The sequence below is a fragment of the Xanthobacter tagetidis genome, from assembly GCF_003667445.1.
In the GTDB taxonomy this organism is placed as follows: domain Bacteria; phylum Pseudomonadota; class Alphaproteobacteria; order Rhizobiales; family Xanthobacteraceae; genus Xanthobacter; species Xanthobacter tagetidis.
Window position 1 is genome coordinate 56,779 of the sequence record NZ_RCTF01000003.1, and the last position, 56,790, is coordinate 113,568.

At 68.1% G+C, this 56,790-nt stretch carries 49 protein-coding genes and 1 tRNA gene (2 of these 50 cut by a window edge); 19 read left to right on the top strand and 31 right to left on the bottom strand.

All coding sequences use genetic code 11. The features are described from left to right. The 3 genes from D9R14_RS04680 to D9R14_RS04690 all read left to right on the top strand — a co-directional run. On the top strand, positions 1-501 hold the 3' end of the coding sequence (locus D9R14_RS04680; RefSeq protein ID WP_121622164.1) for a deoxyguanosinetriphosphate triphosphohydrolase. 705 nt of this gene lie to the left of the window's left edge; only the last 501 of its 1,206 coding nucleotides appear in the window; the start codon falls outside the window, past its left edge; the stop codon is at positions 499-501. Between the two features lie 35 nt (positions 502-536). After that, entirely contained in the window at positions 537-2,297 is a 1,761-nt protein-coding gene (gene argS / locus D9R14_RS04685; protein ID WP_121622165.1) for an arginine--tRNA ligase, read from the top strand. Positions 2,298-2,379: 82 nt separating this feature from the next. Then, a complete protein-coding gene (locus D9R14_RS04690) occupies positions 2,380-4,578 on the top strand; it encodes an SPOR domain-containing protein (protein ID WP_121622166.1) in 2,199 nt (732 codons plus the stop codon). 116 nt (positions 4,579-4,694) lie between these two features. Here D9R14_RS04690 and D9R14_RS04695 read toward each other — a convergent pair whose 3' ends face one another. Further along, on the bottom strand, positions 4,695-5,588 hold the full coding sequence (locus D9R14_RS04695) for an ATP-binding protein (protein ID WP_121622167.1): 894 nt from the start codon (positions 5,586-5,588) through the stop codon (positions 4,695-4,697). Positions 5,589-5,853: 265 nt separating this feature from the next. Here D9R14_RS04695 and D9R14_RS04700 point away from each other — a divergent pair, with 265 nt between their 5' ends. Beyond that, entirely contained in the window at positions 5,854-6,534 is a 681-nt protein-coding gene (locus D9R14_RS04700; RefSeq protein ID WP_121622168.1) for a hypothetical protein, read from the top strand. Between the two features lie 19 nt (positions 6,535-6,553). Here the strand turns inward: D9R14_RS04700 and D9R14_RS04705 are convergent, their stop codons facing one another. The 4 genes from D9R14_RS04705 to D9R14_RS04730 all read right to left on the bottom strand — a co-directional run bounded on the left by D9R14_RS04705 (position 6,554) and on the right by D9R14_RS04730 (position 14,865). Further along, positions 6,554-7,378 (bottom strand): sulfite exporter TauE/SafE family protein, encoded by an 825-nt coding sequence (locus D9R14_RS04705; RefSeq protein ID WP_121622169.1) that lies wholly within the window; start codon positions 7,376-7,378, stop codon positions 6,554-6,556. A gap of 112 nt (positions 7,379-7,490) precedes the next feature. After that, complete coding sequence (gene dusA / locus D9R14_RS04710) at positions 7,491-8,483, bottom strand: tRNA dihydrouridine(20/20a) synthase DusA (RefSeq protein ID WP_121622170.1); 993 nt, start codon at positions 8,481-8,483, stop codon at positions 7,491-7,493. 714 nt (positions 8,484-9,197) lie between these two features. Further along, a complete protein-coding gene (locus tag D9R14_RS22810) occupies positions 9,198-14,072 on the bottom strand; it encodes an FkbM family methyltransferase (protein ID WP_147452945.1) in 4,875 nt (1,624 codons plus the stop codon). Positions 14,073-14,163: 91 nt separating this feature from the next. Beyond that, positions 14,164-14,865 carry an FkbM family methyltransferase gene (locus D9R14_RS04730; protein WP_170168496.1) on the bottom strand — a complete coding sequence of 234 codons (702 nt, stop codon included), beginning with the start codon at positions 14,863-14,865 and terminating at the stop codon, positions 14,164-14,166. A 461-nt stretch (positions 14,866-15,326) separates the two neighbouring features. On the opposite strand from D9R14_RS04730, the gene D9R14_RS04735 reads away from it, so the two are divergent. The 3 genes from D9R14_RS04735 to D9R14_RS04740 all read left to right on the top strand — a co-directional run bounded on the left by D9R14_RS04735 (position 15,327) and on the right by D9R14_RS04740 (position 19,382). Continuing rightward, entirely contained in the window at positions 15,327-17,504 is a 2,178-nt protein-coding gene (locus D9R14_RS04735; RefSeq protein WP_121622172.1) for a malate synthase G, read from the top strand. Between the two features lie 112 nt (positions 17,505-17,616). Beyond that, positions 17,617-17,766 carry a hypothetical protein gene (locus D9R14_RS23035; RefSeq protein WP_170168487.1) on the top strand — a complete coding sequence of 50 codons (150 nt, stop codon included), beginning with the start codon at positions 17,617-17,619 and terminating at the stop codon, positions 17,764-17,766. Between the two features lie 347 nt (positions 17,767-18,113). Further along, positions 18,114-19,382 (top strand): mechanosensitive ion channel family protein, encoded by a 1,269-nt coding sequence (locus tag D9R14_RS04740; RefSeq protein ID WP_170168497.1) that lies wholly within the window; start codon positions 18,114-18,116, stop codon positions 19,380-19,382. A gap of 21 nt (positions 19,383-19,403) precedes the next feature. Here the strand turns inward: D9R14_RS04740 and D9R14_RS04745 are convergent, their stop codons facing one another. The 4 genes from D9R14_RS04745 to D9R14_RS23480 all read right to left on the bottom strand — a co-directional run bounded on the left by D9R14_RS04745 (position 19,404) and on the right by D9R14_RS23480 (position 23,736). Further along, positions 19,404-19,895 carry a DUF2938 family protein gene (locus D9R14_RS04745; protein ID WP_170168498.1) on the bottom strand — a complete coding sequence of 164 codons (492 nt, stop codon included), beginning with the start codon at positions 19,893-19,895 and terminating at the stop codon, positions 19,404-19,406. A gap of 2 nt (positions 19,896-19,897) precedes the next feature. Beyond that, positions 19,898-20,446, bottom strand: coding sequence for a carboxymuconolactone decarboxylase family protein (locus tag D9R14_RS04750; protein ID WP_121622175.1), 549 nt, complete (start codon positions 20,444-20,446; stop codon positions 19,898-19,900). Positions 20,447-20,459: 13 nt separating this feature from the next. Further along, positions 20,460-22,169 (bottom strand): thiamine pyrophosphate-binding protein, encoded by a 1,710-nt coding sequence (locus D9R14_RS04755; RefSeq protein WP_121622176.1) that lies wholly within the window; start codon positions 22,167-22,169, stop codon positions 20,460-20,462. A gap of 103 nt (positions 22,170-22,272) precedes the next feature. Further along, on the bottom strand, positions 22,273-23,736 hold the full coding sequence (locus tag D9R14_RS23480; RefSeq protein WP_121622177.1) for a DUF3300 domain-containing protein: 1,464 nt from the start codon (positions 23,734-23,736) through the stop codon (positions 22,273-22,275). 260 nt (positions 23,737-23,996) lie between these two features. On the opposite strand from D9R14_RS23480, the gene D9R14_RS04765 reads away from it, so the two are divergent. Beyond that, positions 23,997-24,830, top strand: a complete 834-nt coding sequence (locus D9R14_RS04765) for an aldo/keto reductase (protein ID WP_121622178.1) — start codon at positions 23,997-23,999, stop codon at positions 24,828-24,830. Between the two features lie 6 nt (positions 24,831-24,836). Here D9R14_RS04765 and D9R14_RS04770 read toward each other — a convergent pair whose 3' ends face one another. The 4 genes from D9R14_RS04770 to D9R14_RS04785 form a co-directional block, all read right to left on the bottom strand. Continuing rightward, on the bottom strand, positions 24,837-25,754 hold the full coding sequence (locus tag D9R14_RS04770) for a cation diffusion facilitator family transporter (RefSeq protein WP_121622179.1): 918 nt from the start codon (positions 25,752-25,754) through the stop codon (positions 24,837-24,839). A 106-nt stretch (positions 25,755-25,860) separates the two neighbouring features. Further along, positions 25,861-26,583, bottom strand: a complete 723-nt coding sequence (locus tag D9R14_RS04775; RefSeq protein ID WP_121622180.1) for a TIGR02281 family clan AA aspartic protease — start codon at positions 26,581-26,583, stop codon at positions 25,861-25,863. Continuing rightward, on the bottom strand, positions 26,573-26,815 hold the full coding sequence (locus D9R14_RS04780; protein WP_121622181.1) for a DUF1289 domain-containing protein: 243 nt from the start codon (positions 26,813-26,815) through the stop codon (positions 26,573-26,575). Before D9R14_RS04780 ends, D9R14_RS04775 begins: the two co-directional genes overlap by 11 nt. A gap of 69 nt (positions 26,816-26,884) precedes the next feature. Then, positions 26,885-27,685 (bottom strand): adenosylcobinamide-GDP ribazoletransferase, encoded by an 801-nt coding sequence (locus D9R14_RS04785; RefSeq protein ID WP_121622182.1) that lies wholly within the window; start codon positions 27,683-27,685, stop codon positions 26,885-26,887. Positions 27,686-27,948: 263 nt separating this feature from the next. On the opposite strand from D9R14_RS04785, the gene yajC reads away from it, so the two are divergent. From yajC to D9R14_RS04815, 6 genes are all read left to right on the top strand, one after another. Then, the gene (gene yajC, locus D9R14_RS04790; protein ID WP_121622183.1) at positions 27,949-28,305 is read left to right on the top strand and encodes a preprotein translocase subunit YajC; all 357 of its coding nucleotides are present in this window, start codon (positions 27,949-27,951) and stop codon (positions 28,303-28,305) included. A 39-nt stretch (positions 28,306-28,344) separates the two neighbouring features. Beyond that, positions 28,345-29,952, top strand: coding sequence for a protein translocase subunit SecD (gene secD, locus D9R14_RS04795; protein ID WP_121622184.1), 1,608 nt, complete (start codon positions 28,345-28,347; stop codon positions 29,950-29,952). An 11-nt stretch (positions 29,953-29,963) separates the two neighbouring features. Continuing rightward, positions 29,964-31,256, top strand: coding sequence for a protein translocase subunit SecF (gene secF, locus D9R14_RS23485; protein ID WP_210210813.1), 1,293 nt, complete (start codon positions 29,964-29,966; stop codon positions 31,254-31,256). After that, positions 31,253-31,651 (top strand): Mth938-like domain-containing protein, encoded by a 399-nt coding sequence (locus D9R14_RS04805; RefSeq protein ID WP_245420558.1) that lies wholly within the window; start codon positions 31,253-31,255, stop codon positions 31,649-31,651. The genes secF and D9R14_RS04805 overlap by 4 nt, the downstream gene beginning before the upstream one ends. A 5-nt stretch (positions 31,652-31,656) precedes the next feature. Further along, the gene (locus D9R14_RS04810; protein WP_121622185.1) at positions 31,657-32,532 is read left to right on the top strand and encodes a phytoene/squalene synthase family protein; all 876 of its coding nucleotides are present in this window, start codon (positions 31,657-31,659) and stop codon (positions 32,530-32,532) included. Positions 32,533-32,648: 116 nt separating this feature from the next. Next, entirely contained in the window at positions 32,649-33,362 is a 714-nt protein-coding gene (locus D9R14_RS04815) for a metal-dependent hydrolase (RefSeq protein WP_121622412.1), read from the top strand. 124 nt (positions 33,363-33,486) lie between these two features. Here the strand turns inward: D9R14_RS04815 and atzF are convergent, their stop codons facing one another. The 7 genes from atzF to D9R14_RS04845 form a co-directional block, all read right to left on the bottom strand. Then, entirely contained in the window at positions 33,487-35,280 is a 1,794-nt protein-coding gene (gene atzF, locus D9R14_RS04820) for an allophanate hydrolase (RefSeq protein ID WP_121622186.1), read from the bottom strand. 266 nt (positions 35,281-35,546) lie between these two features. Then, positions 35,547-35,771, bottom strand: a complete 225-nt coding sequence (locus tag D9R14_RS22815; RefSeq protein WP_147452947.1) for a hypothetical protein — start codon at positions 35,769-35,771, stop codon at positions 35,547-35,549. A gap of 147 nt (positions 35,772-35,918) precedes the next feature. Continuing rightward, on the bottom strand, positions 35,919-36,788 hold the full coding sequence (purU, locus tag D9R14_RS04825; RefSeq protein WP_121622187.1) for a formyltetrahydrofolate deformylase: 870 nt from the start codon (positions 36,786-36,788) through the stop codon (positions 35,919-35,921). 86 nt (positions 36,789-36,874) lie between these two features. After that, on the bottom strand, positions 36,875-37,477 hold the full coding sequence (locus D9R14_RS04830; protein ID WP_245420584.1) for a sarcosine oxidase subunit gamma: 603 nt from the start codon (positions 37,475-37,477) through the stop codon (positions 36,875-36,877). A gap of 1 nt (position 37,478) precedes the next feature. After that, positions 37,479-40,430 carry a sarcosine oxidase subunit alpha family protein gene (locus D9R14_RS04835; RefSeq protein ID WP_121622189.1) on the bottom strand — a complete coding sequence of 984 codons (2,952 nt, stop codon included), beginning with the start codon at positions 40,428-40,430 and terminating at the stop codon, positions 37,479-37,481. Further along, complete coding sequence (locus D9R14_RS04840; protein ID WP_121622190.1) at positions 40,427-40,699, bottom strand: sarcosine oxidase subunit delta; 273 nt, start codon at positions 40,697-40,699, stop codon at positions 40,427-40,429. The genes D9R14_RS04835 and D9R14_RS04840 overlap by 4 nt, the downstream gene beginning before the upstream one ends. Positions 40,700-41,126: 427 nt before the next feature. Next, positions 41,127-42,407 (bottom strand): sarcosine oxidase subunit beta family protein, encoded by a 1,281-nt coding sequence (locus D9R14_RS04845; RefSeq protein WP_121622191.1) that lies wholly within the window; start codon positions 42,405-42,407, stop codon positions 41,127-41,129. Positions 42,408-42,564: 157 nt separating this feature from the next. Here D9R14_RS04845 and D9R14_RS04850 point away from each other — a divergent pair, with 157 nt between their 5' ends. The 3 genes from D9R14_RS04850 (at position 42,565) to D9R14_RS04860 (ending at position 44,716) form a co-directional block, all read left to right on the top strand. Next, complete coding sequence (locus D9R14_RS04850) at positions 42,565-43,533, top strand: LysR family transcriptional regulator (RefSeq protein ID WP_121622192.1); 969 nt, start codon at positions 42,565-42,567, stop codon at positions 43,531-43,533. A 131-nt stretch (positions 43,534-43,664) separates the two neighbouring features. Then, positions 43,665-44,084, top strand: coding sequence for a hypothetical protein (locus tag D9R14_RS04855; RefSeq protein ID WP_121622193.1), 420 nt, complete (start codon positions 43,665-43,667; stop codon positions 44,082-44,084). Positions 44,085-44,122: 38 nt separating this feature from the next. Next, positions 44,123-44,716: an OmpA family protein gene (locus D9R14_RS04860; protein WP_121622194.1), complete on the top strand. Its 594-nt coding sequence runs from the start codon at positions 44,123-44,125 to the stop codon at positions 44,714-44,716. A gap of 184 nt (positions 44,717-44,900) precedes the next feature. Here the strand turns inward: D9R14_RS04860 and D9R14_RS04865 are convergent, their stop codons facing one another. From D9R14_RS04865 to D9R14_RS04895, 7 genes are all read right to left on the bottom strand, one after another. Then, positions 44,901-45,101 carry a hypothetical protein gene (locus tag D9R14_RS04865; RefSeq protein ID WP_121622195.1) on the bottom strand — a complete coding sequence of 67 codons (201 nt, stop codon included), beginning with the start codon at positions 45,099-45,101 and terminating at the stop codon, positions 44,901-44,903. Positions 45,102-45,184: 83 nt separating this feature from the next. Then, positions 45,185-46,594 (bottom strand): ammonium transporter, encoded by a 1,410-nt coding sequence (locus D9R14_RS04870; RefSeq protein WP_121622196.1) that lies wholly within the window; start codon positions 46,592-46,594, stop codon positions 45,185-45,187. A 475-nt stretch (positions 46,595-47,069) separates the two neighbouring features. Further along, entirely contained in the window at positions 47,070-48,428 is a 1,359-nt protein-coding gene (gene glnT / locus D9R14_RS04875; RefSeq protein WP_121622413.1) for a type III glutamate--ammonia ligase, read from the bottom strand. A 111-nt stretch (positions 48,429-48,539) separates the two neighbouring features. Continuing rightward, positions 48,540-49,877, bottom strand: a complete 1,338-nt coding sequence (locus D9R14_RS04880; protein ID WP_121622197.1) for an FMN-binding glutamate synthase family protein — start codon at positions 49,875-49,877, stop codon at positions 48,540-48,542. A gap of 180 nt (positions 49,878-50,057) precedes the next feature. Next, positions 50,058-50,753, bottom strand: a complete 696-nt coding sequence (locus D9R14_RS04885) for a protein glxC (protein WP_121622414.1) — start codon at positions 50,751-50,753, stop codon at positions 50,058-50,060. A gap of 8 nt (positions 50,754-50,761) precedes the next feature. Further along, the gene (locus D9R14_RS04890; RefSeq protein ID WP_121622198.1) at positions 50,762-51,661 is read right to left on the bottom strand and encodes a class II glutamine amidotransferase; all 900 of its coding nucleotides are present in this window, start codon (positions 51,659-51,661) and stop codon (positions 50,762-50,764) included. Positions 51,662-51,822: 161 nt separating this feature from the next. After that, on the bottom strand, positions 51,823-52,500 hold the full coding sequence (locus D9R14_RS04895) for a helix-turn-helix domain-containing protein (RefSeq protein WP_121622199.1): 678 nt from the start codon (positions 52,498-52,500) through the stop codon (positions 51,823-51,825). A 503-nt stretch (positions 52,501-53,003) separates the two neighbouring features. On the opposite strand from D9R14_RS04895, the gene D9R14_RS04900 reads away from it, so the two are divergent. Beyond that, positions 53,004-53,079, top strand: a tRNA-Phe gene (locus D9R14_RS04900). Between the two features lie 176 nt (positions 53,080-53,255). Beyond that, positions 53,256-53,561 carry an Arm DNA-binding domain-containing protein gene (locus tag D9R14_RS04905; protein WP_121622200.1) on the top strand — a complete coding sequence of 102 codons (306 nt, stop codon included), beginning with the start codon at positions 53,256-53,258 and terminating at the stop codon, positions 53,559-53,561. Positions 53,562-53,642: 81 nt separating this feature from the next. Here D9R14_RS04905 and D9R14_RS04910 read toward each other — a convergent pair whose 3' ends face one another. The 4 genes in view from D9R14_RS04910 to D9R14_RS04925 are tightly spaced (at most 9 nt apart) and all read right to left on the bottom strand, a layout consistent with a single transcriptional unit that may run on beyond the window. Further along, a complete protein-coding gene (locus D9R14_RS04910; protein WP_121622201.1) occupies positions 53,643-54,344 on the bottom strand; it encodes an ABC transporter ATP-binding protein in 702 nt (233 codons plus the stop codon). Beyond that, positions 54,344-55,111 (bottom strand): ABC transporter ATP-binding protein, encoded by a 768-nt coding sequence (locus D9R14_RS04915; RefSeq protein ID WP_121622202.1) that lies wholly within the window; start codon positions 55,109-55,111, stop codon positions 54,344-54,346. The genes D9R14_RS04910 and D9R14_RS04915 overlap by 1 nt, the downstream gene beginning before the upstream one ends. A gap of 4 nt (positions 55,112-55,115) precedes the next feature. Beyond that, positions 55,116-56,117 carry a branched-chain amino acid ABC transporter permease gene (locus D9R14_RS04920; RefSeq protein WP_121622415.1) on the bottom strand — a complete coding sequence of 334 codons (1,002 nt, stop codon included), beginning with the start codon at positions 56,115-56,117 and terminating at the stop codon, positions 55,116-55,118. Between the two features lie 9 nt (positions 56,118-56,126). Then, positions 56,127-56,790, bottom strand: the 3' portion of a protein-coding gene (locus tag D9R14_RS04925) for a branched-chain amino acid ABC transporter permease (RefSeq protein WP_121622203.1). The gene runs 209 nt beyond the window's last position; only the last 664 of its 873 coding nucleotides appear in the window; its start codon lies beyond the right edge, outside the window; its stop codon occupies positions 56,127-56,129.

The following is a 56,790-nucleotide window of genomic DNA, read 5'->3' on the forward strand; positions in this document are numbered from 1 at the left end:
GGCCTGCCTCTGGTGGGCGCGGCGCTCGCCGAGGTGCGCGGGCGCTATCCCGGGCTCGACGTGCCGCGCACCGTCAACGAGGTCATGCGCCGCCTCATCACCCGCCTGATCGAGGACGTGGTGGGCGAGACGTCGAACCGGGTCTCGGCCTCCGGCGTCGCCTGCGCGGCCGACGTGCGGGCGCTCGGCCGGCCGCTCGTGGCCTTCTCCGATGCGGTGCGGGAGGAGGAGAAGGCGATCAAGGGCTTCCTCTTTCCGCACATGTACCGCCACCCGCGGGTGGTGCGCATCATGGGCGACGCGCAAGGCGTGATCCGCGACCTGTTCGCCCATTTCACGGCCCAGCCGTGGGACATGCCGCCCTCCTGGCAGGACGACCTCGACTTCTCCGACACCCCGCGCCTGACCCGGCGCGTGGCCGACTACATCGCCGGTATGACCGACCGCTACGCCCTCGACCAGCACGCCCGCTTCTTTGACTCGACGCCGGACTTGCGTTAGGCGCCCGGTCAACCAACCCGATCGGACCCATATCCATGAACGTCTACGCGATCTTCGCCGATCACGTGCGCGAAGCCGTCGCCGCCCTCGTCGCCGAGGGGCAGATCTCCGGCACTCCGGACCTTTCCCGCGTGGTGGTGGAGCCGCCGCGCGACGCGAGCCATGGCGACCTCGCCACCAACGCCGCCATGGTGCTGGCGAAGGAGGCGGGGGCGAAGCCACGCGACCTCGCCGAGCGCATCGCCGAGCGGCTCAAGGCGCTGCCGTTCGTGGCCAAGGTGGAGGTGGCGGGGCCGGGCTTCATCAACATCGCCCTCGATGCCGGCTTCTGGCCCAGGGTGCTGATCGCGGTGCTGGGGGAGGGGCTCGATTTCGGCCGCTCCACGCTCGGCGGCGGCGAGAAGGTGAACGTGGAATACGTATCCGCCAACCCCACCGGCCCCATGCATGTGGGCCACTGCCGGGGCGCGGTGTTCGGCGACGCCATGGCGCGGCTTCTCGCCTTCGCCGGCTATGCGGTGACCAAGGAATACTACATCAACGATGCCGGCGCGCAGGTGGACGTGCTCGGCCGCTCCGCCTATCTGCGCTACCGCGAGGCGGTGACGGGCGAGCCGGCGGAGATTCCGGACGGGCTTTATCCCGGCGACTATCTCGTGCCCGTGGGCCAGTTGCTGGCGCAGATGCACGGCCCCGCCTTCATGGCCGCGCCGGAGAGCGAGTGGCTGCCGACGTTCCGCTCCTTCGCCATCGGCCAGATGATGGAGATGATCCGCGCCGACCTGATCGCGCTCGGCATCGAGTTCGACGTGTTCTCCTCCGAGCGCGCGCTCTCGCAGGGGCCGGTGGACAAGGTGGGCGCCACCATCGAGGCGCTCCGGGCGACGGGCGAGGTCTATGAGGGCCGCCTGCCGCCGCCCAAGGGCGCGCCCATCGAGGACTGGGAGGACCGCGAGCAGACCCTGTTCCGCTCCACCGACTTCGGCGACGACGTGGACCGGCCGCTGAAAAAGTCCGACGGCAGCTACACCTACTTCGCCGGCGACATCGCCTACCACAAGGACAAGGTGGAGCGCGGCTTCCTCAGGATGATCGACGTCTGGGGCGCCGACCACGGCGGCTACGTCAAGCGCATGCAGGCGGCGGTGAAGGCGGTGTCCGGCGGCAAGGCGAGCCTCGACGTGGAGCTGATTCAGCTCGTGCGTCTGTTCCGCAATGGCGAGCCGGTGCGCATGTCGAAGCGGGCGGGTTCGTTCGTCACGCTGCGCGAGGTGGTGGACGAGGTGGGCCGCGACGCGGTGCGCTTCATGATGCTGTTCCGCAAGAACGACGCGCCGCTGGATTTCGACCTCGCCAAGGTGATCGAGCAGTCGCGCGAGAATCCGGTGTTCTACGTCCAGTATGCCCACGCCCGCGCCAAGTCGATCCTGCGCAATGCGCTGGAGGCGTTCGCGGATCTGCCGCAGGAGCCGGCCGCCTTCGCGGCGGCGGAACTGGCGCGGCTCGACGACGAAGGCGAGCAGACCCTGCTGAAGCGCCTCGCGGCGTGGCCGCGTTTGGTGGAGCAGGCCGCGAGCGCGCGCGAGCCGCATCGGGTGTCATTCTATTTGCACGAGGTGGCGAGCGATTTCCACGGCCAGTGGAACCGGGGAAAAGACCTGCCATATTTACGCTTCATTATGGAGAATGATCGACAGTTGACCTTGGCTCGCTTGGCCTTGGTTCACGGCGTGGCCACGGTGCTCGCCTCAGGTCTCAGGGTTCTGGGGGTGGAGGCCGTCGACGAGATGAAGTGACCTCTCGTCCCGTGGCCCGGATCGCCGGCTCTGCCGGCAACCGAGCCGCCGGGCGGGGCGGACAACAGCACATCGAGGCGACATGGTCGAGGAAAGCAGGTTCCGCTACCGGCGTGACGACGGCATGGCCGGCGGAGGGTCCGCGACTGACGCGCGCTATGCGCCGCGGCTGACAGCGCAGCGCGCTCCCGCGCCCGACGTGCGCGGCATCGACCGCGCCGACGGCATGTCGCGTGGTACGGCTCCGGGCGGCTTCTCCGGACGCCTCGAAGCCAGCCGCAGCGCTCCCGCTCCTGACTATGACCGGGACTATTCCCGCGCGCCGGAGCCGGCGCGCGACGCCGGGCGACCTGCCGCGAGCAAGGATACGTTGGCCGAGCTGGCGCGCTTGATCGGCGACCAGGATCCCTTCGCCGAATTCTCCGACCTCGAGCGCAAGGCCGCCAATGCGCCGGTCTCCGAGGACGATTACGACGACGACTATGCCGATGACGATCGTCGCCATGACGACGAAGACGACGACGACGGCGAGGACGACCGGCGCTGGGACGACCGCGCCCCGGCGCGCGCCGATGCCTATGGCCGGGCGCCGGCCCCCACGGCTGCGCCCGCAGCCCGGGCCGCGCCGCAGGCGCCGGCCTATGGCCGTTCCGCTCCCGCCGGCACGGCGGCTGCGGCTGACTATGGCGACGATCCCTATGACGACGACGATCGCTACGACGACGAGGACGACGCCTATGACGCGCCGGCTCCGGTAGCGCCGCGTCAGGCCCAGCTTCCGGCGCCCCGCGCCGCCGCCGCGCCGGCGTCTCCCGCCGTGCGCACGGGCTACGGCTCGCTGGCCCGCCAGGTGCCGGCGCCGTCCGCCCCCGCGAACGCAGCCGGCCGCGCCGCCCCCTCGTCCTATGACGACGGCTACGACGACGACGAGGACGACGGCTACGACCGCAGCCGCGGCTATGACGACGACGAGGACGACGACGGCTATGCGCCGGCGCGCCCCGCCACGAGCGCGCCGACCCGCGCTGTGGACCCGCGCTCGGTCGACCCGCGTGGCGCTGCCGGCCGCACCTTCGATGCCCGCGCCGCGGACCCGCGCGCGCCCCAGGCCGCGAGCCGCTCCGCCGCGCTTCCCGCGCCGGTTCCTGCCCGAGCCGACGCCCGGCGCGCGCCGGACGCCCCGGCCTATGGTGTGAAGCCGCAGCCGGCTCCGGCGCCCGCGCGCCAGGCGCCGCAGGCGGCGTCCCGGGCCCCGCAGGCCCCGGCCTATGACGACGATTACGACGACGGCTACGACGACGACGGCTACGGCGCGAAGCCGGCCGATCCGCGCGGCTATTCGGCGCCCGCGGCGGCCCGCGGCCGGGGCGGCTATGACCGCTCCGATGCGCGTGGCAGCGGGGAGGCGGCCTACGCCTATTCCGCCGAACGGCGCGACGACGGCTATGACGATTACGACGACGCCTACGATCCGCAGTTCGCCGATGCCGGCTACATGCCGCCCCACGGCGAGGACGTCTACGAGACCGAGCCGCGCCGCAAGAAGGGCCGCATGGCCCTGCTCATGGTGGCGAGCCTGCTCGGGCTCGGCGTGGCGGGCGCCGCCGGCTTCTTCGCCTATCGCATGGCGGTGGGCGAGGCGACCTTCGGCTCGGCCACGCCGTCCGTGATCCGCGCGGACAATGCGCCGGTCAAGACGGTGGCGCCGCCCGCCACCGATCCCCAGGGCAAGCTCATCACCGAGCGGCTGGGCGCCGGCGGCAGCGCCAACGAGCGCCTCGTCACCCGCGAGGAGACCCCGGTGGAGGTCACGGCGGCCACCCGCGTGGCCACCAACGGCACGCCCCAGGGCGAGCCCAAGCGGGTGAAGACCTATGCGGTCCGGCCCGACGGCACCATGGCGACGCCCGCCCCAGGCACTCCGCCTGCGAATGGCTCGGTGTCCGCCTTTGCGCCGACCCAGGCGCCGCTCACCTCCGGCGTCGCCGCTCCGGCCCAGACCGCGGCCTTGACGCCGCCGGTGGCGGCGGGCGGCAGCTATGTGGTGCAGGTCGCGTCCCAGCGCTCCGAGGCGGACGCGCAGGGATCGTGGAAGGCCCTCCAGGCCAAGTATCCGACCTTGCTCGGCAGCTACAGCGCGCAGGTGCGCAAGGCCGATCTCGGCGAGCGCGGCGTGTTCTACCGGGCGCAGGTCGGCCCCTTCGCCTCGCGCGACCAGGCCAACGAGCTGTGCCAGGCGCTGCGCGGCCAGGGCGGCGACTGCATCGTCAACAAGAACTGACGGCGGCGCGCCAGCACCGCCCGCCATTTGGCCGCCCGCCATTTGAACGAAACCGCCTGAACGAAAAGGGGCGCCCCGGCCGGGCGCCCCTTTTGCATGGGCGGCCGTGTCGGCGGTCAGGCCGACTTCAGGCGGGTGCCGGTGCGGCCGGCGAGATCCTGGACGAACTGGAACGCGGTGCGGCCGGAGCGGGCACCGCGGGTGGTCGCCCATTCCAGCGCCTCGCGGCGCCACTGCTCTTCCGCGACTGGCAGACCGTGGTGGGCCACATAGGCGGCAACCATGGCGAGATATTCGTCCTGGCTGCACTTGTGGAAGCCGAGCCACAGGCCGAAGCGGTCGGAGAGCGAGACCTTCTCCTCCACCGCCTCGCCGGGATTGATGGCGGTCGAGCGCTCGTTCTCCATCATGTCGCGCGGCAGCAGGTGCCGGCGGTTGGAGGTGGCGTAGAAGATGACGTTGTCGGGCCGGCCTTCGATGCCGCCTTCCAGCACCGCCTTCAGCGACTTGTAGGAGGTGTCGTCGGCGTCGAACGACAGGTCGTCGCAGAACACGATGAAGCGGTGCTTGGAGGCGCGGGCGAGGCTCATGAGCCCCGGCAGCGTCTCGATGTCCTCGCGGTGGATCTCCACCAGCTTGAGCCGCGCGCCCGAAGGATCGTTCACCAGCCGGTTGGTGGAGGCGTGGGCGGCCTTCACCAGCGAGCTCTTGCCCATGCCGCGGGCGCCCCACAGGAGCGCATTGTTGGCCGGCAGCCCGCGCGCGAAGCGCAGCGTGTTCTCCATGAGCTGGTCACGCACCCGGTCGATGCCCTGGAGCAGGTCCATCTCCACGCGGTTGACGCGCGGCACCGGCTCGAACCGGCCGGGGCCGGTCTGCCACACGAAGGCGTCGGCCGCCTCGAAGTCCGGCACCGGCGGGTGCGGCGGCGCGATGCGCTCCAGCGCGTCGGCGATGCGGGCGAACAGGGTCAGCGTGGCATCGGCGGAAAAGTCGTTCGGGCTCGTCATCTGGTCCTCCCCCGGCGGGGATAGGGCCCACGCCGCGCCGCCGCAAGCGGAACGGCGGGAACCAGTCCCCACGAGCTATGCGCAACCTGCATGGCTGATAAGTGTTGCGGTGCGGAAAGTCTGCCTTAACTTCTCCCCACCCATCTGGGAGACGCTGGGAACGAACAGGGGCGGCCGCTGGGGCCGGGCAGGGTGCCGGACGGCGCCTGCGCGGCGCAGCGGCTCATCGCATTTACGCGCCGAACGGCCGCTTCCGGAGACGATCATGTCCGAGAGCCAGCAGTCCCGCAGCCTCCCGTCCTGCCGCCCCGGCCGCGCCGTCGTGGTGCTTCTCGCCGCGATCCTTTGCGCCTCGCCCGCCCTGGCGCAGGTCAAGAGCGATTCGAAGCGCACCGAGAACAAGGACGGCTCGGCCTCGCTCGACTTTTCCAACGAGGTGTCCGTGCTCGGCACCAAGGTGGGCGTCGCCGTGACGGAGCCGGCCGCCGCCTCCATCGCCGATCCCACGGCGGGGCAGGAGGCGCTCTCGGGCTCCGCTTATGCCAAGGTGGCGGTGAAGACGCTGCCGGACTGGATGTTCTGGCAGAAGGGCGCGGTGGACGTGACGCTCAATCCGGCGGACGAGACCAGCAAGGTCGCCACCTCCTTCTCCCGCTCCGTAGGCGTCGGCGGCGGCGTCACCGCGACGCTGAGCGACAGCTATGCCTTCGAGCGCGCCGCCACCAGCGAGGCGTGGCAGACCGACAAGTCGGTGAGCGTGAAGCTGGAGGACACCGGCACCACGCTCGCGGTCGGCGCCAAGACGAGCCAGGACCAGGCGGGCTGGCTGCCCTCGCTCAGCGCGCAGCAGGAGATTGCCAAGGGCTTCAACGTGACCACCAGCGTCGCCAATACCGGCTCGGAGATCGACAAGAGCGTGAAGGCCGGCTTCAAGCACCGCTGGTGAGGCCGCGCCCGTCGGCGCCTCAGCCCCAGACGAGCGAGAGGAAGAAGCGTGCCGCGATGGCGAGGAAGAACAGGCCGATGCCGATCTCCAGCTTGCGGTGCGGCAGCCGGTGGGCGATGCGCGCGCCCATGGGCGCGAACACCATGCTCAGCGGCGCCATGCACACGAAGCCGATCACCGAGACATAGCCGAGCGAGAGCGGCGGCAGGTCGGCAAGGTGCGGCCAGCCGGCCACCGCATAGCCGATCACGCCGGGGATGGGGATGATCATGCCGATGCCGGCCGAGGTCGCCACCGCCGCGTGGATCGGCACCCCGTAGAGCAGCAGGATGTTGGTGGCGACGCCGCCGCCGGAAATCCCCACCAGCGAGGCCGCGAGGCCGAGGACATAGCCGATGGCCCGGAGCGCCGCCTTGCCCGGCAGCGTGTGGGCGATGCGGATGTCGTTGCGCCCCATCACGCTCTTGAGGCCGAGCGCGCCGACGAGGCCGACGAAGATCGCCTTCAGCACCCAGCCGTCCACCACGGCGGCGATCGCCGTTCCGGTGAGCATGCCGGCGATGGCGGGCAGGCGCCAGGTCTTCAGCACGCCCGGCAGCACCGCGCCGCGCGCCGCGTGGGCACGATAGGACATGTAGGAGGTGGGGATGATGACGGCGAGCGAGGTGCCGATGCACAGCTGCATGCGCAGGCTCTCCTCCACGCCGACGGCGCGGAACACCTCGTATAGCACCGGCACCATCACGCCGCCGCCGCCGACCCCGAACATGCCCGCGAGCAGGCCCGTGACCACGCCGCCGGCCAGCAGCGCCAGGCAGAGGAATGCAATCTCGGTCCAGGGCATCGAGGCTCGGCGGGCGCTAGGGGAGAAGTCTCGCCCCTGTGCCCGCAAAGCCAAAGCCTGTCCAGCGCAATTCCCGCAACCCTGCTGTCAATTGCGCGCGGGGCTTGGCGCCTCAGGCGGCGGCGGCGTCCGTGCGGCGCCGCACCTCGTCCACCGCCCCGCGCAGCACGTCGAGGCCGGCACCGGGCCGGATCGCCTCGGTGGACAGGCGGCGGCGGTAGATCCGCGAGCCGCGCCGCCCGCCGAACAGGCCGAGCATGTGCCGCGTGACGTCGGACAGCCGCCCGCCCGCCTCCAGATGGGCGGCGATATAGGGCTCGAACGCCTCCACTGCGGCGAAGGCGTCCTCATGGGGCGCCGCCTCGCCATACAGCTCGGGATCGACGGCGAGCAGCAGCTCGGGGTCCTGGTAGGCGGCGCGGCCCAGCATCATGCCGTCGAGCGGGCCGAGCTCGGCGCGCCCCTGGGCGAGCGAGGCGATTCCGCCATTGAGGGCGATGGGCACCTGCGGCAGGCGCGCCTTGAGGCGCCTGGCGCGATCGTAGTCCAGCGGCGGCACGTCCCGGTTCTCACGCGGCGAGAGGCCCTTCAGCCAGGCCTTGCGGGCGTGGACGATGAGGCCGTCGACGCCGGCTGCGACCACCGCGTCGGCGAGCGCGTCGAGCGCCTCCTCGGGATCCTGCTCGTCGACGCCGATGCGGCACTTCACCGTGACAGGGATGGCGACGGCGGCCTTCATGGCCGCCACGCAGTCGCCGACCAAGTCCGGCTCGCGCATCAGGCAGGCGCCGAAATTGCCGCCCTGCACCCGGTCCGAGGGGCATCCCACATTGAGGTTGATCTCGTCATAGCCGAAATCGGCGCAGATGCGCGCCGCCGCGGCCAGCGCCGCCGGCTCGCTGCCGCCCAGCTGCACCGCGACCGGATGTTCCTGCGGCGAAAAGCCGAGCAGGCGCGCCCGGTCGCCATGGAGCACCGCCGGCGCCGTGACCATCTCCGTATAGAGCCGCGCCCGATGCGACAGCGTGCGATGGAACGCCCGGCAATGGCGGTCGGTCCAATCCATCATGGGGGCGACGGAAAAATCGATGGTCTGGTGGGTCATTGAAAACACGAAATCTCGTTTGGGATCATGTCGAGGCCACGGCCTCTACATGGTGCGTGTCGATGCGAATCCATCAACGCTGCCGAGTGTTTGCCGCCGATATCTATCACGATGTGATGGATCGGCGCAGAAGGTGATAGAGGGGAACCACTATTGCTCGCAAGCGCAAGGACGGCACCACCGCCTGCATGGCAAGAATCATAGTGGAGCGAAGCGGTGCGGTACACCGCTGTCGCCGAACGGCCTCGGTGCGCTCAGGCTCTCCTGAACGATCCGCTTCTTCGCCACTTCGCTCCAGCGGCGACGGCGTCCCGTCTCGACAATCTCAAGCCGCGCGAAAGGCACTGTCCGTATGCCTGTCCAAACGTCCAGCACCCGTCGATCTACGCCATCGCCCGCAAGGCGGCTCTCGCCGGACCGATACGAGAGAAGCGCCAAAGCCGCCGATCCTCGTCAGAAAGATCCCCTCGCAAAACCGGGAGCATCCACGCACTCCGCCCGACAGTTGACGCAGACCTGGAAACTCCGCTTGGCCAGGTCTATCGCAAGGGCATGAACATCCAGCACGTATGCCTGTTCTGGAAGCCTCCCGGGCACGGCCTGGCACATAGTTGCCCCACCGGCGGCGGCTTCCACTCCATCGGTTCAGACCGGCGTCCGGACAGCTCCCTCGCAATCCTTAAGCTCGTCGCCGTCCTCATCTGGATCAATGCATTATGAACCCACTGTTTCATGGAACATATCGCGAGGGGGCGCGCCATCTGCATTTTCAATACTTGTAAGCAGTCCCGTCATGGTATCAATCACGCTTTCCCATGAATGCCGCTCGGCATAGGCTAGCGTCTTTCGTGCCGCAGCTTGATAAATGTCGTCCGACTTGAGTATCGCGAGAATTCCATCCGCCAGCTCGTGAGCATCCGTTGAGCAGGTGACCGCAACATCGCGGATATCGTCGAAAATCGAAGACCTGCTAACAATGACTGGCAAACCCACGGATAGGGCATCGGCGACGGCGGCACTCCCTCCCTCTCCGCTTTCGCTGTAGGGAAACACGGCCAGATCCCCCTTGGCGAGTTCAGAAAGCAAGGTCTCCTTGTCGAGGTAGCTGAAATCGACATCAACGTATGCCCCAATGCCAAGCAGCGAAATTCTGCTCATGAGGTCGTCCCTCGTCGCCTCGGAGTCGTCACTTGGATAGAGCGAGCATAGGAGCCGAAGCCGCGCATTGGGAATCTGCTCTCGTACCCGGCCAAACGCTTCGATCAAACGATCGAGTCCCTTGTGCGCACGAAGAAAGCCGTTGGAGACAATGACTGGCGACAATCTATCGCGCGGCGCCTCACGCTGCGCAATGGCACCGCGCATGGGCAACGCAAACGGAAGATGTAAAAGCCTGACACCATCCGAGTTTGCCTCGATAACGTCTCTCTTTTTATGCGTGAGCACAGGAACTCCGAATGCCTGCATCTCCAACACAAATTTCGCGTGCTCACGTGAGTACGCGTGCATGACAACAATTATACGAGCGCCGAGTTCGACGAACAGTGAGATTAGCCTCCGAAGTTCATTTGATGGCAGAAAAGCCTCATGATGTTGAACAATTACATAATCAGCGTTAGATTTAGATACAAGATAATCGATATTGTCTCGCAGTCGACTATCCTGATATCTTACATTATCATTAAACCAGGCAACAACTGACTGATCCTCCAGTCCAGTCAATACGGGTTCAGAAGTCGGTGTCTCGCATGTAAATGAAGTAGACGAAAACCCGATTAAATTCATGTTATTCATAATAGTCCTGGTGTATTCGCCAATTCCACATTTGTGGCCGACTGTGCTAAAATGAACAAATTGCTTATTTTCAGTGGAAATTGTTACCTTCTTTGCCGCGCCACGCTTTTTGAGCAGCTCAGTGGTAAGGAGTATGCCCAATTCAGGCGAAATTCTCTCCCAGGAAAATCGGTCTTCGACGAGTCGTCGATTTTCCGTACCCTCGAAGTGCCGACGCTTGGGATTCTTGCCAAGGGACTTCAAGGCGGCTGGCATCTGATCGATATCGCAGACCGTGATCCCATGAGACGAGGTTTGCACTATACCTCGCGCTCCGATTGGCGTCGTTACGATCGGCAGGCTGGCTGCGGCATATTCAAACATCTTAATGTTCGTTCCGGAACCCGACATCATGGGATTTATCGCGATGTCACACGCAAAATTCCAAGCTCGCAGGTCCTCATCAGATAAGTAACCAACCACGCGAACGTTCTTAGGCAGGTGCTGAGGAAGCGATGCGCAAACGCCTCCAGCAACGACAAACAGGATCTCGGGGCAGGCAGGGGCAATCTGCTCAACGATCGTTCTGGCGGCTTCAGCATTCGGGCCGTAGTCACTTCCTACAAAGAAGGCTGCCACGCTGTGCTCACCCAAGCCGACACGTCGCCGCGAACTGCCCTTCAGCGACATATCCATCGCCGGGAAGACGCCTGTAAACACCCCATTCGGGACGACTTCCATTGAGCCTAGCGGCCAACCATAGTGCCGGGCAAATCGGTCCCTGTCCTCCGCCGAGCACGCCAGGATCAGGTCAGCCCGCCCGCCGACCAGGCTCTCCGCTGCTTCCACGGCCTCGACAACGGAGGCTTGAAATGAATCCTCACAGTCCAGAATTTGCTTACGTAAGGCGATTTCCACGTTATGCGAGTCATACACCACCAGCTTGTCGCGCAATTCCTCATCGGAAATGAGCGGAGCAGCCCACGGGTGGGAAAAAATAACAATATCAGCCCACGCAACGGCTGATTTTATTGCATGAATATATTCAGGAGAAAGGTATGCATGCTGCGAGAATAGCATGTCTATCACGACTTTGCCGCCGGCTCTTGATTTTGCAAGGTCCGCCTCGGCGTAATGTGCCTCGCTTAAGGGGAATGCGAATTCTTTAAGCGACGGTGAAAGTCGATTTTCGCACGTGATTTCGCCCGGCCAATCGTAAGCGCCGACATACCGGGTCTCAAAATCATCTCCAAGATTGTGGTAAAGTCCGAGCAAGCGCAGCCTGCCGCCACCAATTGGCGGCGTAATCGGCTGCATATCAACAACGCATACTCTGAGCCGTTCACGCCCCTTCCCGATGATCCCAAGGGAGCCAAGGGCGCCCTTGGGGCGACCGAGCTCCTCAGCAACTCGACCCCATGTGATCTCCCGGGCAATTTCCGCTGCTCGCGCCCCCATTCTCTGCGCGCCATCCCGATCGGACCAGAGACGCGCCATGGCTGCTTCGAGGCTTTCCGGACTTGGCTCGCAAACAAACCCGGTTTCTTCGTTCGATACGAATTGCACGGGCTCGCCGGAATCGAAACATGTGATTACCGGCTTGCCGTAGGCGAAGGCCTCAATCGTCACATAGCCGTAATCTTCGCGGATCGGACAGAATATGACAGCAAGCGCTCCCGCATAAAGCTCCTTGAGCCTGGCATCGTCGACGTATCCCTCGAACGTTATTCGAGCATCGTCACCCGCGAGCCGCCGAAGTTCGGCTTCCTGCTCGCCGGAGCCGGCGATCCGCAGCTTGAATGGCAGCGGCGAGCGCTTTATTGCCTCAATAGCGAGGTCGACCCGCTTCCACCGGTGCAATCGACCCGGAAGAAAGAAATAATCTCCAACAGGAGCTGGCGCGGTGCCAACAAGATCGAGCCCCGGATGAAGAACTGCGGCGTCCAAATTATTGAATGCACGCAAACGTTGCGCGACTTCATTGCCGATTGCATAGCGTCGCCTGATCCGGGAGAGGGCCTCGGTGTCAGACCGAATGATCCAATTTCGTTGATCGACATGATAAGAAGCCGCATCTGGAAAGGTGGAGTCGAACATGTCATAAAATACACGGATGGTATGTACGAGATAAACGACGTGATTCCGATGCTTTGCGCAATAAGATGGCGCCTTCGTTGATATAACAATATCATAGTCATCAAGTGTCATGGACTCGAAGAGCGCATACCCTGCCTGAATTGACTCGAACGTTGATTCGTCAAACGGGACCGCAATTAAGTCCGCGTCAAATCCAAGGTCGCTCACAGCGGCTGTAAGGCCGCGGTAAAGCCGTTCCGCCCCGCCGGTCGCGCCACTGGGGGAGACTACAGCCAGTATCGCAGCACGAGGCCGCTCTTTCCTGCGCTTGCCGGACCCGAGCTCCACTGGCAGGGCAAATTTTGCGTCATCTGCCAGATGGGCTCTCGGCAGCTGCCGGTAGGACGCGCTCTCCATCCAGCGCCGAAATGCGGGCCTTGGCGAGCCGTCCTTGTTCAGAACCCACCCGGACGTTCGTCTGCGCGGCTTTCCGCTCGTGTGGAACAGCGCCCGACGGACGAATTTGACGGGACGGCCGCTGCGGCGGAAGAGAAGCCTCTCCCACATTTTGGTGCGCCAATCGGACGGATCGCTATCCGGCCCAATCAGGGCCCGCATCGGCCGCGCAAGCCGCCATATCGCAGACGAAGTTATTCGAGCGATGAAATTTTCAAGTTCGACGTTTCTCGCGACGAACTCGGCCAACCTGCGCTCAGAATCCTCCATAGATCCCTGAACGCTCGCGACCAGGCCGGCAAGTTCGACGTTCCTGGCGGCCAGTTCAGCCTGCTTGCGCTCAGAATAATCCAAAGACGCCTGGGTGCGTGCAACTACGCCGCGCAGACTGTCACAATCAGTTTTTTCGGATTCGAGGCGTTGTTTAAGGTCCAATATTTTTGCTTGGAGGCTATCTATCCGCAGCGACGCGCAAGATAACTCGTCCATCATTCGTGACTGCTCCGAACTATATTCCTCATTCCTCTTTTGTTCGGATGAAAGTATATCAATGAGTGACGAACGGTCGGCTTCGTGCTCCGCGTTCAATAAGCGTGCAAACAAGCTGTCCTTTGTGATGGAGAAATCGTCAAAATAATTTGCTCCTGGTCCGAAATGCGCGCCAAGTTCTTGGTGGGAAGAATGAATATAATACCGATTAAGGCCGTCAAAATAGGCGAAAACATAGCCGCGTTGCGATAATTGCGGCTCCCACTCGGAGAAATTTTCTTCCGATGACATCGGAACAGTGCTTTCGGCCACTACGATCCACGGGCGAACGTCCGAGCTACCCCAGCTTCGTAGGACATCGCTCTCCATGCCCTCGACGTCGATCTTGAGCCAATGGATCTCTCGCCCTTCGAGTCGACCCAAAACATCCGCTAGGGTCACGGTCTCGGCGACCAACTCACGGGAAACCCAATTTGCGTCCTCGTGCATCCGCGCAAATTCAGGAACGCCGGTGGTCAGCCCAGTTCCGTCGAAAGCAGTGAGGGCGATCTGCCCCGGCTGCGTTGAAACGGCGGCCTGAATGATTACTTCGTCCGGCCGCAATCGCCGAAGTGCATCTGCAGCCTCCGGCGATGGATCCACATGAACGCCGCGCCATCCCCGTTGGTAGAAAGCAAGGCTTACGGAATTTATGATAGGGTCGTGGGCGCCAATATCGACATACGTGCCTTCGATGACATGCTTAAGTGCGCGCATCAGGATCACGTCTTCGAAATTTTGGGCGTATGAAATCAAAATCGCCTCCTTTTGCGAAACGGGGTGTCGTAGAATGATAATAATATTGCCCGTGATCGATGATTGAACATGAGAATGTGGGCGCGAAATTCTAGTGATCAATCAGAGAATCTGCGAGATGCCTTTTTTCATTTGGGATGGCGATGTAATCCCAGAAATGTTGAGCATGTGAATATGTCCTGAAAGACTCGTGATCGTCTACGAGAGTTCCGGTTATTGAAAATACTGAATAATTGTTTGCCGCAAATATTTCAAATATATCTTCCGGCGTATCGTGATACGAAAGGAAGGATGCGGCGCCGCATTCAAAAGCAACAATAGGGCGCGACGTGCCGATCATTGTCGCCGCGCCGCGCAGTATATCTAATTCGCCACCTTCCGCATCAATCTTAAGAAATGCGACGGACATTGACGATGGAACTAAATCATCGAGGCGGCGAGTGGCTACGCTAAGTTTTATGATGTCACTCGGCACATCATTGTATATCGCGCGTTCCTTCAGGCCCGATTCGCCTGGAAGATTAGGGATATAGAAAAAATCAGTAATTCCACTTGTCGAAGAAAGCGCAAAGGGGAAAACGACAGCATTGACAACGCCGCGAGAAATTATCTCCAGATAAAGTTGATGGCGAGCTTGGGGAAGGGGCTCAAAGATAAATACCGTTCCATTCCCGCCAACGAGTTCAGACAATGGAAATGCGTGCCGTCCGACGTGCCCGCCTACATCGACAACGAGTTGATTCGTTAAATCGAGACCTCGATAGAAGGTCTCCAGCATAGCTTCGTAGTCCACGTTCACGCCCCGCAATACTGGGTGGAATGGAAACGTCGATGGAGAGCCATGGAATCTCTCCATGAGAAACTCGGGCAGCCGCAGGCGAACATGGTCGCAGGCATCGCGTACGCTAAAAACGTCATAGCACCTCCCTTACGAGTATCATATTTTCGGAGCGGTAGTGTGGCAACCGCCTCCGCGAGCCGCCGCGTTGTTTTTTCCACCCCCGGTTACATTCCTGTCGCCGTTCTAGCGGGTGAATCGGATGGCACGGGCGCCAGCGAACGGCCGGGTATCCGGAGCAGGCGCCAAGACGCATGCCCATCCTTCCCCTGCGTGCGAAGGTGTGTTGCCGCATCGCGACCTGCGAAGCATGCGCATTACCGGGTAAGGTCCGCGCGCGAGGCTTCTGGCGCCGCGGTCGGCGCCAGTGCTCCTCAGGATGCGCCTCGCTTGGGAAAGGACGACACCGCGTGACGATGGCAAGTGGGACCGAGGCCCGCGTGGAACGCGCCGGGCTCAACATCGCCCGTGCTCTGCACGATTTCATCGAGACGGAGGCACTGCCCGGCAGCGGCATCGAGGGGGAGGCGTTCTGGACCGGCCTGTCCGCGATCGCCCATGACCTCGCGCCGCGCAACCGCGCGCTGCTCGAACGGCGCGAGGAGCTTCAGCGCAAGCTCGACGCCTGGTATCGCGAAAACGGCGCGCCGCTCGATCTCGACGCCTATAAGGCCTTCCTCGCCGAGATCGGCTACCTGGCTCCGGAGGGCCCGGCCTTCAGCGTCACCACCGCCAATGTGGACCCGGAGATCGCCGAGGTGGCCGGCCCGCAGCTGGTCGTGCCGGTGATGAATGCACGCTATGCGCTCAACGCCGCCAACGCGCGCTGGGGCTCGCTCTATGACGCGCTGTACGGCACCGACGCCATCCCCGAGACCGACGGCGCCGAGAAGGGCACCTCCTACAATCCCGCGCGCGGCGCGAAGGTCATCGGCTGGGGCCGCGCCTTTCTCGACGCGAGCGCGCCGCTCAAGGACGGCTCCTGGGCCGCCGCCGGCACCCTCTCGGTGAAGGACGGCGCGCTGGTGGTGGGCGCCACCGCCCTCAAGGACCCGGCCCAGTTCGCCGGCTATCGCGGCGAGGTGGCCGCGCCCTCCGCCGTGCTGCTGAAGAAGAACGGCCTGCACATCGAGATCGTCGTCGACCGCGCCAGCGTGATCGGCAAGGACGATGCCGCCGGCATCTCCGACATCGTGCTGGAGGCGGCGCTCACCACCATCCAGGACTGCGAGGATTCCGTCGCTGCGGTGGATGCCGACGACAAGGTCGTCGTCTATCGCAACTGGCTCGGCCTGATGACGGGCGACCTGAAGGAGGAGATCGCCAAGGGTGGGCGCACCTTCACCCGCGCCCTCAACCCGGATCGCGCCTACACCGCCCCGGACGGCGGGACCCTGGTGCTGCCCGGCCGCTCGCTGATGCTGGTGCGCAACGTCGGGCACCTCATGACCAATCCGGCCATCCTGCTGAAGGACGGCACGGAAATCCCCGAGGGCATCCTCGACGCGGCCGTGACCGCGCTCATCGCCTTGCGCGACGTCGGCCCCAACGGGCGCCGCGCCAACAGCCGCGCCGGCTCCATGTATGTGGTCAAGCCGAAGATGCACGGGCCGGAGGAAGTGGCGTTCGCCGGGGAGATCTTCGACCGCGTGGAAGACCTGCTCGGCATGCCCCGCGACACCATCAAGGTGGGCATCATGGACGAGGAGCGCCGCACCACGGTGAACCTCAAGGAGTGCATCCGCGCCGCGTCCAGCCGGGTCGCGTTCATCAATACCGGCTTCCTCGACCGCACCGGCGACGAGATCCACACCTCCATGGAGGCCGGCCCCATGGTGCGCAAGGGCGACATGAAGCAGGCCTCCTGGATCGGCGCCTATGAGAACTGGAACGTGGATACGGGCCTTGAATGCGGGCTCGCCGGCCATGCCCAGATCGGCAAGGGCATGTGGGCCATGCCGGATTTGATGGCCGCCATGCTGGAGCAGAAGATCGCCCATCCGAAGGCCGGCGCCAACACCGCCTGGGTGCCGTCCCCCACCGCCGCGACGCTGCACGCCACGCACTACCACAAGGTGGACGTGCATGGCGTCCAGGCCGCGCTGCGCAGCCGCCCCAAGGCGAAGCTGGACGACCTGCTCACCATTCCGGTCGCGGTGCGGCCGAACTGGACGGCCGAGGACATCCAGAAGGAGCTGGACAACAACGCCCAGGGCATCCTCGGCTATGTGGTGCGCTGGGTGGACCAGGGGGTGGGCTGCTCCAAGGTGCCGGACATCCATGATGTCGGCCTGATGGAGGACCGCGCGACGCTGCGCATCTCCTCCCAGCACATCGCCAACTGGCTGCGCCACGGCATCTGCACCGAACAGCAGGTGATGGAGACCATGAAGCGCATGGCGCAGGTGGTGGACCGGCAGAATGCGGGCGATCCCGCCTACCGCCCCATGGCGCCGGACTATGACGGCTCCATCGCCTTCCAGGCCGCCTGCGACCTCGTCTTCAAGGGGCGGGAGCAGCCGAGCGGCTACACCGAGCCGCTGCTGCACCAGCGCCGGCTGGAGCTGAAGGCCGCGCACGCCCGCGGCGCGTGATCCGGGCCACAAGGGGGACGCGGCGGCCACGCCGCGTCCCTCCGTCCGAAACCCGGCAAGCGGAACCATTGGCAAGCGGTAGCGTTGCTACACACGAACCAGTGGAGTCCCAATGATGTCGCGTCCGGTGCTGTATTCCCTCATCGCCATTCTTGCCGTCGTGGCTGGCTATTTCGCTTATGAGGCCTATGAGCGGGACCGGAACACCATGCAGATCGAGATCGGGCCGAAGGGAATAAAGGTGGATCCGCCCTCGCGCTGACCCATAGGCGCCCCCCCTTCCTCCGCGACGATTGGTTGCGCGTGAAGCGCTGCCCGCGTGCGCAGCCGCCGCTTGCCACCGGCGGCGCGTGGCGTGGGTGAGCCCGTCTCTGAGTGCGGCGCGCCCCTCGACGGTGCATGTCCTTCCTCCATCGGCAGGCGAGCGCGGCGCGACCTGCACCTAGGCCGGCGCCCCTCCCCACAAGGGGGAGGGGTGTTCCCGCTGATGCGCTCGATCACCGGGGCGGAGCCCCACGCATCGGCACCGCCGCGCGGGGACAGTGTGCGTTTGCTAGACTGGCCCGACTCAAGGACGCCGCAAGACGCGTCCGCAAGGGAGGGCGGTCGATGGACACCGGAACCACGGATCTGCTGCAGCCGGTGCGCGCGATCGCCACCGGCGTCTTCGTCAGCCTTGAGCGGATGTTCGGCGGCCTGAGCGAGTTCGACTATGGCCGGATCGCGCTCGCCATCCTCGTCTTCGCGCTCTTCTTCCTCCTGCGCCGCCTGTTCCGGCATGTGTTCTTCACCATCATCGGCAAGCTGTTCACGCTCAACATGCAGGCGTTCCGCGACGATCTCGGCCGCGCCTTGAAGGGGCCGGTGGAGCTGATGTTCGTCGCGGTCGGCACTTTCCTGGCGTTCGAGGTGCTGAAGGTGGCCGAGGATGGTGCCCTCGCCCAGTTTTCCGGCCATGTGGTGCAGACGCTGCTGATCGCCGCCGCCTACTGGACCATCATCGCCCTGGTCGACCCGCTGATGGAGCAGGCGGCGCCGCGCAGCGGCCGGATGACGGAGACGGTCATCGACTGGATCCGCAAGGCGCTGAAATGCATCGTGGCGTTCTTCGCCATCGTCGCGGTGCTCCAGCAGTGGGGCGTGCGGATCGGCCCGCTTCTGGCCGGCATGGGCATCGCCGGCGCGGCCGTCGCGCTCGGCGCGCAGGAGCTGTTCAAGAACCTGATCTCCGGCGTGCTGATCCTCCTGGAGCGCCGGTTCCAGTATGGCGACTGGGTAAAGGTGCCGAACGTGGTCGAAGGCACCGTGGAGAGCATCGGCTTCCGCTCCACCCGCATCCGCCAGTTCGACGATGCAGCGGTCCAGGTGCCGAATTCCGACCTCGCGGACAACTCGGTCATCAACTACACGCAGATGCGCCGCCGCCGCATCTACTGGATCATCGGCGTTCCCTATTCGACGACGGTCGAGCAGCTGCGCGACATCCGCCAGCAGATCGAGGACTACATCCACGGCGCCGACGATTTCGTCTCCTACAAGCAGGCGTCCACCTTCGTGCGGATCGATTCTTTCGGCGCCTCGTCCATCAACATCATGGTGTACTGCTTCACCAAGACGACGAACTGGGGCGAGTGGCTGGCGGTGAAGGAGAAGCTCGCCTGGCAGCTCATGGACATCGTCGCCAAGGCCGGCTCGTCCTTCGCCTTCCCGTCCACCTCGCTCTATGTGGAGAGCCTGCCGGCCGACCGGCCGGAAGCCTTCCTGCCGCCGGAGGAGGGCAGGCCGCGGCTCGCGCCCATCGACGGCGCCCCCGCAGCGGCTCCGCCCGCACCCAATCCCGCCGCCTCCAATCCCGCCGCGCCCAAGCCTCCCGGCTAGAACGCCGTCGCCGGGCGGGCGTCAGCCGCCGATCAGCGGCCGGGCGATCAGGTCGCCGGCCCACAGGCCGAAGCCCATGGCGAGGTGGCTGGAGAGATCGTGCGCCAGCGCCACCGGGCGGTTCGGCGCCCTGGCGGCCATCACGCCCGCCCCGAGCACCGGCTCCATGAAGAACCAGGTGACGCCGACCGACAGCGCCGCGAACACCAGCGCCGAGACGAGGGAGGGCGGGGCGCCGAGCACCAGCCACACGAGCCCCAGATAGACGACGGCGTAGCCGATGCCGACCACATAGTGGACGAGCCAGCCCAGCGGCCGCTCGCCCGGCACCGGCGCGGCCTTGCCGATATCGGGCTGGGTGAACTGGCCATCCCGGAAATGGCCCACCCAGCGGCCGATGAGCCCCCAGTCGGTGATCGGCAGCCCGAACACGAGGCGGCACACCTGCTGCCAGAGGTCGAGCGCCGCGGTCGCGACCACCCCGACGATGAGAACGTAAAGGGCGGCCATCATCATCATGTGCCTCGGTGGGGAGCGGGGGCGGGGAGGGCGACGTCGAAGCAGCCGTTCACCATGGCCATCATCGAGTAGAAGCCGCAGAGGGTGACGATCTCCAGCAGCCCCTCGATGCCGAAGGCGGCGATGGCGCTGTCCTGGAGCGGCTGCGGAATGGACTGGAACGCGAAGGCGCAGTCGGTGATCCGGTCCACGAGGTCGAACGGCGCGGGGAAGGCGCGCTTGTCCTGCGCCACCATCTGCGTCACCGCCTCCGGCAGGCCGGCGGCGCGGGCGGCGGCCACGTGGTCCTCCCACACGAACTCCACCTTGGAGCGCTTGGCGAGGATCAGCACCACGAACTGGTAGATGTCGCGCGGCAGCTTGCTCTCATACTTGTAGTACCAGCCGAGCTGCTCGATCAGCTTCGCAAGTTCCGGATGGTTGAGCAGCGGGATATAGGGGCCGAGATGGTGCACCCCCTTGGCGGCGCGCCGGGCGAGGATGTCCTCAAAGATGGCGCGGCCGGCGCCGGTGAGGCTTGCCGTGGGATCGGGCAAAGCGGCCATGATCTTCGCCCCCTTATTCGTGGTAGGACCAGGCGTGGGCGCCGGCCGCGAAGTCGTAGACCGGCGTCGGGCAGTCCTTGTCGGCCTTCACGTCGATCACCACCGTGGTGCCGGCGGCCACCGCCTCGGCCATGGCCTTGGGCAGATCGGCGGGGTCGGTCACGGTGATGCCGTGGGCGCCGAGCGCGCGGCCGAAGCCGGCCCAGTCGTGGTCCACTACGCTGGTCAGCTCCGAGGGCACGGCGCCGTATTGGTGGGCGCGCAGCCAGACATTGCCGAGCGCGCCGTTGTTCAGCACCAGATAGACCACCGGCAGCTTGTAGCGGGCGGCGGTCTGCACCTCCATGCCGTGCATCTGCATGCAGCCGTCGCCGGTGATGACCGCGACGCGCTGGTCCGGCCGGGCGCACTGCACGCCGATGGCGGCCGGGATGGCCCAGCCCATAGGGCCGAGATTGGTGGCCGAGACGTAGCTGCGCGGCATGTAGGAGGTCCAGTAGTGGCCGGCGAACGCGCGGTGGGCGCCGGAATCCACCAGCACGATGCCGTCGCGCGGGAGCGCCGCGCGCAGCGCCACGATCGCGCTCGCCGGGTGGATCGGCTTGCCCGGCCGGTGGCAGTTCTCGGTGTCGTAGAGGCGCGGGCCGGCCTTGATGCCGGCGATCCATTCGTCCCGCGCGGCCTTGCCCCTGGTCAGGGCGGCGGCCTCCAGCTCGCCGAGGCGCGACAGGCGGGTGAGGAAGGCCGCCGCATGGCCGGCGACGACATGGTCGGTGTCCGCCACGCAGGACAGCTCCGCAAGCGAGGTGTTCACGTGCACGAACAGCGCCTTGGAGCGTTGGCGCAGGGTCCAGTGCATGGTGTCGCGCTCGTTGAGGCCCGAGCCCAGCACCAGCAGCACGTCGATGGCGTCCGACAGCAGCGCCGCGGTGGCGTGCCGGGTGCCGGCATAGCCGAACACGCCGAGCGAGAGCGCATGGTCCTCCGGGAACACGCCCTTTGCGCGCAGCGTGGTCGCGACGGGGATCGAGAAGCGCTCGGCGAACGTCTTCAGCGCCTCGGCCGCCGCGCCTTCCTCGACCCCGGCGCCGGCGAGGATGGCAAGGCGCGGGGCGCCGGCGAGCAGGGGCACCGCCCGCTCGGCCGCCGCGGTGTCGAGCGGCGCCGCGGCGAAGACCGGAGAGACTGGGGTGTGCGCTGCATCGCACTCGCCGGTGAGCACGTCATGGGCAAGCGAGAGGTGCACCGGCCCGCGCGGCTGCGACAGCGCCTCGGCGAGGCCGTGGCGCAGCGCGTGGCCGAGATTCTGCGCGCTCGCGACCGTGAGCGAGAGCCGCGCCACGGGCCGCATGATCGATGTGTCATCGAGGGTGAACTGGCTCGCGTCCTGGAACTCGCCGAGGCCTTCCATGGCGACGGGGATCTCGCCCGAGAGCACGAGGAGGGGGGAGGAATCGGTCTTGGCGGCGGCGACCGCGGTGGTCATGTTCGCAAGGCCCGGCCCGCCGATGCCCAGCACGGCGCCGAAGCGCCCGCTGGCGCGGGCATAGCCGTCCGCCATGTAGGCCGCGCCGCCCTCGTGGGCGGCGACGATGGGGGTGAGCCTCGTCTGCCGGCCGAGCGCTGGCATGAAGGGGTCCACCAGCCCGCCCGGCACCATGAACAGGTGGTCCAGGCCTTCCGCGGCCAATGCGTCGAGAATGAAGTCGGTTCCGAGGGCCATGTCGTGTCCTCAGGTGACGGCCTCGCGGCCGGCGACGATCGGGGTCGGGTCAAAGGATGCCGATCCGGCGCAGCGAGAACCGCGGCGCCGGATCGGCGAACGCTCAGCGCTCGCCGCGCGGCCGGGCGGGCGCCGGACGGCCCTGGGGCCGGGCCTGCTGCGGCCGCGGCCGGGCGTTCTGGGGCCGCGCCTGCTGCGGCCGGGGGCGCGTGTTCTGGCTCGGGCGCTGGGTGCTCGGCCGGGTGGCGTTCGGCCGGCTTTGCCCGGTGCTGGGGCGGTTCTGCCCCGTGCTCGGACGGTTCTGGCCGGTGCTCGGACGGTTCTGGCCGGCGCCCTGTCCGGGCTGGCTGGGCGTCGCGTCCTGTCCAGGACGGCTCTGCCCGCCGGGCTGGCCCGGACGCCCGGGCGGAACGGTCGCAGGGCGGTCGGGCCGCGCCGGCGGCGCGACGCCGGGACGGCCGGGTGTACCAGGGCGGCCGGGACCGCCGGGACCGCCGGGACCACCGGGACTAACGGGATTACCGGGTAGTCCAGGCCGACCAGGTCCACCAGGACCGCCCGGTCCGCCAGGACCAACGATCGGTCCACCGGGACCACCAGGACCTCCGGGGCGGCCGGGACGGACCGGTGGCGGTACTCCGGGACGGCCGGGGCGCCACGGCCCCGGTCCCCAGGCCGGCGGGCGCGGCGCCGCCGGGCCCCAGCCCCAGGACGGCGGCCGGCGCCAGGCCGGCGGGGTCACCCAGACCGTGTTCCAGCCCCGGTTGTTCCAGCCCCAATTGTTGTTCCAGGCCGAGCCCACCAGCACGCCGGTGCCGAACGCCAGCGCCCCCACCGCCGCGGTGGTGAAGATGGTGGAGCTGTCATAGGTCGGCACATAGATGGTCTGCGGATTGGTGGGAGCGATGTAGATTACCTGCTTCCCGTTTTCCTGCCGCGTCGTCACCTGCTGCTGCGGCGTGCTCTTGAGGTTGCCCACGTCCTGCGCCTTGGCGCGCAGCATCTGGACCACCGTGGAGACGTCCTGCGGCTGGCGCACGAAGGCGTAGCCGATGGATTCGGTCCATTCCATGTGGGTCGCCAGCATGGCGACCACGTCCGGGAAGCGCACCAGCGCCTTGACCGAGCTGTCCCAGTCCATCTTGTCGACGGCCGAGAAGTCGGCCGCCTTCACCGCGGCCTGGTTGTCGGTGATCCACTGGTTCGCCGCGACAAGCTGCTGCGGGAAGGCGGCGGCCGGCATCAGCACCGCCAGCAGCGGGTCGGGATAGAGCGCGATCGGGCCGAAGATGTATTCGAGGTCGCTCACCGAATAGCTCGGCGCATCCGCCGGGATCGGGCTCGCCGCCTCAGCCGGCGCCTGGGGCGGGGCACCGCCGGAGACCGTTCCGCCCGGCTGGCCGGGCGCGGCATCGATCGGCGCGCCGGAGGGCGCGGTGGGCGGTGGCGCCGGCGGACGGTCCGTGGGTGCCGGCTGCGCCTGGGGTCCGGCGGGAGGCTGCTGGGGCGCCTGTGCCATCGCCGGCCAGGCGACGGTCGACCAGGCGAACACCGAGGCCGTCAGCACGCGGGCGAAGTTTCCGGCAGGTAAGCGGGAACGCCGTTGGGAATAAGGGACTTTCACTTCGCCCTCCAACCACATGACGCGCCGACCAGACGCGATTTTCTTCATAATCGCAAGCGGCTTGCGCAATTGCGTGCGCCTCGTCGCCCGACATGTCCCGACCCGGAGCGAACCGGCCGAACCTTTGCCGGACAGCCTGCGGGCCTTTGTACAGCGCGCGCGCTTCGCTATGGTTCCCGCCGATCCGCGCAACGGGAGATCAGATGTCGAAAACCGTGACCCTGCCGGGGGGAGAGCGCGTGCCCGCACTGGGCCAGGGCACCTGGTATATGGGTGAGCAGCCGGGACGCCGCGCCGATGAGGTGGCCGCGCTCCGGGCCGGCCTCGATCTCGGCCTCACCCTCATCGACACCGCCGAGATGTATGCCGACGGCGGCGCCGAGGAGGTGGCTGGCGAGGCGATGAAGGGCCGGCGCGACGAGGTGTTCCTGGTCAGCAAGGTCTATCCCCACAATGCCAGCCGGGCCGGGGTCGCGGCCGCCTGTGCGCGCTCGCTGAAGCGGCTCGGCACCGACCGCATCGACCTCTATCTGCTGCACTGGCGCGGCAGCCATCCGCTGGCCGAGACCATTGCCGGGTTCGAGGCGCTCCAGGCGGCGGGCAAGATCCGCCACTGGGGGGTGAGCAACCTCGACGCCGACGACATGACGGAGCTGTTCGCCGCCGGAGGGCGCGCCTGCGCCGCCAACCAGGTGCTCTACAATCCGACACGGCGCGGGCCGGAGTTCGACCTGTTCCCGGTCATGGAGAAGGCCGGCATCCCCGCCATGGCCTACAGCCCCATCGAGCAGGCGCGCCTGCCGCGCGGCGGCGCGCTCGGAGCGGTGGGACAAAAGCACGGCGCAAACCCGTTCCAGGTGGCGCTCGCCTGGGCGCTGCGCCGGCCGGACGTCATCGCCATCCCCAAGGCGAGCCGCATCGCCCACGTGAAGGCCAATGCCGCGGCGCGCGACCTCGTGCTCGATGCCGAGGACCTCGCCGCCATCGACAAGGACTTTCCACCGCCGCGGCGCAGGACGGCGCTGGAGATGCTCTGAGCCGCCTCAAGCCGAACGCGACGGCGCGGCCTCGTCCAGCGGCACGGCGATCACCACCACGTCCGCCTCGGGGATCGCCGCGCGGACGGTGCGGCGCATGGCTCGGGTCACGGCGCCCACGTCGGCGAGAGTGCGGGCGGGATCGAACGCCACGGTGATCTCCACGTGGGGCACCGTGCCGGAGCGGCGGGTGCGCACGCCGATCAGCTGCTCGTAGTCCCGGAAGGACGCGGCGAGCGCCGCCGTCACCTTGAGCTGCAGCGGCTCGGCCAGCGCCCGGTCCAGAAGGTCGGGCAGCGCCTCGTAGATCATTTGGGCGCCCACCACCACCATGAACCCGGCGCCGACGAGCCCGCCGACGGCATCGGCGATCCGCGCCAGCTGCCTGTCCGGCGACAGGGCATCAATGGCGACGCAGGCCACCACCGTCACCGAGGCCACGGCCTTGGCGAGGCGCGCCCGGAACTGGGAGAGAACGATGATCGAGGCGCCGGCCTTGGTCGCGCGCCATAGCGGTGCCAGTGGCAGGACATTGGCCAGAAGATTGTAGCTGACGAGGCCGACGGCCATCGCGGCCCAGGCTGGTGTCAGCTCCGGCGGCACGCGCCCCCCCAAAGCACGGGCAACGATGAAGCCGGCGGCGCCGATCAGCAGCGCGCCGATGCCCGCAGACAGCATGCGCTCCAGCTTGCCGACGCCGAACTCGTAGAAATAGGTCTTCCCGCGATGCACCGCCCGCAGCGTGACGAGCGCGGCGCCTTCGACGATCAGCAGCAGCCCGCCGCGCAGCAGTTCCGCCAGCATGGCGAGGGAGCCGATGTGCCAGACCGTGAACGCGTAGGGAATGAACACGCTGACGTCGAGCAGCACGGCGAGCAGGATCGCGCGTTCCTTCAGGCGGTCGTTCTCGCTGGGCTCACGCACGGCATTGGCCTCGACGACCGCAGGGCGGTTCGCGATCGTCTGGCAGTCTAGGGCCGTACGGAGCCGCTTAGGATCATCTGATTAGAGGATCGGCGGGCCACCCGGTTCAGGGCGCCTTGGGGCCGCGCATGGTCAGCCGGTCGCCGCGGAACTCGAAGCCGTCGAGGCGCGAGAGGAAGGTCATGCCGAGCAGGCTGGTGCGCAGCACGCCCGGCGGTGACACCAGAGCCGGCACCTGGCGCTCGACGATGCCGCCGACGATGATGTTGTCGATGTTGACGGCCGCCGCCTTGGTGCGCCCGTTGGCGGTCTCCACCGCCACGTCGTAGGTGAGGAACTCCACCGGCAGGCCGGCGGCCTGGGCCGCGGCATGGGTGAGCACCACCGAGGTCGCGCCGGTGTCCACCAGCATCGGCACGCCGGCGCCGTTCACCGAGGCGCGCACCGCGAAGTCGCCGGCGGCGCCGCGCGTCACCTCCACCGTGACGCGGGCGCCCTCCAGGCGCGGCACCACATAGCCCGGCACCAACTGGCCGATGACGCGCTGGGCCACCGCCTGCAGCGGATCGCGATAGGTGTAGGCGACGGCCAGCACCGCGGCGAGCACCACCCAGAAGGCCGCCGCGATCAGCGATTCGGCGACCCGCCCCCGGAACATCGACCAGGCGAACGCGCCGATGAAGATGGCGATTGACAGCTTGGCGACCAGGCTGCCGAACTGGTCGAGGTCGAGCCCGGCCACCGAGCCCTGCTCGTGATGGACCGCGAGCACCACCACCCCGCCGAACAGGCCGAGCAGCAGCAGCCAGAGCAACCTGTCACCGCGCATCGTCGTCGTCCGGCGGGCCGTCGAGGAACAGGCCGGGCTGCGCCGCGCGCAGCCGGTCGAGGCGGGCGGAAAGGCTCTCCATGATGGCGGCGCGGGCCTGCGGCGAGAGCGAGGGCCAGGAGCCGATCTCGCGCATGGTGCGCCCGCAGCCCAGGCAGATCCCGCTCATGGGCTCCAGCGTGCAGATGCGCACGCAGGGTGTCGCGATGGGGGCGGGGGTGGCTTGCGGCATCGCTTCGGCGACCGGGTCTCTCGCGGCTCGGGCCCGCATTCGGGAATCACAAACGCACCGCGCGGGCGCTCAGGCGTTCCGGGCGAAGATAAGAACGCCAAGGAGAAACGCAATCTCCGCCACCTGCTGGGTTGCGCCGGCCACGTCGCCGGTCTGGCCGCCGATCATGTGGCGTGAGAGGCGCACCATTAAGCCCAGCGCCAAAAGCGGCGCGATCAGGCCGGCGAAGGTGGCGCCGACGCCGAACGACGGCACCAGCACCAGCGCCGCCACCAGGGCCGCCACCAGCGCGCAGGAGGCGGCGGCTTCGGGGGAGGGCTGGCCGACCCCGGCCGATGCCCCGTCGGTGCGCGCCGGCGGCAGGGCGCGCAGCAGAAGGATGCCGGCGGCGCGGGAGACCGCGGCTGCGGCGGCGAGGGTGAGCGCGGCGCGCAGCGGCCCGGCGATGGTCACCAGCGTCGCGAGGCAGGTCACCCGAAGCAGCAGCGCGAGGCCGAGCGCGCTCGCGCCGTAGGTGCCGATGCGGCTGTCGCGCATGATCTCCAGCCGCCGCGCCGGGTCGCGCCCGCCGCCGAAGCCGTCCGCGGTGTCGGCGAGGCCATCCTCATGCACCGCGCCGGTGGCGAGCACCATCACCGCCACCGCCAGCACGGCCGCGGGATCGGTGCCGAATCCCACCCAATGGCCGATGAGGAGGGTGGCGGCGCCGATCAGGCCGATCACCGCGCCAGCCAGCGGGATGGCATAGGCGATGCGGTCGAGGTTCGGCGCGCCGTAGGCGTCCGCCGCGCCGGCCTTGGGCGCGACCGGCAGGCGGGAATAGAAGCGCAAGGCCACCAGGAGGTCTTCGGCGATCCGGTCGATCTGCATCAGGGCGTTCCGCGTCCGAAAGGAGAGGCGCCGGCCCGCCGCCGGCCCTTCTTGGGAGCCTTATTCGAGGCTCGGGTCAAGAGCGCCGCCGGCCCCGGCGGGCGATGCGCGGGGTCAAAAGTTCCGTAGCGGAATATGGCCACGAGGCCGCATGCGAGCATGCGTTTGCATTCGACGGGCCGCTCGGTATAGTCCGGCCGCTTCGCCGCACCCCGCCTTGGGGCGCGGCAATTCGGATTCCACGAACCAGAACGAGGACGCTCATGTTCATCTCGCCCGCTTTCGCCCAGGGCGCTCCGGCCGCCGGCGGCGGTGCCGACATGCTCATCCAGCTTGCCCCGTTCCTGCTGATCTTCGTGGTGATGTACTTCCTCATCCTGCGCCCGCAGCAGAAGCGCGCCAAGGCGCACCAGGAGATGGTGAACGCCCTGCGCCGCGGCGACGTGGTGGTGACGGCCGGCGGCCTCATCGGCAAGGTGAGCCGGGTGATCGACGAGAACGAGGTCGAGCTCCAGGTTGCCGACAATGTGAAGGTGCGCCAGCTGCGCGCCCACATCTCCTCGGTGCGCGCCAAGGGCGAGCCAGCCAAGGACGAGGTCATTCCGCCCCCGAACGTGTGATCCGGCGACGAGTGAACCTTTCATAAGACTGCGCGCCCGATGCTGCACTTCTCCCGATTCAAGATCATCGCCATTCTCGTCATCACGGGGCTGGGCATCCTGTTTGCCCTGCCGAACGTGCTGCCGCAGCGCGTGCTCGACCATCTGCCGTCGTGGCTGGCCTCCAGCCACATCACGCTCGGCCTCGATCTGCAGGGCGGCTCGCACATCCTGCTCGAAGTGGACGGGCCGGCGCTCATCAAGGAGCGTGCCGAGCAGGTGCGCGACGAGGTGCGGCGCGTGCTGCGCGACGCCAAGATCGGCTATTCCAACCTCGCCGTGCGCGACACCACGGTGAGTGTGCGGGTGCGCGATCCCGCCGATACGCAGAAGGCCGTGACCGAGCTGCGCAAGCTCGCCGCGCCCGTGACCGACAGCCTGTTCGGCAATTCCACCGGCGAGATGGACCTCACCGTCGCCTCCGGCGCCGACGGCGCGGTGAGCGTGACGCTGACCCAGACCGGCCTCAACGCCCGCATCCGCTCGGCGGTGGACCAGTCGATCGAGATCATCCGCCGCCGTATCGACCAGCTCGGCACGGTGGAGCCCAACATCCAGCGCCAGGGCGCCGACCGCATCCTGGTCCAGGTGCCGGGCCTGCAGGACCCGCAGCGCCTGAAGTCGCTCCTGGGCCAGACCGCCAAGCTCTCGTTCCGCATGGTCGACATGTCCATGTCGCCGCAGCAGGCGCTGGAAGGCCGCCCGCCGGTGGATTCGGAGGTGCTCCAGGGCCCGAACGGCGAGCCCTATCTGGTCGAGAAGCAGGTGCGCGTCTCCGGCGAGGACCTGGTGGACGCCCAGCCGGGCTTCGACCAGCAGTCGCGCGAGCCGATCGTCTCCTTCCGCTTCAATTCCAATGGCGCGCGGCGCTTCGCCGCGGTGTCGCAGGAGGCGGTGGGCCGGCCCTTCGCCATTGTTCTCGACAACCACGTGATCTCCGCCCCGGTGATCCGCGAGCCGATCCTCGGCGGCTCGGGCCAGATCTCCGGCGGCTTCACCGTGCAGCAGGCGAACGACCTCGCGATCCTTTTGCGCGCCGGCGCGCTGCCGGCGCCGCTCAAGGTGGTGGAGGAGCGCACCGTCGGCCCGAGCCTTGGCGCCGATTCCATCGAGAGCGGCAAGGTCGCGGCCTATGTGGCCTCGGGTCTCGTCGCCGTGTTCATGGTGGCGGTCTACGGCCTGTTCGGCGTGTTCGCGCTCATCGCGCTGGTGGTCCACATCACGCTGATGTTCTCGCTCCAGTCGATCCTCGGGGCGACGCTGACGCTGCCGGGCATCGCCGGCGTCATCCTCACCATCGGCATGGCGGTGGATTCCAACGTCGTGATCTTCGAGCGCATCCGCGACGAGGCACGCGAAGGGCGCTCCGCCATCTCGGCCATCGACAAGGGCTTCGTGAACGCGCTCGGCACCATCCTCGACGCCAACATCACCTCGCTCGCCACGGCCGTCATCCTGTTCCTGATGGGCGGGTCCGGTCCGGTGCGCGGCTTCGCGGTCACCTACATCCTCGGCCTTCTGACCACCGTGTTCACCGCCTATACCCTGACGCGGCTCATGATCGCCTACTGGGTGAAGTGGCGGCGGCCGGCGAAGCTGCCCATCTGAAGGCGCCGAACATGCCCTTGATCGACTACATTCCGGCGCAGACCAAGATCAACTTCATGCGCCTGCGCCACTGGACGTTCCCGCTCTCGGCGGTGATGTCCCTGGTGGCGGTGATCCTGTTCGCGACCGTCGGCTTCAACCTCGGCATCGACTTCCGGGGCGGCACGCTGATCGAGGTGCAGTCCGCGCAGGAACGCGCCGACATCGGCGCCCTGCGCGAGCATCTGACCGACATCGACGTCGGCGAGGTGCAGATCCAGGAGTTCGGCTCGCCGCGCGACGTGCTGATCCGGGTCGGCGCCACAGGTTCCGACGAGGCGCAGCAGGCCATGGTGGCCAAGGTGCGCGAGGCGATCGGCGCCGACTATTCCGTGCGCCGCGTCGAGACGGTCGGCCCCTCGGTCTCCGAGGAACTGGTGCGCCAGTCCATCCTCGCCATGGTGCTCGGCGCCTTCGCGGTGCTGGCCTATCTGTGGTTCCGCTTCGAGTGGCAGTTCGCGGTGGGCGCCATCGTGACGACGATGCACGACATCTTCGTCACGCTGATGATCTATTCGGCGTTCGGGATCGACTTCGACCTGACCTCCATCGCGGCCATCCTCACCATCATGGGCTATTCGCTCAACGACACGGTGGTGGTGTACGACCGCATCCGCGAGATGCTGCGGCGCTACAAGAAGATGCCGCTGCCGGAGCTGCTGGACACGGCAGTGAACGCCACCTTCTCGCGCACCATCATCGTCTCCACCACCACCTTCCTTGCGACGCTCGCGCTCTATTTCTTTGGCGGCGAGGTGCTGCGCGGCTTCTCGCTCGCCATGACCGTGGGCGTCGTCATCGGCACCTATTCCACCATCTTCGTCGCCGCCCCGATCCTCATCCATCTGGGCCTGCGCGCCTCCACCGTCGGCACGGTGGAGAAGCCGAAGCCGGAGGACGTGCTGGACGTGGAGGAGAATGCCGAGCTGCTCGAAGCCGAGGAGGCGGCGGAAGCCGCCAAGCCGGTGCCGGCGGCCGCGGCGGCGCCCAAGCCGGCCGCGAAGGGCAAGAGCACCGCCAAGGGCACCCCGAAGGGCAAGGCCGGCACGGCGGGCAAAGCCGCGGCGGCCAAATCCCCGGCGGCGAAGACCGCGGCCAAGGCGCCCGCTCCGGCTGTGCCGGCCGGGCCTGTGACCGTCGTGGTGCCGCCCGGTGCCGTTCCGGCGACCGACGCGCCGAAGGCGCCCGACGCGGGAGAGGCGCCCGAGGCCCCCAAGGAGGCCCCAAAGTCTCCAGAATCGCCCGACAGCCCCGGGAAGGCGTGAGCGTGGCCGGCCGGCAGGACGAGCCCGACGGCGCGCCCTTCCTGCCCCGGCAGGTGTCCATCGACGGCTACCGGGACAATTTCTTCCACTTCGCCGGCATGTCCCATGCCGGCTCGATCCTGGCGCTGCCCTCGGGCGTGCGCCCCTGGGGCGTTTCCGCCTTCCGCGATGTGGACGCGCACGCGCTCGCGCCTGTCCTCGCCGAGGCCGGGGCGTTCGAGCTTCTGTTCCTCGGCACCGGGCGCGATCCGGCGCACCTGAAGGAGCCGCTGAAGGCGCTGCTGCGGCAGGCGGGCCTCAGGTTCGAGCTGATGCCGACGCCGGCTGCCGCTTCCACCTACAACGTGCTGCTGGCCGAGGGCCGCCCGGTGGGCGCCGCCCTGGTCGCGCTCTGAGCGCCATGGCGCTCGACGCCGCCTACGCTCATTGCGCCGACCTCGTGCGCGCGCAGGACCGCGACCGGTTCCTCGCGGCTTTGTTCGCGCCCGAGGCGGCCCGCCGGCATCTGTTCGCGCTCGCCGCCTTCAACGTGGACGTGGCGCGGGTGCGCGATGTGGCGCGCGAGGCGCTGCCCGGCGAGGTGCGGCTCGCCTGGTGGCGCGAGGTGATCGAGGGCGAGGGCAGGGGCGACGTGGAGGGGCATCCGGTCGCCGCCGCACTGCTCGACACCATCACGCGCTTCGCGCTGCCCCGCGCCAGCCTCGCCGCGCTCGCCGATGCGCGCATCTTCGACCTCTATGACGATCCCATGCCGACGCTGGGCGACCTGGAGGGCTATGCCGGCGAAACCGCCTCGGCATTGCTCCAGCTTTCGACCCTGGTGCTCGCGCCCGCTGCCGCCGCGCAGACGGGCGATGCCTCCGGCCATGGCGGCGTCGCTCTGGCGCTCACCGGGCTGATGCGCTCCTTTCCCATCCATGCCGCGCGCGGCCAGTGCTTCCTGCCGCTGGATCTGCTCGCGCGCCACGGCATCGGCCGGGAGGCGGCGGTTAGCGGCACGGTGACGCCCGCGCTTCTGGCTGCGCTCGCCGACCTGAGAGGCGAGGCGCTGAGGCACCTTTCCGCCGCCGGCGCGGCGTTCGCAAAGGTCGCCGACCGCGCGGCCATCGCCCCGCCGTTCCTGCCGCTGGCCCTAGTGGCGGGCGACCTGGCCGCTCTTGCAAAGGTGCGCGATCCGTTCCGGGAGATGGCCGGCCTCTCGCCGCTGCGGCGGCAGTTCGGGCTCTGGCGCGCGGCGCGGCGCGCCGCAGCGGGAAAGACCTTCATTCGCGCCTGAGGCCTTGCCGTCCTGGGGCTACCAGCGGCCCATCGCGCATTGCGCCGGCGGGCGGCTTCTTCGATACTCCGGCCGCCTTCCCCTCCCTTTCTCCGGCTCAACGGGGTTTGAATTCCATGAAGATCACCTGGCTCGGCCACGCCGCCTTCCGTCTGGACTTCTCGGGCAAGGCGGTGCTCATCGATCCCTTCTTCACCGGCAATCCGGTGTTCAAGGGCACGCGCGAGGAGGCCGCGCGCGGCTGCACCCACATCCTGCTCACCCACGGCCATGGCGACCATATTGGTGACACGGTGGCCATCGTCGAAGAGGCGGCGGACGCGGCGCGCGAGATCCCGGTGGTGGCGAACCCCGAGATCTGCGCCTTCCTCGCGGGCCAGGGCGTGGGCTCCACCGCCTTCATGAATACCGGCGGCACCGTCGACATGGGCGGGTTCACCGTGACCATGGTGCGCGCGGACCATTCCTCGGGCGGCGGCTCGAACCCGCCGGAATATCTCGGCAATCCCACGGGCCTCATCATCAAGGCGCCGGGCGAGCCCACCGTCTGGCACATGGGCGACACGGACATCTTCTCGGACATGGCACTGCTGTGCGAGATCCACGAGCCGAAGGTGGTGTTCGTGCCGATCGGCGACCGGTTCACCATGAGCCCGAAGACCGCCGCTCTGGCGGTGAAGCGCTTCCTGCCTGGCGTCGAGACCGTGGTGCCGTGCCACTACGCCACCTTCCCGCTGCTGGTTCAGGACCCTTCCGGCTTCATCGAGGCCCTGAAGGGCCACAAGGTGAAGATCGAGGCCCCCGCCGTGGGCGGCAGCTTCCAGGTGTGAGCGGCCGCACCGGCAGCAGGAAGGAGCGTTGCTGCCCTTCCTGCTGCCGGTCGTCATGCGCTTGTCTAAAGGCCGGCGATCTGCATCGCCGCAACCATGGTCCTCTGCCGATGGCGCCGGAGCGTTAGACGGCGGCAGCCTGCGGGTGTTCGACGAAGGTGCGGAAGCCGCCGAATTCCGTGATGTCGCGCGCCTGCGCCACCTCGCCCGCCTCGGCCAGGAATCCGGCCACGCGTCGGCCGTCGGCCAGTTCGACCTGCCCCAGCCCGAGCGGCGCCGGGATGGTGGCGAGCAGACGGCCCACCCCCTCCATGGGCAGCGACCAGACCTCGCCGCTGATGGCGGCACCCCCCGCGCCCACGCGCACCAGGCCCGGCCTCGGCTGGGCGCCGGGCAGCAGCTTCATGCGGTAGGCCGGGGCGGTTTCCGCCTCGGCGACGAAGCGGCCGCCCATGGCCTTGAGATCGGCGTTCAGCGCCATGCCGGAGAGATGGGCGCCGAACACGCAGACCTCCAGCCGGTCCAGCTCCGCCTTCGGCGCCGGCAAAGGCGGGGCGACCAGCGGCGCGCCCGTGGCGCCGAGCGTCAGGTCGCCCGCGGCCATGAAGGCGCGGGCGAGGGAGGCCACCTCGCCGTCGCGCCCCGCCGGTGCCAGCAGCGTGATGCCGTAGGGCACGCCGGAGACGGCGACGGTGGTGGGCACGGCGGTGCCGCACAGGTCCATCAGGTTGACGAAATTGGTGTAGGTGCCATTGCGCGAATTGAGCAGGATCGGCTCCGCCTGCACCGCGTCCACCGTGTAGGCGGTGGGCGCCGTAGGCAGCACCATGGCATCGATGGCGGCGAGCGTCGGCTCGACCTGTTTGCGCAGCGCCTTCAGGCGGTACATGGCGCGGAACGCATCCGCGGCGCTCGCCGTCCCGCCGGGTTCGGTGATGGCGCGGGTGATGGGGTGAACGGCCGCGGGGTTGTACTCGATCAGGTCGCCCGCGACGATCCAGCGCTCCGCCACCCACGGGCCCTCATAGAGCAGGCGCGCGGTCTCGGCGAAGGGCGCGAAATCGATCTCCACGAGCCTCGCGCCGATCTTCCTCCAGCGGGCCAGCGCCGCTTCGTAGGCGGCGGCGGCGTCCGGGTCGCCGAAGAATTCCCGCTGGTCCGGGCGAAGCACGCCCAGCACGGGCGCCGGCGGCGGCGCGGCGAGGGGGGCGAGTGGCATAGCGCGGGAATAGGCGTCGGCATCGTCCCCGGCGATCACCTCAAGCACGGCCATGGCGTCGTCCACCGTGAGGGCGAACACCGAGATGCAGTCGAGCGAGCGGCAGGCGGGCACGAGCCCGGTGTTCGGCACCAGCCCGAGCGAGGGCTTCACGCCGACGATGTTGTTGAGCATGGCCGGCACGCGGCCGGAGCCCGCCGTGTCGGTGCCAAGCGCCACCGGCACGATGCCGGACGCCACCGCCACCGCCGAGCCGGAGGACGACCCGCCGGGCACGAGGTCCGCCTTGAAGGGGTTCTTCGGGAATCCATAGGGCGAGCGCACGCCCACAAGGCCGGTGGCGAACTGGTCCAGATTGGTCTTGCCGATGACGAGCGCGCCGGCGGCCTTCAGGCGCGCGACGGCGGTGGCGTCCTTCTCCGGCACATAGGCGAAGGCCGGGCAGGCGGCGGTGGTAGGAAGGCCGGCGACGTCGATATTGTCCTTCACCGCGATGGGGATGCCGTAGAGCGGCAGGCCGGCGGCGCCGCGCGCCGCCAGCGCCTGCGCCTCCGCCGCGACATCGGCGTGCGGTCTCAGGGTGATGAAGATCGCCGGGTCGTCGCGCGCGGCGATGCGGCGATAGACCTCCGCCACGGTGTCGGCGAGCGCGCGGGCGCCCGAGCGGTGGGCTTCGAGGAGGTCGGAAAGGGTATGCATGACGCTCTCTTCAGGTCGGTCCCGGCGGCCCTTCACGCGGCCTGCCACCGAGCCCGTAGCAGGAAGTGCGCCAGCAGACCGGAGCCCCGTCCAGGCCTCCCGCCGGCCCCCAAGGGGGGGCAACACAAAGACTTGCGGCGGAAGGCCTGGGGGAGGGCCGGCGGGGGATCGGCCCTGGGGTGAGGCGCAAGGCCTCATCGCGAAAATGGATACCAGAATGACTAAATATTAGTCAATACAGGCTTCGTGCATGCAATTCGCGGTCGTCACCGCGCCGGCGGCTGCGCCGGCTCGTCCGACAGCGTGCGGCCGGGCGGCATGGCAGGCGAAACGGTGGGCGGCGGCGGCTCGCCGCCCGGCGTCGGCACAGGCAGGGCGGCCGGGGCGGTCTCGGTGGGTTCGGGGGTGCCGCGGCCGGAAAACAATCCGGCGGCGACGATGGCTACAACCAGAACGATTGCTCCGGCGATGAGAGTAAAACGTCCATTCATGATGGGCTCCCGAAAGGTTTTATTTCGGGAACGCCCGGCGCCGCGATAGGTTTCCTCCCCGCCTGCGTCCATCCCGCGCAGGCGCGCAGGTAAGATAATTTCCTCAAACGGGACGGGGACTTGGCCTCAACGCAGGCGTCCTGCGGATCAGTCGCGGAACACCACTGTTTTCGAGCCGTTGAGGATCACCCGATCCTGGAGATGCCAGGACAGCGCGCGTGCCAGGACGCGGCGTTCGATGTCGCGCCCCTTGCGGACCAGATCGTCCGGCTGGTCCTGGTGCGAAATTCTCTCCACGTCCTGCTCGATGATCGGCCCCTCGTCCAGGTCGGACGTGACGTAGTGCGCGGTCGCGCCGATCAGCTTCACGCCGCGCGCATGCGCCTGATGGTAGGGCTTAGCGCCTTTGAATCCCGGCAGAAACGAGTGGTGGATGTTGATGCACCGGCCCGCCAGCTTCGCCGCCAGGCCGTCGGAAAGAACCTGCATGTAGCGCGCGAGGACGGCCAGTTCCGCCCGAGACGACTTGAACACGTCCCATACGTCTCGTTCCTGTTCCAGCTTCGTCGCCTTGGTCACGGGCAGGTGGTGGAACGCGATACCGTCGATGTCCAAATGCGCATAGGTCTCGCGCGGGTGGTTCGAGACGATGCCCACGAGGTCCATGGGGATCTCGCCGATGCGCCAGCGATAGAGCAGGTCGGCGAGGCAGTGGTCGGACTTGGAGGCGAGCAGCAGCACCCGGCGCTTCTCGTCCTTCGAGCGCATGCTGAAGGTGGCCTTGAACGGCTCGGCGACGGTGGCGAACTCCGCCCGCAGGGCCTCGAGGCCGGCCTCGCCCTCCACCACGTTGAACACCGTGCGCATGAAGAAGCGCCCGCTCTCGGTGTCGTCGAACTGCTGCGCCTCCAGGATGTTGCAGCCGTGCTGGAACAGGAAGGTGGAGACGCCGGCGACGATGCCTGGCCGGTTGGGGCAGGCGAGGGTGAGGATGAACTGGAGGTCCGGATGGCTCATGGTCGGTCTCGTAATAAGCTGGCCCGGCGCAGGGCGCCGATCGGGGCCGGAAGGGGGACGGGGCGATCGCGCGCGCCGCGCTGCCGTCAACCTCGTCCGGCGCCGGAGAGGGCGAAGCCGAATTCGGCGGCGCTCGCCGCCAGCCAGCGCAGAAAGGCGGGCGCGAACGAGCGCGGCACGGCGAACACGAAGGCCGGCGCCTCGGCCGGCGTGTCCGCGACCTGCCAGAAGGTGAGGTTCACGTGCGAGACGGTGGTGGTCGCCGCGTCGCCCGCCCCGAAGGCGGAGGGGTCGAGGTCCACCATCACGCCCTTGGCGAGCGCCGGCCGCACCCTGGGGCCCGACACCTCGAACATGAGGCTGGCGTCGCTCTGATCGGTGACCGCCGCAAGGCCCTGGGCCAGGGGGAGGATGCGGCCGGGCAGGACGCCCACGTCGTCCGCGAAGGCGAGCCAGCGGCCGGGGCCGGTGCCCACAAGCGTTACGCCAGCGGCGGCTGCCGCCTTCGGGCCGGCGGGCAGAACGAGGCCGGCCTCGGCGAAGCGGGCGGCGAGCGCCGCCGCCGCGCCGCGCCGGGCAACGAGACTGGCGGCGGAGCCGCCGGGAAGGAGGCGCGCGCGAACGCCCTCGCTCGGCGCGCCGTAATGGCCGTCCGGCAGCAAAGCGGTGGGCGCGATATCGGCCAGCATGTCAGCCACGTTGCTTCTCCCCCTGGGGATCGACGAAGGCCGGATCGCACACTTCGACCGCGATGTCGCCGCCCCGCACCGGGTCATAGGCGCGCACCGTCTCGCCGATGCGCTTCTGTCCGTTCCTGAGGAAGCCGAGGCCGATGGAATGGCCAAGCGTGGGCGAGAAGGCGACCGAGGTCATGTAGCCCTCGTCGTTCGCCGTGGTCGGCTCGGCGCCCACCGCGAGGAAATGCGCGCCGGCGCGCAGGCGCTGGGTGCGGTCCAGGGGCCGGAAGCCGACGAAGATCGGCCGGTCTTCCTCCAGGAAGGCCGGACGGCCGGCGAGCACGCGGCCGATATAGTCCTTCTTGGTGGAGGCCATCTTGCCGAGCCCGAGGTCGCGGGCCGAGGTCTGGCCATTCAGCTCGTTGCCGGAGACGTGGCCCTTCTCGATCCGCAGAACGCCCAGCGTCTCGGTGCCGTAGGGCGTGATGCCGTAGGGCGCACCGGCCTCCATGATGGCGCGGATCAGCGCCTCGCCCCGGCCGGACGGCACGGCGATCTCGTAGCCCAGCTCTCCGGAGAAGGAGAGGCGGAAGATGCGCGCCGGGATGCCGCCGGCGACCGTGGTCTCAAGCACCCCCATGAAGGGCAGAGCAGCGTTCGACACGTCGGCTCCGTCCACCACCTTCACCAGCACATCGCGCGAGCGCGGGCCGGAGACGGCGATCTGGGCATAGTGCTCGGTGATGGAGGCGAGTTGCACGTCGAGGTCCGGCCACAGCACCTGGAGGCAGAATTCCAGGTGCTGGTAGACCTTGGCGGCGTTGGCCGTGGTGGTGGTCATCACATAATGGTCGTCGGCGAGGCGGGCGCTGGTGCCGTCGTCCATGACGATGCCGTCCTCGCGCAGCATCACGCCATAGCGCGCCTTGCCCACCGCGAGCGTCGAGAAGGTGTTGATATAGACCCGGTCGAGGAAGCGCCCGGCGTCCGGACCCTGCAGGTCGATCTTGCCGAAGGTGGAGGCATCCACCACGCCCACGCTCTCGCGCACCGCCTTCACCTCGCGGTTGACGCTCGTGAGCCAGTCGTTCTCGCCGGGCTGCGGGAAATACTGCGCCCTGAGCCAGAAGCCGGCCTCGACGAACACCGCGCCCTGCTCCTGCGCCCAGCGATGGGTCGGGGTCGGCCGGGTGGGCCGGAAGTCCTTGCCGCGGTGGTGGCCGGCGAGCGCGCCCATGGCCACGGGCGTGTAGGGCGGCCGGAACACCGTCACCCCGGTCTCGGCGATCGAGCGGCCGGTGAGGTGGGCCATGATGGCGAGGCCTGCCGTGTTGGAGGTCTTGCCCTGGTCGGTGGCCATGCCGAGCGTGGTATAGCGTTTCAGCAGCTCCACCGCGCGATAGCCTTCCTTGTGGGCGAGCGCGACGTCCTTCGCCGTCACGTCGTTCTGGAGGTCCACGAAGGCAAAGCCGCCGGGCGCCTCCACGTGCCAGAAGGCGCTGATGCCGGCGGGCGCGCCTTCCGCGCGTGGCACGTCCGGCCTGGGGACGGCAAAGCCGAGGTCGCTCGCCGCCGCCGCGCCGGCGCGTGCGCCGGTGTCGAGGCACTCCTGGAGCGGGAAGGCGCCGGCCGCCGCGCCCGCCACCGTCATTCCGGGAGGCAGGGCACCGGGCACGAAGGCGCAGAGGGCTTCGTCATAGGTGGGCCGTCCGCCCATGTGCGTTGTCAGGTTGAGATTGGGCGTCGCGCCGCCGGAGACGCCGAGCGCCTCCACCTTGAAGGTCTCGCTGCCCTTGGCGGTGCGCACGGTGACGGACGAGAGCCGCTTGCCGGAGGTCGCCACCACCTCGCCCTGGATCACCCTGACGCCGAGCGCTTCGGCCCGCGCCGCCAGCGCCGGGTCGGGGCGGACATCGACGATGGCCTCCACCTCCACGCCCGCGTCCGCCGCATCGAGTGCGGCGGCGAAGGCGTGGTCGTTGTTGACGAAGAAGGCCGCCGTCTGGCCCGCGCTCACGCCGTAGCGGGTGGCATAGGTGGCGAGCGCCAGCGCCGACATCACGCCCGGGCGGTCGTTGCCCGGAAACACGATGGGCCGGTCGAACGCGCCCGCAGCCAGCACGCAGCGCTGCGTCACGATGCGCCACAGGCGCTGGCGCGGCGCGAACGGCGCCGGGACGGCCAGATGGTCGCCCACCCGCTCCACCGCGCCATAGGTCGAGCCGTCATAGGCGCCGAATACGGTGGTGCGGGCCATGATGCGCACGTTGGGCAGGCCGGCAAGCTCCGCCTCCGCCGCGGCGGCGAAGTCGCGCGCCGGGCCGTCGCCGATATTGGTGAATTCGCTGAGCAGCCGGCCGCCCAGGCGAAAATCCTCCTCGGCGAGGATCACCCGCGCGCCGGAGCGGCCCGCGGCGAGCGCCGCCGCGAGGCCGGCCGCGCCGGAGCCCACCACCAGCACGTCGCAGAAGGCGTTGGCCTTCTCGTAATGGTCCGGGTCCGGACGCCCGGCGGCGCGGCCGAGGCCGGCGGCGCGGCGGATGACGGGCTCGTAGAGCTTCTCCCACAGCGCCGACGGCCACATGAAGGTCTTGTAGTAGAAGCCGGCGCCCAGGAATGGCGAGAGCCACTGGTTGGCGCTCATCAGGTCGAAGGCAAGGCTCGGCCAGCGGTTCTGGCTCGCCGCGATGAGGCCGCCATAGAGCTCCACGGTGGTGGCGCGGGTGTTGGGCTCGCGCCGCGCACCCATGCGCAGTTCCACCAGCGCATTGGGCTCCTCCGAGCCGGCGGAGACGATGCCGCGCGGGCGGTGATACTTGAACGAGCGGCCGACGAGGCGCACGTCGTTCGCGAGCAGCGCCGAGGCCAGCGTGTCGCCGGGATGGCCGCGATAGGTCGCGCCATCGAAGGAGAAGGAGAGGGTGCGGCTGCGGTCCACCAGCCCGCCGTGAAGGAGGCGGCTCATGGCGTGGTCTCCTCGGCGCGGGCGAAGGCGACGGCGAGGATCTCGTGGGTGCGGGTGTTGCGCGTCACCTTCAGCCAGCGCCGGCAGCCGGCGGCGTGATACCAGAACTCGTCGTGCGGGCCTTCCGGGTTCGCCCGCTCATAGACATAAGCGGAGAACGTATCGAGCGCGTCCGGCGCGGCCGGGTCGGGCCGGGTCACGGTAGCGTCGCCCAGATAGGCGAATTCGTGGGCGTCGCGCGCGCCGCAATAGGGGCAGGGAATGCGCATGGTCAGGCCCTCTCCCCGCGTCGGCGGGCTGTTTTGCGCCCCGTCTCCATCCCACGCACCGTCGCCCGCCTCCTCGCCCTCTCCCCATTCCCTGCCGTCGCCCTCCGGCTTGACCGGAGGGCCCATCCGCCGGCCGGGCGCGCGGGGGGGCGGCGCATGGATCCTCCGGTCAAGCCGGAGGATGACGGCGGTTGGGGGGATGGGGAGGACATCGAAAGCGTCCCACGCCCCATTGCCATTCCGCGCTCCGTTGCCCGCTTCCCATTCCCTGCCGTCGCCCTCCGGCTTGACCGGAGGGCCCATCCGGCGGCCGGGCGCGCGGGGTGGCGGTCCGTGGATCCTCCGGTCAAGCCGGAGGATGACGGCGGTTGGGGGGATGGCGCCTGTGGGGAAGACGGCATCGCGGAGAGGCTAAAGGCGGGGCGCATCAGTGCAGGTTCGGCTGGGCGCCGACTCCCTTCTCGTCGATCACGTGGCCGCTTCGGAAGCGGTCGAGGCGGAAGGCGGCGTTGAGCGCGTGGGGCGCGTCCCTGGCGATCGTGTGGGCGAAGCACCAGCCCGAGGCCGGCGTCGCCTTGAAGCCTCCGTAGTTCCAGCCGGTGTTGAGATAGAGGCCGGGCAGGGGGCCGACGTCGATGATCGGCGAGCCGTCCATGGACATGTCCAGCAGCCCGCCCCAGGAGCGCAGCATCCGGAGCCGCCCGATCAGCGGCATGATGGCCATGCCGCCCTCGCACACGTCCTCCACCACCGGCAGGTTCCCGCGCTGGGCGTAGGTGTTGTAGCCCTCGATGTCGCCGCCGAAGACGAGGCCGCCTTTGTCCGACTGGCTGATGTAGAAGTGCCCCATGCCGAAGGTGATGACCCCCGGCACCAGCGGCTTCAGCCCCTCCGAAACGAAGGCCTGCAAGGCATGGCTCTCGATCGGCAGGCGCAGGTCGAGATGGCGCGTGAGGCGCGAGGTGGAGCCGGCCACCGCGAGCGCGACCTTGCCGGCGCGCACCGGCCCGCGCGTGGTCTCCACTCCCACCACCGCGCCGTTCTCGCGCAGGAAGCCGGTGACCTCGCAATTCTGCACGATGTCGACGCCGCGCCGGTCGGCGGCGCGGGCATAGCCCCACACCACCGCATCGTGCCGCGCGGTGCCGCCGCGCTTCTGCAGCAGCCCGCCCTTGATGGGGAAGCGCGCATTGGCGAAGTCGAGGAACGGGGCGAGCGCGCGCACGCCGTCGGCGTCCAGCAGCTCGGAATCGGCGCCCGCGAGCCGCATGGCGTTTGCGCGCCGGGCATAGGCGTCGCGCTGCGGGTCGGAGTGGAACAGGTTCAGCACGCCGCGCTGGGACACCATGGCGTTGAAGTTGAGGTCGGCCTCCAGGCCCTCCCACAGCTTCATGGACCATTCGTAGAACGGCTCGTTGCCCGGCAGCAGGTAGTTGGAGCGGATGATGGTGGTGTTGCGGCCGGCATTGCCGGAGCCGATATGGCCCTTCTCCAGCACCGCCACGTTGGTTATGCCGTGCTCCTTGGCGAGGTAATAGGCCGTGGCGAGCCCATGCCCGCCGCCGCCCACCACGATCACGTCATAAGCGGGCTTGGGCGCCGCGTCGCGCCAGGCCGGGCGCCACCCCTTCTGGCCGGTGAGGGCATTGGCGAGCAGGCCGAACGCCGAATAATGCGGGGACCAGTTCACGGACGAGGAAGCGGACATGGATCACGATCCGAAGGGGGGCAAGCCCCGCTGGGCCGGGCTCCGGGGCATCCCGTCCGGCCGTTCAGGAAACCATAGCTAGGCGCATTTCATGCGCTAGTATAAATTTCGATTATATATCGGCGCGGTCGGCGGAGCCGGGCGAGGGGGACGCGGAATGGCACCACGCAGCGAGGCCCTGCCGTTCGATCTGAGGAGCCTCGAAATCTTCCTCGCGGTCTGCGAGGAGGGCGCCATGGCGGGCGCGGCGCGGCGGCTCGGGCTGACCCAGCCGGCGGTGTCGCAGGCGGTGGCGGAGCTGGAGGCCCGCATGGGCGCGGTGCTGTTCGACCGCTCGGTGCGTCCGCTCGGCCTGACCCCGGCCGGCGGCCTTTTGCGCCAGCGGGCGAGCGCGCTGCTCTCGGAAGCGCGCCAGATCGCCCCGGCGCTGCGCGACACCGGCAAGAGCCGCTATCCGCTGGTGCGCGTCGGGCTGGTGGATTCGCTCACCCGCGCGCTCGCGGCGCCGCTCGGGGCGCATCTGGCGGGCCTCGCCGAGGAGGTCTCGATCCGCTCCGGCCTCACCGCCGCCCATGCCAGCGCGCTGCTGACGCGCCAGCTCGACTTCCTCGCCGGCGTCGACGAACTGGAGGAGACGGAGGGCCTGGAGCGCCACCCGCTCATCAGCGAGCCCTATGTGCTGATGCTGCCCGCCGGCCTGCCGGCGCCGGGCCGGGTGGAGGACGTGGCGCAGCTCGCGGCGAGCCTGCCGCTGGTGCGGTTCTCGGCGCGCTCGAAGACCGGCATCGAGGTGGAGCGTCATCTGCGCCGGCTCAAGCTCGATCTGCCGCGTCGGCTCGAATTCGACACCCCGCTGGGCGTGGCCGCCACGGTGGCGGCGGGGGCGGGATTCGCCGTGACGACGCCTTTGTGCATCCACGAGGCGGGGCTCGATCCCAGCGCCTTCGCCGTCGCCCCGCTGCCAGGCCCGGCCTTCGCGCGCAGCCTCACTTTGGTGTCGCGGCGCCAGGAGTGGGGGCGCCTGCCGAAGGAGGTGGCGCAATTCTGCCGGGCGTCGCTGGAGGACCTTCTCGCCGCCGGACCGCTGCTCCTTGCGGCGCGCCCCGCAGCCACCCGCGCCGGCTGAACCCAAGGTCAGCTGCACGCATTCACCATGGGGCAGCTCCGGTATCCCAATCTAGCCCCGTCCGTGCGAGGATGGCTTTCCCCTGCGGCTGTCCAGGGGCCTTCCTTCTCCCTCGGGTGGAGCGCACAACAATGAAGATCATACGTGTTCTGCTGGCCGCGGCGGTGCTCGCGGGCGCTGGCTCGGCGGCGCAGGCCCAGACCATGAGCTACGCCCAGGCGGGCGCGCTGCTCGCCAAGAGCTGCGGTCCGGACATCAACCGCCTGTGCTCGAACGTCAATCTGGGCAATGGCGCGCTGCACGCCTGCATGGATCAGAAGATCGGCCAGGTGAGCGCCCAGTGCAAGCGCGACTACGCACTCGCCAAGGCCTCCATCGCCCAGCGCGATGCGGCGCAGGATTCCATCGCGCAGGTCTGCAACGCCGATACGGCGCGCCTGTGCCCCGGCATGGTGCCCCAGGACGGCAACCTGCTCTCCTGCCTGCTCCAGGCGACGCGGGTGGTCAGCCCTGCCTGCAACCAGGCCATCACCGACGCCGGCTACCGGTGATCGCGCGCCCCCTTTCCCTCAGATCAAGGACGAACGCCATGACGTCGCCTTTGCCCCGCCTCGCGCTCATCGCCGCCCTCGCGCTTGCGGCCGGCCCCGCGCTGGCCCAGACCGCGCTGTCCGACGGGCAGATCCTCAGTGGCCTCCAGGGCCTCACCGACAAGGCGCCGGGCATCACCGCCCAGCAGCTGCGTGACATGGTCCGCCGCCACATGGAGCAGAATCCCGGCGAGCAGCTCACCCGCCCCTCCTTGGCGCTGAACCTCGACCGGCTGCCGCAGATCAACGTGCAGATCCAGTTCCGCCTCGGCTCGGCGATCATCGAGCCGTCGTCCTACGGCACGCTCGGCGCCATCGCCGACGCCATGCACAACCCGATCCTGCACGGCTACAAGTTCATCGTGACCGGCAACACCGATGTCACCGGCCCGCGCGAGCTGAACCTCAAGCTCAGCCAGGCCCGCGCGGACGCGGTGGTGAGCGCGCTGGTCACGGTGTTCAACGTCAACCCGACGCGCCTCGAAGCGGTGGGCCTCGGCGAGGAAGTGCTGCTGGACCCGAAGAAGCCGACCGACCCCGTGAACCGGCGGGTGCAGATCTTCACCGTGGGCCGCGTCAATCCCGGCTCGTGAACCGGGCAGGACGGCGTAGGGCTGCGCCATCCCCAAGCGGCGTCCTGTGATCGGACAGCCGCCGCGAAGCCTGCCTTTGGAGAGCGGCCTTCAGGCACACGAAATCGCGCGGCCCGGTGAAGGGCCGCGCGACGTCTCGGGCCGCGCCGGCGGGACAGGGAGGCGCCGCCGCCGCCCGATCTCTTTACTCCGCCGGGGTGGGGACCGCCTCGGAGCTGTGGTCGAGCAGTTCCTCATGGAGCTGCTTGTCCATGGAGATCTGCTTGGCGATGAAGGCGACGAAGAACACGAGCGCGATCACCGAGAAGAATGGCTCGTACCCGGCGAAAGGATACATCTCCGCCATGTCGGACAGCTTCGCGAGCGATGTGACTCCGGTGTGCATGGTCTAACTCCTGAGATCCTGGATAATGACGGGCAAGGCGCCCGGAGCCGCAGCTCCGGGCCGGTAGGAGCGAGCCCGACGGCTCAGAGCTTGGCCTCCTTGCGCTGGATGCTCTCGAAGGCGGCTTCCGTGCCCGAGTGGTGCGGGTAGGTGGTGTGCACGTGCTTGCCGTCGAGGCCGATGACCTCCACGTGCGAAGGCACGCGCAGCAGGCCGAACATGGCGAGCAGCTTGCCGAGGATGAGGCCGGGGATGAGGCCGAAGCCGATGGCGAACATCAGCGAGCCGAGGATGTTGCCGATCGGGGTGATGACCGGCAGGCCCTCCGCGTTCACGCCGAACCAGCCCACGCCCTCGCCGAGGGTGACGAGCGCACCGGCGGAGGGCAGCACCGCCGGATAGCCCCACAAGGCGAAGCCCGCGATGATGCCGCCGAACAGGCCGCAATAGCCGTGCACCGCGACCGCGCCGACGGCATCGTCGATCTTGAACTTCCGCTCCACCCAGAAGTGCAGCTTGTAGGCCATGATGGTGCCGGCCACCGCGATCACCAGCGCGATGATGGGGTGGTAGAAGTCGTTGCCGGCGGAGGCCGAGATGAGCCCCGTCAGACCGCCCGAATAGGTCCAGTAGGCATTGCCGTTGGAGATCATGTAGGCGGTGACCATGCCGCCGAACAAGGCGAGCAGGAAGTTCATGGTGACGCCCGACAGGGTGATCGGAACGCCGTAGATGTTGGTGGCGGTGAAGTAGGGCGCGCCCTGGGTGCCCACGTCGACGATCGGGATGTGGCAGGCGGCGTAGAAGCCCCAGAAGCCCACATAGATCATGAACAGGCCGATGGTGATGAGCCAGGGATTGTGCGCCGGGATCTCGCGCGGCGTCCCGTCCGGTGCGAACTTGCCGATGCGCGGGCCGAGGAAGATGAGCACGCCAAGCGTCGCGAAGCCGGCCACGGAGTGCAGCACGGCGGAGCAATACTGGTCGTGGAAGCCCATATACTGGGACATCCAGCCGTTGCCCGCCCAGCCCCAGGCTGCCGGGATCACCCAGGCGATGGCGCCCACATAGATGGCGATGATGAAGAAGCCCGACGTCTTGGTGCGCTCGATGAGAGCGCCCGAGACGATGGAGGCCGCCGTCATGCCGAACAGCGCGAACGCCGCCCAGAACACGCCGGAGATGCGGTCCGACAGGTTCGGCGCGATCTTGGTGGACCACGGCTCGAAGCCGGTGGTGAAGCTGAGCGCCGAAGTGGAGATGGGCCAGCCCTGGAAGGCGATGTAGATCCACATGCCGAACAGGAAGAAGGCGAGGCCGACGAGCGGGATCGCCATGGTATTCTTGAGCAGCGTGTGCTGCACGTTCTTCACGCGCGCCGCACCCACCTCGTACATGCAGAAGCCGACATGGATGAAGAACATAAGGACGACCGTCAGGAAGTAATAGAACTCCGTGAAGATGGTCGTCAGGGCTGCCAATTGGTCTGTCATGCTGGTCCCCGAACGCTGTTGCGCCTTTGGCCAGAGCCCCCGCAGGATCCCCTCCGGTCGGGCCAAGGTTTTCACTGTGGAGCAACTTTTATGCCAGGGAGGCAGATGCCCCTGCGGATGCCGCTGCGCGACAATCGATGCTGACGCAGGGGCGTTCTCAAGTGACTGAACGTAAATGGAAAAGCCCGCAGACCTGCGGGGCGGGGCCGCGCCGGGGCGCGTGGGCGCAGGGGCGGCGGGGTTCCGGGCGCTGGGCCGGCAGCCGGCAATGCACCTATCGGCTGCATCCGGCGCGCGGACGGTGCCCAGAAAACGGGCGACGATTCCTTTGATCCTTGTCAAACCGAAAGAATTCGGACGCGCCTTGCCCAAGAACTCGTCAAGAAATTGACACTCCTTATCTGCCGAAAAGAAAGAGCCCCGGCACGAACGCCGGGGCTCTTACCTCTTGCCGGAAACGGCCGGGAGACGGCGGTCAGATGTCGAGCGTGTTGTCGCGCTCCCACTGCGTCAGGTGGCGCGAATAGGCGTTCCATTCCTCGGTCTTCAGCTTGAGGTAGCCGGCGACGAAGGGGGCGCCGAGCCGCTCGGCCAGCACCTTGGACTTCTCCAGATTGCGCAGGGCGTCCAGCAGGTTCAGCGGCAGCTTCTTGGCCGCCTTCACCTTGTGGCCCTCGGTGTACATGTTGATGTCGAGCCGCTTGCCGGGATCGCGCGCATTGGCGATGCCGTCGAGCCCCGCCGCCGCGAGGCCGGCCTGGAGCAGATAGGGATTGGCCGCGCCGTCCGCGAGGCGGAACTCGAAGCGCCCGGCATCCGGAATGCGGATCATGTGGGTGCGGTTGTTGCCGGTATAGGTCACGGTGTTGGGCGACCAGGTGGCGCCGGAGAGCGTGCGCGGGGCGTTGATGCGCTTGTAGGAATTCACCGTCGGGTTGGTGAGGGCGCACAGCGCGTCGGCATTGTGGATCAGCCCGCCGATGAAGGCGTAGCCGAGCTTGGAGACGCCGAGTTCGCCCTTGGGGTCGGAGAAGGCGTTCTTGCCCTTCGCCCACAGAGAGACATGGGCATGGCAGCCCGAGCCGGTGAGGTTCGGGAACGGCTTCGGCATGAAGGTGGCGCGCAGGCCGTGCTTCTCGGCGATGGACTTGACCATGAACTTGAAGAAGACGTGCCGGTCCGCGGTCAATAGCGCGTTGTCGTAGTTCCAGTTCATCTCGAACTGGCCGTTGGCGTCCTCGTGGTCGTTCTGGTAGGCGCCCCAGCCGAGCGACAGCATGGCGTCGCAGATCTCCTTGATGACGTCGTAGCGGCGCATCAAAGCGGACTGGTCGTAGCAGGGCTTCTCGGCGCGGTCGGAGGCGTCCGAGATCGCGGTGCCGTCGGCGGAGACGAGGAAGTATTCGCACTCGACGCCGGTCTTCATCTCGTAGCCGAGCTTCGCCGCGTCGGCGAGCTGCTTCTTCAGCACCGCGCGCGGCGCCTGCGCCACCGGCTCCCCGTCCATGAAGAGGTCGGCGGCGAGCCAGCCCACTTCCGGCTTCCAGGGCAGCTGGATGAGGCTCGAAGGATCGGGCACCGCGAACATGTCGGAATCGGCCGGCGACATGTCGAGCCAGGTGGCGAAGCCGGCGAAGCCCGCGCCCTCCTTCTGCATGGCGCCGATGGCGGAGGCCGGAACGAGCTTGGCCCGAAGGCCGCCGAACAGGTCCACGTAGGAGATGAGGAAATACTTGATGCCGCGATCCTTCGCGGCCTTCTCAAGGTCGGTGGTCGCCTTGGCGGCGGCGGAGGAGCGCCCCTCCGCCTCGCGCGCGATCTCGAACTGGCGCATCATGGGTCTGGTCCTCGGAAGGGAGTGATGTTCTTTGCGCTTTTTTAGCGCTCCGGCGGTGGGCCGGGGCGCGGAAGTGAAGCGGGCGCCCATCGGCGCCCGGAAGACGGCTCAGTAGCCGCCGGTCTGGCCGGGCACCCAGCCCGTTCCTGCAAGCGGCACGCCAGCCATGGCGGCGGCCTCGATGGTCAGGGAGACGAGGTCCTCCGGCTCCAGATTGTGCAGGTGGCTCTTGCCGCAGGCGCGGGCGATGGTCTGCGCCTCCAGCGTCATTACCGAGAGGAAGTTGGCGAGCCGGCGGCCGGCCTTCACCGGATCGAGCCGCGCGGCGAGCACCGGGTCCTGGGTGGTGATGCCGGCCGGGTCGAGGCCCTCGTGCCAGTCATCATAGGCGCCGGCGGTGGTGCCGAGCTTCTGGTATTCCTCCTCCCACTGGGGATCGTTGTCGCCCAGCGCCACCAGCGCCGCGGTGCCGATGGCGACCGCGTCGGCGCCGAGCGCCAGCGCCTTCGCCATGTCGGCGCCGGAGCGGATGCCGCCGGAGACGATGAGCTGCACCTTCCGGTGCATGCCGAGGTCCTGCAGCGCCTTCACCGCCGGGCGGATGGCGGCGAGGATCGGCAGGCCCACCTGCTCGATGAACACGTCCTGCGTCGCCGCGGTGCCGCCCTGCATGCCGTCGAGCACCACCACGTCGGCGCCCGACTTCACCGCCAGCGCCACGTCGTAATAGGGGCGCGAGGCGCCGACCTTCACGTAGATCGGCTTCTCCCAGTCGGTGATCTCGCGCAGTTCCTCGATCTTGATTTCGAGGTCGTCCGGCCCGGTCCAGTCCGGATGGCGGCAGGCCGAGCGCTGGTCGATGCCCTTGGGCAGGTTGCGCATGTTGGCGACGCGGTCGGAGATCTTCTGGCCCAGCAGCATGCCGCCGCCGCCGGGCTTGGCGCCCTGGCCGATGACGATCTCGATGGCGTCCGCCTTCCTGAGGTCCACCGGGTTCATGCCGTAGCGCGAGGGCAGATACTGGTAGACGAGCGTCTGCGACTGCGCGCGCTCCTCCGCCGTCATGCCGCCGTCGCCGGTGGTGGTGGAGGTGCCCACCAGCGTGGCGCCGCGCCCGAGCGCCTCCTTCGCCTGCGCCGAGAGCGCGCCGAAGCTCATGCCGGCGATGGTCACCGGAGTCTTCAGGTGGATCGGCTTCTTGGCGAAGCGGGTGCCCAGCACCACCTCGGTGGAGCACTTCTCGCGATAGCCCTCCAGGGGGTAGCGCGACATGGAGGCGCCGAGGAACAGCAGGTCGTCGAAGTGGGGCAGCTTGCGCTTGGTGCCGGCGCCGCGGATGTCATAGATGCCGGTCGCCGCGGCGCGGCGAATCTCCGCCAAAGTCGCCGGATCGAAGGTCGCCGAGAAGCGCGGCGGGGTGCGGGGCACGTTGGAATGGGCGGTCATGGGGTCCTCACCCGGGGAAGGCTTGATTGACGTCTGGCTTGCTGCTGGGTCATGGCCAGGCTCGTCCCGGCCATCCACGCCTTGCGGCTGGGCGCAGGCCTTGGGCGTCGCGCTGTCGGCGCGGCGTGGATGCCCGGCACGAGGCCGGGCAGGACGGCGGCGAGGTGGCCGCGCTCGGCCTCAATAGGCATCCACGTTGTCCACGTGGAAGTTGTAGAGATTGCGGGCCGAGCCGTAGCGCTTGAACTCGGAGATATCGACGCTGCCGGCGAGGCCCGCGGCGGTCAGCTTGTCGTGCAGCAGCGCCTTGTGCTCGTCCCGCATCTCCTTCGCGATGCAGTCGGCGCCGAGGCTCTTCACGGTGCCGCGCACGAACAGCTTGGCCTCGTAGAGGCTGTCGCCCAGCGCCTCGCCGGCATCGCCGAACACGATCAGCGCGCCGGACTGGCCCATGAACGCGCTCATGTGGCCCACCGAGCCCTTCACGACGATGTCGACGCCCTTCATGGAGATGCCGCAGCGGGCGGAGGCGTTGCCGTCGATCAGCAGCATCCCGCCATGGGCCGTGGCGCCGGCCGACTGGCTGGCATCGCCCTTCACGTGGACGAAGCCGCTCATCATGTTCTCGGCGACGCCCTGGCCGGCATTGCCGTGGACGATGATGGACGCCTCGGCGTTCATGCCGGCGCAGTAATAGCCCACATTGCCCTCGATCTCGACCGTGAGCGGGGCATGGATGCCCACCGCCACCGCGTGGCGGCCGTTGGGGTTCAGCACCCGCCAGCGGCGGGCGTTGCTCTCGGCGCTGGCCTTGTGGAGCGCGGCGTTCAGCTCGCGCAGCGGCGTCGTGCCGAGGTCGAACGTGGTGTCGGGCATGACGGCGTTCACTGTGCGCGCTCCCAGAAATAGACGGTGGCGGGCTCGGGCTCGAACACCCGCGCCGTGTCGATGCCGGGCAGGCCGATGAGGGCGCGGTATTCCGAGCCGAAGGCGACATACTGGTCGGTCTCGGCCATCACGGCGGGCTTGCAGGCGATGGGATCGCGCAGCACTCCGAAGCCGCTTTCGGTGCCGACCACGAAGGTGAAGAAGCCGTCGAGGTCCTTGAGGCCCGCCTCCAGGGCGTCGCCCAGCGAGGCGCCCTGCTTCATGCGCCAGGTGAGATAGCCGGCGGCCACCTCGCTGTCGTTCTCGGTCTCGAAGGTCATGCCCTGGTAGGCGAGCGAGCGCCTGAGCCCGTTGTGGTTGGAGAGCGAGCCGTTGTGCACCAGGCACTGGTCGGTGCCGGTGGAGAAGGGGTGCGCGCCGGCGGTGGTCACCGCGCTCTCGGTGGCCATGCGGGTGTGGCCGATGCCGTGGGTGCCGCGCATGGAGGGAAGCGCGAACGCCTCGGCCACCGCGGAGGGCAGGCCCACCTCCTTGAAGATCTCCATGCGGGTGCCGGAGCCCACCACGGCCACTTCCGGATGGCGCGCGGCGAGGAAGGCGCGCACCTGCGCCTCGCGCGCGGCGGGCACCTCGATCACCGCATGGGTGCCGCGGATGGAGAGCGCCGGCACGCCGTCCGCCGGCACGCTCAGGCCCTGCGCCAGCGCGGGAAAGTCATAGCCCTTCGCCGCGCGCAAGGAGAGCTTCACCTGACCCGGCGCGCCCGCGCCATAGACCGCGAAGCCCGCGCTGTCCGGCCCGCGGCCGGTCATGGTGCAGAGCATGGAAGCGAGCATGGCCCCCAGCTCGCCTTCCAGCTTCTGGTCCTTCAGGAATAGTCCGACGATGCCGCACATGGCGCTCAACTGGCTCCGATCCGTGGCCGCGGCGCCTGCCGCACGCCTTCGCCGCCTGACGCGGCCTCGGTTTCCACTGGTACGCCGGTTGGACGAATGCGTCAATGTGAAAGAATAAAAGTTTCGCTGTAAGAAACAGGGCTGCGGGCCGATGCCGCCCCTCAGCGTCCGTCGCGCCCGTAGACGATGATGGAGAGGTAGGTCATCGGCGTCACCAGCAGGTCCTCGGGCCCGTGCGCGGCGCCCGAATCGAACATCAGCGCATCGCCCGGCCGCAGATGGTAGGAGCGGTCGGCGTGGCGGTAGAGCACCTCGCCGGTGAGCATGTAGATGAACTCCACCCCCGCATGGCGGAACTGGGTGAAGGGCGCGGCGCCCGCCTCCAGCGAGATGAGATAGGGCTCCACCACGATGTCGCCGCCGAGGCCGTGGCCGAGCAGCTCGTACTGGTGGCCGACCTTCGAGCCCCGCCGCTCGATGATGACGCCCTGGCGCGCGCGCACGAACGAGCAGTCGCGCCGCTCCTCGAAGGCGGAGAACAGGGTGGTGATGGGTACGTTCAGCGCCTTGGCGATGGACTGCAGCGTGCCGAGGGAAGGGGAGATCTGCCCGTTCTCGATCTTCGACAGCATGCCCACCGAGATGCCGGCGGCGCCCGCAAGATCGGAGACCGTGAGATCGAGCTGGCGGCGGATGGTGCGCACCTGGACGCCCAGTGCCTGCTCCAGCGTGGCGGACGTGGCGGCCGGCGCACCGGAGCCGGTGGTGTAGTCGATGACATCGGGGGCTTCGCTTGCCCCGCGCGCCTTGCGTTCCGCCACCGTCCGGCCCCCTCGCATCGCCGTCTGTGCCGGCTCGGTCCCGGCGCCCTGCCGGCTACATTGCCAGCTTGCGCCAGCGAAGGCATCCCTTTTCCGGGCGGGCGGCATCGGGCGCGGGGGGGGGCACGCCAGGCGTGCGGGCGCGCCGCATCCACCGGCCGCGTACTGCTGGACCACATCGCTGCGGCGATCGCCTGCGCTCTGCGGGCGCGGCGCATCACGCGCATCGGGCGTCGTGCTGCCCGTGTCGAGGCGGCCACATCCGGCTTGCGGGCGTGGCGCATCCGTTCGCGTGGCACGACGCGGCGACGTCTGGCTCAGGGGGCGGCGACCCGAGGGCCGGCAGCCCGCTTGCCCTGGCGCTCCCGCGTGCCGCAGCGCCGTCCCGCCGCCGGTGGCGGGCGAGCTTTTCCACAGGCCCCCCGCGCCAGTGCATCGCTCGGCCGTCCCCTATGGACAGGGCCGGACAAGCCAATTATACACTCGCCGCTCCGAACGGCCCGTCAGGACCGCACCCGGACGCCCAGGTAGCTCAGTTGGTAGAGCATGCGACTGAAAATCGCAGTGTCGGTGGTTCGATTCCGCCCCTGGGCACCATTTCACTATCCTGAAGCGTCCGAGAATATCCAATATCGCTTTGAAATCAAAGTGATAGGCGCTCTTGACGACCAGTCTTATCCCATCTCGTCGGCTGGAATTCTGTAGGCAAGTAGGCAAGTTTGTAGGCGTCTTGATGTCTGCAAAGGGAGCGTGCCTACCTAGCGCTGACGGGCATGGCGCTCCGGAATGCGAAGCCACAGGGCAAGCCATATAGGCTGTTTGACGGGGGTGGCGTCCATCTTCTCGTCAATCCGAACGGCAGCAGGATCTGGCGTCTCGCCTACCGGTTCCTCGGCAAACCCAGGCAAATCTCGTTCGGGCCCTATCCCACCGTTTCGCTCGCCGATGCGCGCCAGAAGCGGGATGAGGCCAGGAAACTGCTGCTGGACGGTCAGGACCCTTCCACTGCCTGCAAGCTCGAGAAGGTCAACGCCACCATCTCCACAGGCAACACGGTCGCTTTGCTCGCGGCCGTATAGATTGCGCGCCTGGAAGCGCGAGAGTCCGCCAGCGCCACCATCAAGAAGAACACGTGGCTGCTGGAGATGGACTCAGCGCTGTCAGTAGCCCAGATACAGATCCTTGATCCTCGGATTCTGCAGAACATCCGAGGCGGGCCCCTCGAGGGCCACCCGGCCCGTCTCCAGCACGTAGGCGCGGTCGGCGATGGCAAGCGCCGCCCGCGCGTTCTGCTCCACGAGAAGAATCGTCGTCCCCCGCTCCTTCAGCGTGCGGATGATCCGCAGGATCTGGGCCACCAATTGCGGCGCGAGCCCCATGGACGGCTCGTCCAGCATCAGGACCCGTGGCGCGGCCATCAGGGCGCGGCCGAGCGCCAGCATCTGCTGCTGCCCGCCGGAAAGGGCGCCCGCCTGGGATCGGCGCCGCTCGCGCAGGACCGGGAACATGTCGAACTGCTGCTCGATATCCGCGTCGGCCTCCGCCACCGAGCGGTGGTGCGCCCCGAGGCGGAGATTGTCCTCCACCGACAGCGCACCGAAGAGCTGCCGTCCCTCGGGGACGTGGGCGAGGCCGGCGCGGACCCGCGCGGCGGGATCGAGCCGCGTGAGCTCCTGGCCGCCAAGCCTGACGCTGCCCCCATAGCTCGGCTGCACGCCTGAGATGGTCTTGAGCAGGGTCGACTTGCCGGCGCCGTTGCGCCCGATGACCGCGACAAGCTCCCCCGCCCCGACGGTGAGGGAGACATCACGGACGGCGATGATGCGTCCATAGCCTCCCGTGAGATTTTCGATCCTGAGCATCAATCCACCTCGACGCCGAGATAGGCTTCGATCACCGCCGGATTGCTGGACACTTCGGCAGGCGTTCCCCGTGCCAGCTCCCGGCCGAAATTCAGCACGAGGAGCTCATCCGAGATGGCCATGACGAGGCGCATGTCGTGCTCCACCAGCACGACGGCGATGCCCATTCCGGCGAGCCGGCGGATCACGTTCGCGAGGTCCTCGGTTTCGGACGGATTCAGTCCCGCCGCGGGCTCGTCCAGGAGCAGGATCCTCGGCTCGCAGGCGAGGGCCCGGGCGATCTCCAGGCGCTTCTGCTGGCCGTATGCCAGCTCTCCGGCGACCGCACCGCCGAGCCCAGCGAGGTCGAACAGGTCCAGCAGCTCGGTCGCGCGCCGGCGCATGGCCCGGCTCTCCGCCGCAACCGACGGCAGTCCCAGCAATGCAGACGGGAACCCGGTCCTCTGCCGCAGATGGCCGCCGACCATGACGTTCTCCAGGGCGGTCATGGTTCCGAAGATCTGCAGGTTCTGGAATGTCCGCTGCAGCCCGAGCGCGGCGCGCGCGCTCGGCGGGGCGGTGGTCATGTCACGTCCGGCGATCACGACCTTGCCCTGCTGTGCCGGGTAGGCGCCCGAGATCACGTTGAACAGGGTCGTCTTGCCGGCTCCGTTGGGCCCGATGATCGAGAATATGCGCCCGGCCTCGGTGGAGAACGATACGCCGTCCAGCGCCCGCACGCCTCCGAACGAAACACCGACCGCGTGGATGTCCAGCAAAGGCGCCATGAGTTCACCCTTCCGAGGTTCGGCCGGTGACGGATCGAGCGCTCCGCCCGAAGGGGCGATACCGATCGTGAAGCGCGCGGCCCGACGCGAGGAGGGTCGGCACGATGCCCGCGGGCATGAAGATCATGATGAGGATCAGGATCAGCCCGGTAAGGAAGTGGCGATAATGATCGAAGCCCGCCAGAAGCTGCGGCAGCAGGGTGAGCAGCGTCGCGCCGACGATCGATCCGGCCACGGACCCGAGCCCGCCGATGACGATCATCGCGACGAACTCGACGGAGCGCATGAACCCCGCCTCCGCCGGCGACACGAAGCGGTCCGCGTGGGCGAAGATGGACCCGGCCACGCTCGCGAACACCGCCGAGATCACGAATACGCCCGTCTTGTAGCGGGCAATGTCGATCCCGAGTCCTTCCGCCGCGACCTCCGAATCGCCGATGGCCCGCAGCGCCCGCCCGACCCTGGAGTTGACGAACACGATCGCGGTGCGCACCGCGAGCACCAGGGCCACCGCCGCGAGCCCGTAGCCGGCCCACACGCCCGTCGTCCGGTAACCGAACAGGTTGAAGCGCGGCACCGACATGCCGTCCGGACCGCCCGTGAGCGCGACCTCGCGATTGAGCACGATCGAGATGATGACGCCGAACGCCAATGTCGCCATGGCCAGATAGTGGCCCTTGAGGCGCAGGACGGTCCGCGCCATCACATAGGCGATCCCCGCCGATATGAGGCATCCGGCGAGCATCGCGACGACCGGCGTGATGCCGACCTTGGCGCACAGGATCGCCGAGGCATAGGCGCCCACACCGAAGAAGGCTGCGTGACCGAGGCTGAGCTGACCGGCGTAGCCGGACAGGAGGTTCAGGCCGATGCAGACGACCGCGGCGAGGCAGGCCTTGGTCGCGAGGTCGAGGTAGTAGGGGTTCGGCGCGACGATGGGCAACAGCGCGAGGGCGGTCGCAAGCACAGCGCAGGCGATGAGTTGGCGCGGTGTATCGCTGGTCATGGCATCCACCTAGACGCGCTCGACAGCGCGGCGGCCAAACAGTCCCTGGGGACGGAAGATCAGCATGGCGATGATGATCACGAAGGCGACAGCTTCCTGGTAGGTTGGCGAGATGTAGCCGCCGGCGAAGGCTTCGGAGAGCCCGAGGATCAGCCCGCCGATGATGGCGCCGAACGGACTGGTCAGGCCTCCCACGATGGCCGCGCAGAAGCCCTTGAGGGCGAGCGGCACGCCAAGCTCGAAATGGGTCAGCGTGATGGGCGTCATCACCACGCCGCCGAGCGCTCCGATGGCGGCCGAGAGCATGAAGCAGACGATGAGGATGCGCGGCACGTTGATACCGATCACCGTTGCGGCGAAGCGGTTGGAGAAGGTCGCCTCGACGGCCTTGCCCAGGCGCGTCCTGGCGAAGAAGAAATGGATGCCGATGGTGACGAGGACGAGCGCCGCCACCACCCACAGGCTTTGGGACTGCATCTTGGCGCCGAGGAGATCGACGGGAAGCTCGCCGCTGAACGCCGGATAGGAGTGGAAGTTTCGTCCCATGACGATCTCCGCCGCCCCTCGAAGCATCATGCCCGCGCCGATGGTGATGATGATGATGGTGAGCACGGATGCGTTCTTCGCCTGCGCGATCGCCAACCGCTGAAGGAGCGCACCGATCAGCGCGGCG

Excerpts from the sequence above, each read along its gene's own strand:
- argS (WP_121622165.1), top strand. The coding sequence starts at position 537 with ATGAACGTCTACGCGATCTTCGCCGATCACGTGCGCGAAGCCGTCGCC.
- D9R14_RS04690 (WP_121622166.1), top strand. The coding sequence starts at position 2,380 with ATGGTCGAGGAAAGCAGGTTCCGCTACCGGCGTGACGACGGCATGGCC.
- D9R14_RS04695 (WP_121622167.1), bottom strand. The coding sequence starts at position 5,588 with ATGACGAGCCCGAACGACTTTTCCGCCGATGCCACGCTGACCCTGTTC.
- D9R14_RS04700 (WP_121622168.1), top strand. The coding sequence starts at position 5,854 with ATGTCCGAGAGCCAGCAGTCCCGCAGCCTCCCGTCCTGCCGCCCCGGC.
- D9R14_RS04705 (WP_121622169.1), bottom strand. The coding sequence starts at position 7,378 with ATGCCCTGGACCGAGATTGCATTCCTCTGCCTGGCGCTGCTGGCCGGC.
- dusA (WP_121622170.1), bottom strand. The coding sequence starts at position 8,483 with ATGACCCACCAGACCATCGATTTTTCCGTCGCCCCCATGATGGATTGG.
- D9R14_RS04735 (WP_121622172.1), top strand. The coding sequence starts at position 15,327 with ATGGCAAGTGGGACCGAGGCCCGCGTGGAACGCGCCGGGCTCAACATC.
- D9R14_RS23035 (WP_170168487.1), top strand. The coding sequence starts at position 17,617 with ATGATGTCGCGTCCGGTGCTGTATTCCCTCATCGCCATTCTTGCCGTC.
- D9R14_RS04740 (WP_170168497.1), top strand. The coding sequence starts at position 18,114 with ATGGACACCGGAACCACGGATCTGCTGCAGCCGGTGCGCGCGATCGCC.
- D9R14_RS04745 (WP_170168498.1), bottom strand. The coding sequence starts at position 19,895 with ATGATGGCCGCCCTTTACGTTCTCATCGTCGGGGTGGTCGCGACCGCG.
- D9R14_RS04750 (WP_121622175.1), bottom strand. The coding sequence starts at position 20,446 with ATGGCCGCTTTGCCCGATCCCACGGCAAGCCTCACCGGCGCCGGCCGC.
- D9R14_RS04755 (WP_121622176.1), bottom strand. The coding sequence starts at position 22,169 with ATGGCCCTCGGAACCGACTTCATTCTCGACGCATTGGCCGCGGAAGGC.
- D9R14_RS04765 (WP_121622178.1), top strand. The coding sequence starts at position 23,997 with ATGTCGAAAACCGTGACCCTGCCGGGGGGAGAGCGCGTGCCCGCACTG.
- D9R14_RS04775 (WP_121622180.1), bottom strand. The coding sequence starts at position 26,583 with ATGCGCGGTGACAGGTTGCTCTGGCTGCTGCTGCTCGGCCTGTTCGGC.
- D9R14_RS04780 (WP_121622181.1), bottom strand. The coding sequence starts at position 26,815 with ATGCCGCAAGCCACCCCCGCCCCCATCGCGACACCCTGCGTGCGCATC.
- D9R14_RS04785 (WP_121622182.1), bottom strand. The coding sequence starts at position 27,685 with ATGCAGATCGACCGGATCGCCGAAGACCTCCTGGTGGCCTTGCGCTTC.
- yajC (WP_121622183.1), top strand. The coding sequence starts at position 27,949 with ATGTTCATCTCGCCCGCTTTCGCCCAGGGCGCTCCGGCCGCCGGCGGC.
- secD (WP_121622184.1), top strand. The coding sequence starts at position 28,345 with ATGCTGCACTTCTCCCGATTCAAGATCATCGCCATTCTCGTCATCACG.
- secF (WP_210210813.1), top strand. The coding sequence starts at position 29,964 with ATGCCCTTGATCGACTACATTCCGGCGCAGACCAAGATCAACTTCATG.
- D9R14_RS04810 (WP_121622185.1), top strand. The coding sequence starts at position 31,657 with ATGGCGCTCGACGCCGCCTACGCTCATTGCGCCGACCTCGTGCGCGCG.
- D9R14_RS04815 (WP_121622412.1), top strand. The coding sequence starts at position 32,649 with ATGAAGATCACCTGGCTCGGCCACGCCGCCTTCCGTCTGGACTTCTCG.
- atzF (WP_121622186.1), bottom strand. The coding sequence starts at position 35,280 with ATGCATACCCTTTCCGACCTCCTCGAAGCCCACCGCTCGGGCGCCCGC.
- D9R14_RS22815 (WP_147452947.1), bottom strand. The coding sequence starts at position 35,771 with ATGAATGGACGTTTTACTCTCATCGCCGGAGCAATCGTTCTGGTTGTA.
- purU (WP_121622187.1), bottom strand. The coding sequence starts at position 36,788 with ATGAGCCATCCGGACCTCCAGTTCATCCTCACCCTCGCCTGCCCCAAC.
- D9R14_RS04830 (WP_245420584.1), bottom strand. The coding sequence starts at position 37,477 with ATGCTGGCCGATATCGCGCCCACCGCTTTGCTGCCGGACGGCCATTAC.
- D9R14_RS04835 (WP_121622189.1), bottom strand. The coding sequence starts at position 40,430 with ATGAGCCGCCTCCTTCACGGCGGGCTGGTGGACCGCAGCCGCACCCTC.
- D9R14_RS04840 (WP_121622190.1), bottom strand. The coding sequence starts at position 40,699 with ATGCGCATTCCCTGCCCCTATTGCGGCGCGCGCGACGCCCACGAATTC.
- D9R14_RS04845 (WP_121622191.1), bottom strand. The coding sequence starts at position 42,407 with ATGTCCGCTTCCTCGTCCGTGAACTGGTCCCCGCATTATTCGGCGTTC.
- D9R14_RS04850 (WP_121622192.1), top strand. The coding sequence starts at position 42,565 with ATGGCACCACGCAGCGAGGCCCTGCCGTTCGATCTGAGGAGCCTCGAA.
- D9R14_RS04855 (WP_121622193.1), top strand. The coding sequence starts at position 43,665 with ATGAAGATCATACGTGTTCTGCTGGCCGCGGCGGTGCTCGCGGGCGCT.
- D9R14_RS04860 (WP_121622194.1), top strand. The coding sequence starts at position 44,123 with ATGACGTCGCCTTTGCCCCGCCTCGCGCTCATCGCCGCCCTCGCGCTT.
- D9R14_RS04865 (WP_121622195.1), bottom strand. The coding sequence starts at position 45,101 with ATGCACACCGGAGTCACATCGCTCGCGAAGCTGTCCGACATGGCGGAG.
- D9R14_RS04870 (WP_121622196.1), bottom strand. The coding sequence starts at position 46,594 with ATGACAGACCAATTGGCAGCCCTGACGACCATCTTCACGGAGTTCTAT.
- glnT (WP_121622413.1), bottom strand. The coding sequence starts at position 48,428 with ATGCGCCAGTTCGAGATCGCGCGCGAGGCGGAGGGGCGCTCCTCCGCC.
- D9R14_RS04880 (WP_121622197.1), bottom strand. The coding sequence starts at position 49,877 with ATGACCGCCCATTCCAACGTGCCCCGCACCCCGCCGCGCTTCTCGGCG.
- D9R14_RS04885 (WP_121622414.1), bottom strand. The coding sequence starts at position 50,753 with ATGCCCGACACCACGTTCGACCTCGGCACGACGCCGCTGCGCGAGCTG.
- D9R14_RS04890 (WP_121622198.1), bottom strand. The coding sequence starts at position 51,661 with ATGTGCGGCATCGTCGGACTATTCCTGAAGGACCAGAAGCTGGAAGGC.
- D9R14_RS04895 (WP_121622199.1), bottom strand. The coding sequence starts at position 52,500 with ATGCGAGGGGGCCGGACGGTGGCGGAACGCAAGGCGCGCGGGGCAAGC.
- D9R14_RS04905 (WP_121622200.1), top strand. The coding sequence starts at position 53,256 with ATGGCGCTCCGGAATGCGAAGCCACAGGGCAAGCCATATAGGCTGTTT.
- D9R14_RS04910 (WP_121622201.1), bottom strand. The coding sequence starts at position 54,344 with ATGCTCAGGATCGAAAATCTCACGGGAGGCTATGGACGCATCATCGCC.
- D9R14_RS04915 (WP_121622202.1), bottom strand. The coding sequence starts at position 55,111 with ATGGCGCCTTTGCTGGACATCCACGCGGTCGGTGTTTCGTTCGGAGGC.
- D9R14_RS04920 (WP_121622415.1), bottom strand. The coding sequence starts at position 56,117 with ATGACCAGCGATACACCGCGCCAACTCATCGCCTGCGCTGTGCTTGCG.